Annotated in this window: 34 protein-coding genes and 1 rRNA gene; 16 read left to right on the plus strand and 19 right to left on the minus strand. The window is 43.7% G+C overall.

Annotated features, from left to right (window positions below; translation table 11 throughout):
* The 3 genes from WS42_RS06560 to WS42_RS06570 form a co-directional block, all read right to left on the minus strand.
* Positions 1 to 1,234: ribosomal RNA gene (locus WS42_RS06560) — 16S ribosomal RNA — on the minus strand; the annotation flags it as partial.
* A 788-nt stretch (positions 1,235 to 2,022) separates the two neighbouring features.
* Positions 2,023 to 2,910, minus strand: a complete 888-nt coding sequence (locus tag WS42_RS06565; RefSeq protein ID WP_013612328.1) for a YitT family protein — start codon at positions 2,908 to 2,910, stop codon at positions 2,023 to 2,025.
* The gene (locus tag WS42_RS06570) at positions 2,911 to 4,617 is read right to left on the minus strand and encodes a glutamine--tRNA ligase/YqeY domain fusion protein (protein WP_041557320.1); all 1,707 of its coding nucleotides are present in this window, start codon (positions 4,615 to 4,617) and stop codon (positions 2,911 to 2,913) included.
* Positions 4,618 to 4,708: 91 nt separating this feature from the next.
* Between WS42_RS06570 and WS42_RS06575 the strand changes: the two genes are divergently transcribed.
* The 3 genes from WS42_RS06575 to WS42_RS06585 all read left to right on the plus strand — a co-directional run bounded on the left by WS42_RS06575 (position 4,709) and on the right by WS42_RS06585 (position 8,942).
* Positions 4,709 to 6,682, plus strand: coding sequence for a putative porin (locus WS42_RS06575; protein ID WP_046450881.1), 1,974 nt, complete (start codon positions 4,709 to 4,711; stop codon positions 6,680 to 6,682).
* Between the two features lie 23 nt (positions 6,683 to 6,705).
* Positions 6,706 to 8,094: an MltF family protein gene (locus WS42_RS06580; RefSeq protein WP_046450882.1), complete on the plus strand. Its 1,389-nt coding sequence runs from the start codon at positions 6,706 to 6,708 to the stop codon at positions 8,092 to 8,094.
* A 101-nt stretch (positions 8,095 to 8,195) separates the two neighbouring features.
* The gene (locus WS42_RS06585; RefSeq protein ID WP_013612332.1) at positions 8,196 to 8,942 is read left to right on the plus strand and encodes a hypothetical protein; all 747 of its coding nucleotides are present in this window, start codon (positions 8,196 to 8,198) and stop codon (positions 8,940 to 8,942) included.
* A gap of 217 nt (positions 8,943 to 9,159) precedes the next feature.
* On the opposite strand, the gene feoB is transcribed toward WS42_RS06585, so the two are convergent.
* The 3 genes from feoB to WS42_RS06605 form a co-directional block, all read right to left on the minus strand.
* Positions 9,160 to 11,526, minus strand: a complete 2,367-nt coding sequence (gene feoB / locus WS42_RS06595) for a ferrous iron transport protein B (RefSeq protein ID WP_022159454.1) — start codon at positions 11,524 to 11,526, stop codon at positions 9,160 to 9,162.
* 28 nt (positions 11,527 to 11,554) lie between these two features.
* Positions 11,555 to 12,040: a hypothetical protein gene (locus tag WS42_RS06600; protein ID WP_181574393.1), complete on the minus strand. Its 486-nt coding sequence runs from the start codon at positions 12,038 to 12,040 to the stop codon at positions 11,555 to 11,557.
* Between the two features lie 352 nt (positions 12,041 to 12,392).
* Positions 12,393 to 14,534 carry a cation:proton antiporter gene (locus WS42_RS06605; RefSeq protein WP_087383653.1) on the minus strand — a complete coding sequence of 714 codons (2,142 nt, stop codon included), beginning with the start codon at positions 14,532 to 14,534 and terminating at the stop codon, positions 12,393 to 12,395.
* Between the two features lie 226 nt (positions 14,535 to 14,760).
* Here WS42_RS06605 and WS42_RS06610 point away from each other — a divergent pair, with 226 nt between their 5' ends.
* Genes WS42_RS06610 through WS42_RS06620 form a run of 3 tightly spaced genes read left to right on the plus strand, consistent with a single transcriptional unit; the run spans position 14,761 to position 17,563 of the window.
* On the plus strand, positions 14,761 to 15,870 hold the full coding sequence (locus WS42_RS06610; RefSeq protein WP_374938094.1) for a COG1470 family protein: 1,110 nt from the start codon (positions 14,761 to 14,763) through the stop codon (positions 15,868 to 15,870).
* 3 nt (positions 15,871 to 15,873) lie between these two features.
* Entirely contained in the window at positions 15,874 to 16,614 is a 741-nt protein-coding gene (locus WS42_RS06615) for an ABC transporter ATP-binding protein (protein ID WP_013612337.1), read from the plus strand.
* Positions 16,607 to 17,563, plus strand: coding sequence for an ABC transporter permease (locus WS42_RS06620; protein WP_046450884.1), 957 nt, complete (start codon positions 16,607 to 16,609; stop codon positions 17,561 to 17,563). The genes WS42_RS06615 and WS42_RS06620 overlap by 8 nt, the downstream gene beginning before the upstream one ends.
* 24 nt (positions 17,564 to 17,587) lie before the next feature.
* Here the strand turns inward: WS42_RS06620 and WS42_RS06625 are convergent, their stop codons facing one another.
* From WS42_RS06625 to WS42_RS06680, 12 genes are all read right to left on the minus strand, one after another.
* Positions 17,588 to 18,856 (minus strand): adenylosuccinate synthase, encoded by a 1,269-nt coding sequence (locus WS42_RS06625; RefSeq protein ID WP_022159635.1) that lies wholly within the window; start codon positions 18,854 to 18,856, stop codon positions 17,588 to 17,590.
* A gap of 122 nt (positions 18,857 to 18,978) precedes the next feature.
* Positions 18,979 to 19,458: a Fur family transcriptional regulator gene (locus WS42_RS06630; protein ID WP_013612340.1), complete on the minus strand. Its 480-nt coding sequence runs from the start codon at positions 19,456 to 19,458 to the stop codon at positions 18,979 to 18,981.
* Positions 19,459 to 19,542: 84 nt separating this feature from the next.
* Positions 19,543 to 21,723: a RelA/SpoT family protein gene (locus WS42_RS06635; protein ID WP_013612341.1), complete on the minus strand. Its 2,181-nt coding sequence runs from the start codon at positions 21,721 to 21,723 to the stop codon at positions 19,543 to 19,545.
* 190 nt (positions 21,724 to 21,913) lie between these two features.
* A complete protein-coding gene (gene murI, locus WS42_RS06640) occupies positions 21,914 to 22,750 on the minus strand; it encodes a glutamate racemase (protein ID WP_022159638.1) in 837 nt (278 codons plus the stop codon).
* A gap of 63 nt (positions 22,751 to 22,813) precedes the next feature.
* Positions 22,814 to 23,326, minus strand: a complete 513-nt coding sequence (locus WS42_RS06645; protein ID WP_229057690.1) for an OmpH/Skp family outer membrane protein — start codon at positions 23,324 to 23,326, stop codon at positions 22,814 to 22,816.
* Positions 23,327 to 23,396: 70 nt separating this feature from the next.
* Positions 23,397 to 23,906 carry an OmpH/Skp family outer membrane protein gene (locus tag WS42_RS06650; protein WP_041557324.1) on the minus strand — a complete coding sequence of 170 codons (510 nt, stop codon included), beginning with the start codon at positions 23,904 to 23,906 and terminating at the stop codon, positions 23,397 to 23,399.
* 68 nt (positions 23,907 to 23,974) lie between these two features.
* Positions 23,975 to 26,527 (minus strand): outer membrane protein assembly factor BamA, encoded by a 2,553-nt coding sequence (bamA, locus tag WS42_RS06655; RefSeq protein WP_022159640.1) that lies wholly within the window; start codon positions 26,525 to 26,527, stop codon positions 23,975 to 23,977.
* A gap of 36 nt (positions 26,528 to 26,563) precedes the next feature.
* Positions 26,564 to 27,352 (minus strand): undecaprenyl pyrophosphate synthase, encoded by a 789-nt coding sequence (gene uppS, locus WS42_RS06660; RefSeq protein WP_022159641.1) that lies wholly within the window; start codon positions 27,350 to 27,352, stop codon positions 26,564 to 26,566.
* A gap of 18 nt (positions 27,353 to 27,370) precedes the next feature.
* Positions 27,371 to 27,676, minus strand: coding sequence for a DUF6089 family protein (locus tag WS42_RS06665; protein WP_087395057.1), 306 nt, complete (start codon positions 27,674 to 27,676; stop codon positions 27,371 to 27,373).
* Positions 27,664 to 27,981: a hypothetical protein gene (locus WS42_RS06670; protein WP_140398575.1), complete on the minus strand. Its 318-nt coding sequence runs from the start codon at positions 27,979 to 27,981 to the stop codon at positions 27,664 to 27,666. Before WS42_RS06670 ends, WS42_RS06665 begins: the two co-directional genes overlap by 13 nt.
* 147 nt (positions 27,982 to 28,128) lie before the next feature.
* The gene (locus WS42_RS06675) at positions 28,129 to 29,040 is read right to left on the minus strand and encodes an NAD kinase (protein ID WP_228026159.1); all 912 of its coding nucleotides are present in this window, start codon (positions 29,038 to 29,040) and stop codon (positions 28,129 to 28,131) included.
* A gap of 154 nt (positions 29,041 to 29,194) precedes the next feature.
* Complete coding sequence (locus WS42_RS06680) at positions 29,195 to 29,860, minus strand: CBS domain-containing protein (protein ID WP_013612348.1); 666 nt, start codon at positions 29,858 to 29,860, stop codon at positions 29,195 to 29,197.
* Between the two features lie 354 nt (positions 29,861 to 30,214).
* Between WS42_RS06680 and WS42_RS06685 the strand changes: the two genes are divergently transcribed.
* The 9 genes from WS42_RS06685 to WS42_RS06725 all read left to right on the plus strand — a co-directional run bounded on the left by WS42_RS06685 (position 30,215) and on the right by WS42_RS06725 (position 40,379).
* The gene (locus WS42_RS06685; protein WP_013612349.1) at positions 30,215 to 30,469 is read left to right on the plus strand and encodes a DUF8828 family protein; all 255 of its coding nucleotides are present in this window, start codon (positions 30,215 to 30,217) and stop codon (positions 30,467 to 30,469) included.
* Between the two features lie 37 nt (positions 30,470 to 30,506).
* A complete protein-coding gene (locus WS42_RS06690) occupies positions 30,507 to 32,063 on the plus strand; it encodes a DUF4301 family protein (RefSeq protein WP_087395055.1) in 1,557 nt (518 codons plus the stop codon).
* A 52-nt stretch (positions 32,064 to 32,115) separates the two neighbouring features.
* Entirely contained in the window at positions 32,116 to 33,054 is a 939-nt protein-coding gene (locus WS42_RS06695; protein ID WP_022160973.1) for a polyprenyl-phosphate transporter, read from the plus strand.
* A gap of 2 nt (positions 33,055 to 33,056) precedes the next feature.
* Positions 33,057 to 33,800: a shikimate dehydrogenase family protein gene (locus tag WS42_RS06700; RefSeq protein ID WP_046450887.1), complete on the plus strand. Its 744-nt coding sequence runs from the start codon at positions 33,057 to 33,059 to the stop codon at positions 33,798 to 33,800.
* A 312-nt stretch (positions 33,801 to 34,112) separates the two neighbouring features.
* Entirely contained in the window at positions 34,113 to 35,699 is a 1,587-nt protein-coding gene (locus WS42_RS06705) for a thiamine pyrophosphate-dependent enzyme (protein WP_013612353.1), read from the plus strand.
* A gap of 51 nt (positions 35,700 to 35,750) precedes the next feature.
* Positions 35,751 to 36,335 carry an indolepyruvate oxidoreductase subunit beta gene (locus WS42_RS06710; RefSeq protein ID WP_013612354.1) on the plus strand — a complete coding sequence of 195 codons (585 nt, stop codon included), beginning with the start codon at positions 35,751 to 35,753 and terminating at the stop codon, positions 36,333 to 36,335.
* Between the two features lie 344 nt (positions 36,336 to 36,679).
* Positions 36,680 to 37,552, plus strand: coding sequence for an electron transfer flavoprotein subunit beta/FixA family protein (locus WS42_RS06715; RefSeq protein ID WP_013612355.1), 873 nt, complete (start codon positions 36,680 to 36,682; stop codon positions 37,550 to 37,552).
* A 78-nt stretch (positions 37,553 to 37,630) separates the two neighbouring features.
* Positions 37,631 to 38,650, plus strand: a complete 1,020-nt coding sequence (locus tag WS42_RS06720) for an electron transfer flavoprotein subunit alpha/FixB family protein (protein ID WP_013612356.1) — start codon at positions 37,631 to 37,633, stop codon at positions 38,648 to 38,650.
* A gap of 19 nt (positions 38,651 to 38,669) precedes the next feature.
* Complete coding sequence (locus WS42_RS06725; protein WP_022160975.1) at positions 38,670 to 40,379, plus strand: acyl-CoA dehydrogenase family protein; 1,710 nt, start codon at positions 38,670 to 38,672, stop codon at positions 40,377 to 40,379.
* A 51-nt stretch (positions 40,380 to 40,430) separates the two neighbouring features.
* Here the strand turns inward: WS42_RS06725 and WS42_RS06730 are convergent, their stop codons facing one another.
* A complete protein-coding gene (locus WS42_RS06730; protein WP_046450888.1) occupies positions 40,431 to 41,444 on the minus strand; it encodes a hypothetical protein in 1,014 nt (337 codons plus the stop codon).
* Positions 41,445 to 41,823: 379 nt separating this feature from the next.
* Between WS42_RS06730 and WS42_RS06735 the strand changes: the two genes are divergently transcribed.
* Positions 41,824 to 42,381: a sigma-70 family RNA polymerase sigma factor gene (locus WS42_RS06735; protein WP_022160977.1), complete on the plus strand. Its 558-nt coding sequence runs from the start codon at positions 41,824 to 41,826 to the stop codon at positions 42,379 to 42,381.
* Positions 42,382 to 42,502 lie beyond the last annotated feature (121 nt).

Below are 42,502 nucleotides of genomic sequence, written 5' to 3' on the forward strand. Positions count from 1 at the left end.
GCCATTGTAACACGTGTGTAGCCCTGGGTGTAAGGGCCGTGCTGATTTGACGTCATCCCCGCCTTCCTCCCACCTTACGGTGGCAGTCCCGTTAGAGTGCTCATCATTACATGCTAGCAACTAACGGTAAGGGTTGCGCTCGTTATGGGACTTAACCCGACACCTCACGGCACGAGCTGACGACAACCATGCAGCACCTTGAAAAACGCTCCGAAGAGAATATCTGTTTCCAAATACGACATTTCCCATTTAAACCCAGGTAAGGTTCCTCGCGTATCATCGAATTAAACCACATGTTCCTCCGCTTGTGCGGGCCCCCGTCAATTCCTTTGAGTTTCATCGTTGCCGACGTACTCCCCAGGTGGCTCACTTAATACTTTCGCTTAATCCCGTACAATATATCGCACAGAACCAGTGAGCATCGTTTACGGCGTGGACTACCAGGGTATCTAATCCTGTTCGCTACCCACGCTCTCGTGCATCAGCGTCAGTTACAGTCTGGTAAGCTGCCTTCGCTATCGGAGTTCTAAGTTATATCTATGCATTTCACCGCTACTTAACTTATTCCGCCTACCTCGTCTGTACTCCAGTTTACCAGTATTAATGGCACAATTGAGTTTAGCTCAAATATTTAACCACTAACTTAATAAACCGCCTACGCACCCTTTAAACCCAATAAATCCGGATAACGCTCGCATCCTCCGTATTACCGCGGCTGCTGGCACGGAGTTAGCCGATGCTTATTCATAAGGTACAGGCATCATTCTACACGTAGAACTTATTCTTCCCTTATAAAAGAGGTTTACAACCCATAGGGCAGTCTTCCCTCACGCGACTTGGCTGGTTCAGACTCTCGTCCATTGACCAATATTCCTCACTGCTGCCTCCCGTAGGAGTTTGGACCGTGTCTCAGTTCCAATGTGGGGGACCTTCCTCTCAGAACCCCTACCTATCATCGTCTTGGTGGGCTGTTACCCCGCCAACTAACTAATAGGACGCATGCCCATCCGATACCTTGAACATTTAACTCACATCCCATGCAGGATAAAAGTACTATGGGGTGTTAATCCACGTTTCCATGGGCTATACCCCGGTATCAGGCAGGTTGCATACGCGTTACTCACCCGTGCGCCGGTCGCCATCAAGGTATTGCTACCTCATGATGCCCCTCGACTTGCATGTGTTAAGCCTGTCGCTAGCGTTCATCCTGAGCCAGGATCAAACTCTTCATAGTAATAAAAACTTTAAAAATTATCTCTTTCGCTCAGTCATTATATCCGTTGAATCTCTTCTCGGACTCGCACTTGCTGTTTGTTTTCAAACCTTTCAATATCTTTAAGAACTCTTTTTGCTTCTCTTTTACCCACCCCACTTATGAGGCGAAAGCGGATGCAAAGATAAATACTTTTACATATTCCCTCCAAATCTTTCCGCACTTTTTTTCAAACTTTTTTTTCGGAACCGCCGTAGAAGAAAGCTTCTGCAGGCTTCATCCGCAAAAGATGAAAAACACATCAGTCAAAATGTTTCAGAACGTCCGCTTCGTTTCGGAAAGCGGCTGCAAAGGTAAGGACTTTTTCATTACTTCCAAACTTTTCAAAAGAAAAGTTTTGAAGTTTTTTTTCAGAACCCGACCAGGGCAATATCCTGAAGAACTCTGCACAACATAAAAACCTGTAAGCCAACACATCATACCCTCTCACCTCCTCCGTTTGTTCAATACATCGGTTCCTGATTGCGGCTGCAAAGATAGAAACATTAATATCCCATTTCCAAATTTTTTACGAACTTTTTTTCAAAAAAATGAATAACCACTACACAATACATTCATTATTAAACCATTATATTTATCTTATTTTATTCCAAATTTCCATCGGTTCACGCTATTTATGGTTATTCATACTAATCGAATAGATTATATATATCGTATTTCGACCAGAATACCAACCTTCTTTCCATCAAGGCATAAAAAATCGTGCAAACCTACTATTTGCACGATTCCCTTCGAATCTTCAGATTCGTTTACTTCACCCCCTTCACCTCTTCGAATCCTTTACCGAACACTCCCATCACGGGAGCCATCGTCATAAACACATCCGGATCGATCTGCTTGGCAATGCGCAATACATCGGAAGCTTCGTGTTTACGGGCAACAATCAGGATAATTTTCTTATCTTGTCCAGTGTACCAACCTTTAGCATCGATCAGAGTCACACCCCGATGTACCTGATTCGTCAGCTCACGGGCCACTTCATCATATTTATCAGTAAAGATAAAAAGCTGGGCCGACTGTGTTTTTCCGGTCAATACATAATCCACGGTAAAAGAAACGATTCCCATCATGACATAACCGTATATCAATCCACCGAAGGCTTCCCGATCGACATGGTCGTATATCAGCAAAGTCATCGCAATGACACAGAAATCACATACCATCAATACCCGCCCCGGACTGACATTGTGGTATTTGGTCACCAACATCGCAATGATATCCGTACCTCCGGTACTTCCACCAACAGAGAGCGATACGCCGATACCGATACCGGTCAGCATTGCAGCGATAATGGTACTCATAAATTTCTCGTCGGGTAAAATACCGTCCACAGGCATCAAGGGCTGCATAATACCCAGGAACACACTCCCGACAATGATAGCGAAAATGGTTTTGATACCGAATTTCGGTCCCAATACCTTCATCGCAATAATCAGCAACAGGATATTCACCAAAAAATAACCGATACCTACCGGAATTTTGAACAAATAGAATAATACAGTAGCAATACCTGTAGCTCCACCACCGACAATCTTATGAGGCACCAGGAAACCTGTTGCGGCAAAAGCATAAACCAACATACCGAATGAGATGATCAGGTATGGTTTCATCTCATTCCAAATGCTTTTATTCTTCATTTATTTATTCATTTTTTGCCAGGTATCTTTGAGCGATACGGTACGATTGATTACTAATTGTCCATCCGTTGAATCGGGATCTACACAAAAATATCCCAACCGCTGGAACTGAAAACGATCTCCAGGTTTAGCCCGTCTCATCGAGGATTCCAACTTACATCCTTTAAGTACTCTCAGTGAATCTTCATTGATAAACTCCTTAAAATCGACCTCCTTGTGTCCTGCCGGATCTTCATCCTTAAACAAACGATCGTAAAGACGGACTTCAGCTTCGATAGCATCCGTTGCTGCCACCCAGTGCAAAGTACCCTTTACCTTCCGGTTACTGGCCTCCGTTCCACTACCACTTCGGGATTCCGGATCATAAGTACAATGGATCAAAGTGATATTTCCACCGGCATCTTTATCGACCCCTGTACATTTAATAATATAAGCACCTTTCAGGCGTACTTCCTGTCCCGGAGTAAGGCGGAAAAATTTCTTCGGCGCATCTTCCATAAAATCGTCTCGTTCGATGAAAAGTTCCCTGGCAAAAGCCACCTTACGCACTCCGGCATTCACATCTTCCGGATTATTCTCGATTTCCATATATTCCGTCTCTCCCTCAGGATAATTATCGATGACCACTTTCACCGGATCGAGCACTGCCATCACCCGAGGAGCCGTCTTATTCAAATGTTCACGGACACAATATTCCAGCAACGCCATATCCACGACGATTTCCCGCCGGGCCACTCCCACCTTTTCAGCAAACATCCGAATAGATTCGGGGGTATAACCACGCCGGCGCAATCCGCAAATAGTCGGCATTCGGGGATCGTCCCAACCGGAAACATACTTTTTCTGTACCAATTCCAACAAACGCCGTTTACTCATCACTGTATAATTCAGGTTGCGACGGGCGAATTCAATTTGCCGTGGCCGGTACTCGGTCGTTGTCAACTGATCCAGAAACCAATTGTAAAGCGGCCGATGAATCTCAAATTCCAACGTACAGATCGAATGAGTGATTCCTTCGAGATAGTCACTTTGTCCATGAGTAAAGTCGTACATCGGATAGATGCACCACCGATCACCGGTTCGATGATGGCTACAGTAGATAATCCGGTACATGATCGGGTCACGCATCAACATATTGGCAGCAGCCATATCGATCTTAGCCCTCAACACCCGGCTACCTTCCGGGAACTCTCCATTTTTCATCCGCCGGAATAAATCCAGATTTTCTTCTACCGAACGATCCCGGTAAGGGCTATTCACTCCCGGTTCGGTAATTGTTTTTCTCCCGGCACTGATTTCTTCTGCTGTCTGATCGTCAACATAAGCCTTCCCCTCCAGGATCATCTGTTCGGCCCAATCATACAGCTGCTGGAAATAATCGGAAGCATACCTGACCGGTCCGTCCCATTGAAATCCCAGCCATTTTATATCCTCCTGAATTGCATCTGTAAATTCCACATCCTCTTTAGAAGGATTGGTATCATCGAAACGCAAATTACACGCTCCATTATATTTTGCAGCCAACCCGAAATTGAGACATATTGAAGTAGCATGTCCGATATGTAAATATCCATTCGGCTCCGGCGGGAAACGGGTATGTACTTTTCCCCCGTTTTTACCGGCAGCAATTTCCTCTTCAATAATCTGTTCAATAAAATTCAAGGTCTTACCTTCTTCTGGTTCTACAATCATTTGATTTTTATCCATAGTATTAAAACTTTCCCGGAAAAAACATTTTTCCAAGGGACAAAAGTAAGTAATTTATGAGAGTTTTAAAAGTTTACGTATATTTGCAGCGATGAAAAAATTTATCTGCATAATACTATTCGCATCATTGCATTTGTTTTGTCGTGCACAAAACGTATTCGATACAGAAACCCCTCCGGATATGGAGGGTAGCAACTCTTCATTATCTTCCGATTCTATACCGGAATCCAATGTGCCTCATTTCCGTCATACCTGGCAATGGGAAAGGAACGGAGTATATAAAAGAGAGGTTGCTCTGGATACGCTGATGGACGGTATTCAGAATTTCAATACCATTTTTAAAAAGAATATTTCGAACACTTATCTGGGTAATTTTCCCTCTCCTTATCTTTCCAATATTTTTATTACGCGCGAAACGGTTCAGGATTTTTACCCTCTGACTCAAATCCGGGCTTTCCTTTTTAAGCCCGAAGACGCTTTACTTTTCAATACGACAACCCCTTTCACCCGATTGAAATATTTTACGGGAGGAGGAAAAGGGAAAGCCGAAAACCTGCTGGACGTATGGCATGTACAAAATATCCGCCCCTGGTGGAATGCCGGTATTCGTTACCAGCTGATTTCCAGCGACGGTCGTTATATGAACCAAAAAGCCAAAGCGTATCATTTTTCTTTGTTCTCGTCCTATGAGAAAGAACGAATCGCCCTCTCTTTTTTCTTAAACCAGAATAATGGGCATTTTGCAGAAAACGGTGGTGTCAAGGACATCTCTTTTATCATCGACTCCACCAATCAAAAAGCTGAAAATATACCGGTAAACCTGAGCAGCAACGATATTTCCAACAATTACCGGAACACCAATTTTCAATTACAGGGCCAGTACAATATCGGTAATCCCAAAGAAGTAACTACTCCCACGGATACTTTTACCACTTATCCGGCTAAAGCCATCATCAACATCCGGGCCGAAGGAAACGAACGCAGATACAAAGAAGGCAGCATTGCTTTCGACTTCTTTCCACATACCTATATAGACAGTACTTCTACGACGGATCTGATCACGAACCAGGTGTACGATATCTCCACTAAATTTGTCATGAACGAACATCCGAAGTACAAATATTTGCCGGGTATATATGCCGGTCTGGATTTTAAACACGAAAACTACCGGCAGCGGACAGCTTTCGATTCGATTTCCCATACCGAGAGTTTCGGCCATACCCGCTATTCAGGGACTTACATTACAGCCGGAATTTTCAATGTAGACACGAATGTATCGTTCACTTACGATATTGCCGGAAAGCTATGTGTATTGGGGCACTATGCCGGGAATTTCAAATTCGACGGCTACGTACAGCAAGCTTTGCGTAAAGACAGAAGTTCATACATCCGGGCCAATGCGACGATCGAATTACAAAGTGTAAATCCGTTCTTCGATCGCTATGTCGGAAATCACGATATCTGGGAAAATGATTTTAAAGCCATCAAAACCATCAAAGCCGACGGACGCTATGTGAATAACCGTTTGCGAACCGAATTAGGAGTCGGTATCGCCAATATTTTCAGTTACGTCTATTTCGATACGGCAGCGATGCCCCAACAGACCAGTAAGACCTTGATGGTATTGACCGCCTGGGGAAAGCAAAATTTCAGATTAGGCAATTTCTACTTCGACCAGACCGTATATTTTCAAAAAAGTACCCAGGAAGATATCCTTTCCCTACCGGCCATTTCTGTATATTCCCATAACTATTTTCAGCATGCCTTATTTAAAAATGCCTTGTTTTTACAGACAGGAATCGACGTCTTTTACAACACAAAATTTTACGCCGACAATTACATGCCTTCTATTATGCAGTTTTATAACCAGCGGGAAAGAAAAACCGGTAATTATCCGAAGCTCGATGTCTTCCTTAACCTAAGGATCAAACGGGCCGATATCTTTGTCAAATACGAACACATCAACTATCTGCTAAAAAATCACGGAGACTTTTTCAGTGCCGCCGATTATCCGATCAACCCGGGTATGCTCAAATTCGGTATTAAGTGGGACTTTTTCGATTAAGAAACATTTACTATCTTTGTTGAATGACAATCTCTAAAATTGCCGTTTATATTACCCTTTTTCTTTGCTTTGCATGTGAGTCAGGTAAAGAGGTTACTCCGGAAATCATATTACCGGAACCTTCATCGCTGGAAAAAATTCTGACGCGGGGGAGTCTGGAGATTTCCACTTTTTATAATACGACCGACTATTACGTATACCGTGGTATTACGCGGGGATTTCATTACGATCTGGCCCGGGATTTTGCCGGTTACCTGGGAGTCAATCTCCGAATTGTCGAAGTTAACAACGATATAGATACGGCTATCGGCCGGCTACAGAGCGGCAAATACGACCTCTTAGCCGTCAGTCTGACCCAAACCCCGGAAAGGAATGAACAGCTCCGTTTCAGTAAACCTCTTTTCCAAACCCGGGAAGTACTCGTGCAGAACAAAAATAGCCAACCCATCAAAGATATGGCTCAATTAGACGGGAAAGAGATTTATATTCCCAAAAGTGCCACCTCGTATAAAAAGGTTCTGCAACAAATACAGGATTCTCTGAATATACACATTTATATCACCGAGATCGAGCATTATTCCTATGAAGATCTCTTGCACCTGGTAGAGACCGGCGAAATCAATTATACCGTTATCGACGAAAACATCGCCCAAGCCTCCAGTTATTCTATGAAGAACCTGGATATAGCTCTCAAGTTAAAAGAAGATATTTCCGTATCGTGGGCGACCCATTCGGATGCCAGTTTATTGAGCTCGGAAATCAACAACTGGCTGGAAGAAATCCGGAAAAACGGAAAACTCAACTACCTCTATAAACGTTATTTCGGCAAACATCCGGCAGTTCCTCACAACACGACCAAATACACACTCATCAAGAAAGGCGATATTTCACCGTTCGACAAGTTATTCCGCAAAGAGAGTAAAAAGCTCGGCTGGGACTGGCGTTTGCTGGCAGCTTTGGTCTATACCGAATCTCAATTCGATCCTTATGCCGAATCGGAAGTCGGAGCCTACGGTTTAATGCAGATTATTCCTGAAACAGCCGATCATTTTAACGTCGGAAATTATTTCGAGCCCGACAGTAATGTCTATGTCGGAACCGAATATTTACATTACCTGGACCGTTACTTTTCAAGCCAGCCGATCGATTCTTCCGAACGGCTCAAATTCGTTCTGGCCGCCTATAATGCAGGTCCCGGACACGTGCTGGACGCCATCCGCCTAGCCAATAAATATGGGAAAGACGCCACTTTATGGGATAATAACGTCGATTACTATCTGCTTCACAAAAACGAACCGGAATATTACCGGGATCCCCTGTCTAAAAACGGCTATTGTAACGGCCGTCAAACGTACAAATACGTACAACAAGTGCTCGAGACCTATAATAACTATAAGAATATCAAGCAATAGTATAAAAATACTAAAAAACGTATTTACGAATATTGGTTTGATCGTTTTTTTTCAATACCTTCGCAGTAGTGTATTATATCGTTCATTAAAAGTTTAAGCTCATGCCTTACAGAAGATTACCTAATACAGATGCAGCGAGAATAAGGGCATTAAAAGCAGCTTTGAAGAAAGGCCAGTATCTCGAGATCGATACGATAGCCTATCCTTTTGCTTTGAAACAAAAAATAGAATTCTTTTTACCTAAATTTGAAGTTGCTATCACCAACTCTAAGTTAGCGAAAGAGAAACAGTTCGATAATAGTCAAAAATTCTCTGAATATACCAAAAAAGCCCGGCTTTATATCTCTCATTTTATTCAGGTATTGAATTTTTGTATTGCCCGTGGAGAGCTGAAACCCTCAGCCCGTACATTTTATGGTTTGGACGAAAACAGTTCGAAAGTTCCTTCTCTTTTGACCGAACAGGATTTGCTGCAATGGGGGGAAAAAATAATTGCCGGCGAGCAGAACCGGATCAGTAACGGTGGTGGTAATCCGATCTACTGTCCTTCGATTGCCCTGGTAAAAGTCAATTATGAAAATTTCAAAGAAAACTATACCCGCCAAAAACAGTTCCAGAATAACTCAGCCCGGGAAAGCGGGAATGTCGCTCAATACCGGAATGATGCCGATGCCTTGATCCTGGAAGTATGGAACGAAGTGGAACGTTATTTCGAAGGGGTAAAAGACGAAGAAGAAAAGCGCTATATGTGCGAGGAGTACGGTCTCGTTTACGTATTCCGACGCGGCGAAAAAGAACGGATCAGAAGACGGAAAGAAGCTGAAAGCATTACCTTGAAGCTTTTCTGACTCCAAGACCGACTGCTAAGAGGAACAACAGCTTCCTCTTTTCTTTTTCACCGGCTTACGGGCACAGCTGTCTTTCAAAGGACAAGTGTCACAAGTACTGCATGATTCGTCCTTTTTCAAAGCCTTCAGTTTCCTGTAGCAGAATCGTATCGCCCCCACTAAAGCAACAACGATAATCAGATATACAATACCGTTTTGTATCAAAGCATTCTTTTTTCTAAAATAAACTTCCTATCTGATATACGCCGAACGACACCAACCAAGCCAGCCCGGTAGTATAAAAAATAGTAAACAATGCCCATTTCCACCCCGCCTCTTTACGAATAGCAGCGATCACAGCCATACAAGGGAAATAAATCAGGATAAACAGCATAAATCCATAAGCCACTAAAGGCGTAAATACCTTCTGTCCGTTACTATATTGTTGCTGTTGCAGGCTCTCGATCAGGCTTTGGGAATTTTCCTCGGCATCCGGGACATGGTACAAAATTCCCATAGAACTCACTACAATCTCTTTGGCAGCCAATCCGGTCACAATACTCACGCCCATCTTCCAGTCGAATCCCAAAGGCCGAATTACCGGTTCGATGGCTTTCCCGATTTGTCCGATATATGAATTCTCCAAATGTTCCGTCTCATCGGCCATAGTCGTCCGGTTTAAAGGGAAATACCCCAGTGCCCAAATCAGAATAGAAGCAAATAAGATTATCGTACCCATTTTCTTTAAATATTGTCCGGCTTTTCCCCACATATGGATCGTGGTATTTCGCATCGTAGGCATCCGGTAAGGAGGCAATTCCATGACAAAAGGATCCGAAGATTTGGCGAACAGGGTCTTCTTCAACAAAAAAGAAGTTCCGATAGCCAGTAATATGCCGATCAGATATACAGACAATAGGATCAAGCCCTGATTCACCGGAAAGAAGGCAGATACCAACAGTATATATACCGGTAAACGGGCACTACAAGACATAAAAGGAGTAATCAGCATCGTCATAATCCGGTCCCTCCGGCTTTCCAAAGTGCGGGTAGCCATAATGGCCGGTACATTACATCCGAAACCGATCAACAAGGGAATAAAGGATTTTCCGTGAAGTCCTATCTTATGCATCATCCGGTCCATAATAAAGGCAGCCCTTGCCATATAGCCTGTATCCTCCATCAAAGAAATGAAAAAGAAAAGAATCAGAATATTGGGTAAGAAAACGATCACTCCCCCCACTCCGGCAATAACTCCATTCACCAACAAATCGTTCAAAGGCCCTTCAGGCATAATTCCGGCCACCCAACTTCCGAGGGCTTCTACTCCCGCCTCGATCCAGTCCATCGGATAACTTCCCAGCGAAAAGGTCGCCTGAAACATCAGCCACATAAAGAAAATCAGGAAAGGGAAGCCCAGCCATTGATGAGTCAGTAAGGCATCGATAGCAGTCGTCAGCTGACGTTTATCCTTTTCTCCCGACCGGAAGGTCTCTTGTAAAGCTCCCCGGATAAACCCATATTTCAGGTTCGTGATGATCGTCCGGGTATCTTCCTTATATTCTTTTTCCAGGCGCTGGATTTCTTTTTGTGCTACTTCGAGCATACAAGCATAATTGGGAACCGTTACCAGCTGTTCTTTCATAATCCGATCATCCTCGAGTAATTTGATAGCTACATACCGGGGAGCATATTCATCGGTAATATTTTTATTCGGGGCGATCTCCACTTTAATCCGGGCAATCGCCTCTTCGATTTCTGTCCCATAATTAATATGTACATGCCGGGACTCTTTGGCCTGGTCTTCGAACACTTCGATAATTTTATCCAACACGGCTTCGATTCCGATCCCTTTTGAAGCTGTCGTCGGCACAATCGGGATACCCAGTAGTTGTCCCAAATAGCCATAATCCAGGTGAGAACCTTCGTTGGTCAGTTCATCGAACATATTCAATGCCATCACCACCCGGATATTCATATCGATGAGCTGAGTAGTCAGGAACAGGTTCCGTTCCAGACAAGAAGCATCCACGACATTCAGCACTAAATCCGGATGATGCTTCGTAATAAATTCACGCACATAAATTTCTTCCGGAGTATATTCGGTAATAGAATAAGTCCCGGGCAAATCGATCAGATTGATCGTATAACCTTTATGGTGGCAAGTTCCTTGCTTGGCATCCACCGTCACTCCGCTATAATTCCCCACTCTTTCGCGCAATCCGGTAGCCCGGTTAAAGAAAGAAGTCTTCCCACAATTCGGATTCCCAACCAAAGCGATATTGATCGTCCGGGATTTCTCGGAAATTTCCCGGGCAATCTCATCTTCTGTAAACGTACCGTTATATCCTTCCTGATCTATCGAGGAAGTACAGACGACTTCAATCAAACGAGCCTCACTCCGTCTCAGAGAAATATGGCCATCCATCAATTTATATTCGATCGGATCGTGTAAAGGAGCATTTTTTATCACCGTCACTTTTTCTCCTTTTACGAATCCCATCTCCACGATCCGGTTTCGAAAACTCCCATGTCCATGCACCTTTACGATGACACATTCTTCTCCAGTCGGTATATCAGCAAGCTTCAAATAATTATTTTCCATACCACTCCAAATTATGTGGCAAAGATAATCAATCTGCTAATAAATCGACATACCTACAAATAGGTATTAAAATTCCGGAGCATATAAATACCCCGGAATAATCCCCATTTTCATTCCACTTCAATTCTCCCTCATATTGCAGGTTTTTCCCATTCTGATAAGCCAAAGATCCTTTCTTCAGCTCTTCTGTGTCATCAAAAGAAGTATCTTCCGGCGACAGAAAATCATCCGATTCATTTATCGTCTTTGTAATCCCGAAACGTCCCCGGATTTTTAAAGAAGTCAAAGGATTATATTCAGCACTAAAATTATTGGTTACTCCAAAAGAACGGTCAAGTGCCCGGCTATTCAGGTTGGCATTCCAAAGCGGATTCGGCGATTCAATCAGCTCCTCTTTATATTCCAGCCATTTTTCCACCCTTCCATCCGGCTTCTTTTCATAATAAGGATTTGCTTTCGCATATTCTGAAAAAGCAACCACCGGATCTCCGGAACTGGTATGATTAATAGTCAACTTATTACTGAATTGAAACTTATTTTTCCGGTACAGTAAATCCAGATTCCCGCTGAAAACTTTCGTTTCTTTTGGTGGGAATCCGCTAAAAGAAAAATGGACAGATGGCAATTGAGAATTGACAATTATTGGAAGTTCCGCTTCCATGAAAAAATAAAAAAGAAAAGAAAAAAGAGAGAAAGAATAAAGAAGATAATTATTGATTATCAGAAGAATAAAAAAAGAAACTATAGGTTTGGAGATACATTATCAATTGTCAAATGACAATTGTCAATTACCAAAGTACCCGCAGAACCCAGGGACTTTATAAACTTTATGGACTTTATAAACTTTCGACTGATTTAAACGAACGTTATTTATTTTTTCTAAACAGTTTTCCCAATACCTGCACTAAGCCATCCATGCCCTCGATGTGGTTGATCATCGAGATACTTCTAAAAGCACTCATATCCTCATCCATACCTAATTGAACCGGGTAAACCAATATACAATTGATCGAATTAAAATATTTATTGATATAATTCGGGACATATTCCATATGCCGGGAGTAAGAAGGACAATTCGGCCGACTCATCACCAATATCAGGGCATCGTTATCCTGTGTAGCAGTAGCCACTTCCTTAAAATTACTCCAATCTGTAAACTCTTTAAATTCAGCTAAAATCAGGTGTTTGGATTGTACCAAATGCAAAATATCCAGCACGGCGGGTGTACCGTAAAAAACAATTTTCGTTCCGACATTTTTGGCCAGGTTCCAAATACTGATCAACCAATACGGAAAACCGACCTCTTTCTCTGCATTTTCAGGAATAACGACGATATAACGTTTCACCGTCGACATCGGCTGCATAGGACGATAAGCCAAGGTAGTCGTAGCACATTTACTGAGCACCTCTTGTGTCAGTTTCCCCAGGAAAGTATCGGAAATATCCTTTTGGGTACGCAGGCCGATAACAATATCCGTGATCTTATGTTCTTTGGCCACATTTCTAATTCCGTTGACAATATTCAAGTCATAACGTAAAACGGTATCCACCCGGTGATCCATTCCGGCTCCAGTCTTAACAGCTTTCTCAAGCAGACGTTCTGAAATTTTTTCCGCTGCCGGATCAGTATTGTCCGACTTCACAATACTCACAGCAACCAGTTGTGCCTTATTACGCCGGGACTTTATAGCGGTTCCCAAGGTGATCAGCTCATCGACTGTCTCAGAATTACTCAAGGGAATCAATATCCTCTCCTCCTCGTCATCACTATCACCGATCCGGTCACCGCTCATTTCCGCCAAGGCTATATTCTGAGCAGAACGTTGGGTAATAAAAGAAGCGATCGTACAAGTAATCAGAATCATAACGATAGTTCCGTTCAGGACGTCTTCATTCAACAATCGAATCGGCTGCCCATCCGGTCCGGTACCCAAAATCACCTCATACCCGATCAATACGGCAGCCAGCGTAGCCGCAGCCTGGGCATTACTCAATCCGAAAATCAGACGTCCCTCATCGCGGGTCAGTTTAAAATTTTTCTCCGTTATCCAAGCTGCCATAAACTTGGATAGAGTGGCTATGACCGTCATCACGACAGCAACCCAAAGCGCAGTCCATCCGGCGGCAAAAGTGCGTACATCGACCAGCATTCCCACTCCGATCAGAAAGAAAGGAATAAAAATAGCATTCCCTACAAAATCGATCCGGTTCATCAAAGCTGAAGTATTCGGGATCAACCGGTTCAAAGCCAAACCGGCCAAAAATGCCCCGATAATAGCCTCCAACCCCGCTGCTTCCGCCAGAAAAGAGGCAAAAAATACCAAAGCCAACACAAAGATATATTGTCCTACGGAATCTTCATAACGCTTGAAAAACCAACGCCCCAGCATGGGAAATAAGATCACGACAATACTGATAAAAACCAGACTTGAAACCCCCAGTTTAATCCAAAACTGTTGATTTATTTCTCCGGTAGACATACCGACAATCACCGCCAGTACCAACAAAGCAAGAATACAAGTAATCACCGTTCCCCCGATAGCGATACTAACCGCCCGATTCTTGGTAATACCGTATTTACTGACAATAGGGTAAGTAATAAGCGTGTGGGAAGCATACATACTGGCCAACAAAATCGAAGTCGGCCAGGAAAAATCGAGCCAATATACACCGGTCAAAGTGCCTACGATCATGGGAATCAGAAAAGTATAAAGTCCGAAAGTCAGGGTTTTTCCATAATTCTTTTTCAGGTCGGCCATATCGATCTCTAAACCGGCGATGAACATGATATACAATAACCCCACGGTTCCAAAAAGCTCTATACTACTGTCTCTTTCCATAATGCCCACACCATTGGGGCCGATCACAGCACCTGCAATAATCAGACCGATCAAATCAGGAATCCTTAAACGCTGTAATAGAACAGGCGTCAGTAGAATAATAAACAGTATCAGAGAAAAAATCAACACCGGATTTTTCAGCGGCAAACTAAACACTTGTAAGAGCATAGGCAACGGTTTTATCAGCATGACAAATTTAATAAAAATGCAGTAATAAAAATCCCTTTCCTCCGCTTTGTTCTTGCGGTCTATAGTAGTTTTTTTTCGAAACTTTTAATAATTAGTAATACAGAAAGTTTATAATTTAGCGTTATTGTATCAATTTTCATTAAAATATTCACTTGAAATTTTTATGATTATGTGTGCTAAATTCTTTTACATCCTGATCGTACTGATGGCGGGACTATTTCCCTTCAAAATGCAAGCCTCAGAAACCAAACAAACTTTCATTCTTTACACTCCTTACACTAAAATCTCTGTTCCACCCGGAGAATCTATCAGTTACAGTATCGATGTCATCAACAATAGTGACGAAGTTAAAAATGCCACCCTTGCCTTAGCCGGTCTACCGAAGAGCTGGAGCTATGAAATGAAAGCCGGTGGCTGGACACTGGATGAGATCGCTGTACTCCCCGGTGAAAAAAAGAATTTTACCTTGAAAGTAGATGTACCTCTAAAAGTAAATAAAGGCACTTACCATTTCACGATCGGTGCAGACGGACTTGCCCGCCTGCCTCTTGCCATAACGGTCTCGAAACAAGGGACCTACCGGACAGAGTTTACTACTACTCAACCGAATATGCAAGGAAATTCAAAATCGACGTTCACTTTCAACGCCACATTGAAAAACCAAACTGCAGAACAACAATTATATGCTCTCATGGCAGAAGCCCCCAGAGGCTGGAATGTCATTTTCAAAGCCAACTATAAACAAGCCACTTCGGCACAGGTTGCCCCGAATGCCAGCGAAAATATTTCGGTCGACATCACAGCTCCTTCGAATGTCAAGGCCGGTACATACAAAATACCTGTCATCGCTACTACCGGCTCCACTTCTGCCCAACTCGAGTTTGAAGTGGTTATCACCGGATCGTACCGTATTGAATTAACCACCCCCCAAGGTCTCTTGAGTAAAGATATCACTGCAGGTGACACCCGGAAACTCGAACTAGTCGTCCTCAACACCGGTTCTGCCGAATTAAAGGACATCCAGTTGTCCGCTAACAAACCGATCGATTGGGAGGTCAGTTTCGAACCGTCCAAACTGGATCGTCTGGCTCCCGGAGATAAAGCGAATGTTACAGCTGTCCTCAAAGCTTCCCGTCAAGCTCTCCCCGGAGATTATGTGACTAAAATCACTGCTCGTGCACCGGAAGCCGATACAACCACCGATTTCAGAATATCTGTCAAAACCCCTATGATCACCGGCTGGATTGGTGTCGTTGTCATCCTGGCTGCTTTAGGTGCCGTTTACTATCTGTTTCGCAAATACGGAAGGAGGTAGGCTATGTGTGAAAGCATTATCGAATTGGTTCAGTTAACAAAGCGATACGGTCATTTCACAGCAGTCGACCGATTGGACCTAAAAATTCACAAAGGTGAAATCTTCGGGCTTTTAGGACCGAACGGAGCCGGTAAATCGACAACGATCCTGATGATGCTGGGCTTGACCGATCCGACTTCCGGCACTGTGCATGTTTGTGGTACCAACTCTACGACTTATCCGGTCGAGGTCAGAAAAAAGGTAGGCTATCTACCCGAAGATGTCGGTTTCTACGACGACATGACAGGGCCTGAAAACTTATTATATACCGCCCGGCTGAATAATATCCCGGAACAAGAAGCCCGGCAGCATGCAGCCCAGCTCCTCGAACGGGTAGGGCTTGGCAGGGAAATCGATAAAAAGACCGGTAAATACTCCCGGGGAATGCGCCAACGTCTGGGCTTGGCAGATGTACTCATCAAAAATCCGGAAGTGATTATTTTGGATGAACCCACCTCGGGGATCGATCCGGCAGGCGTACAGGAATTCATCAGTCTGATCCGGCAATTACGGGACGAAAGAGGACTGACCGTACTGTTCTCTTCCCATCACCTGGACCAGGTACAACAAATCTGTGACCGGGTGGGTTTATTCTCTCAAGGCCGGCTACTGGCTGATCTCTCACTCAACGATCTGCAACAGGAAGAACATGGATTAGAATACATTTATAACCAATATTTCGGAGGAGGACAAGGTCATGAATAAATATCACAGTCCCTTTTGGACAATTGTCCGCAAAGAAGTCGCCGATCACGTCAGAAGCTGGAGATTCCTTATCCTGATAGGTATTATCGCACTAACGTGTATGGGATCGCTCTATACCGCCCTAACCAACATCGGAGCAGCGATAAAACTCAATGATCCGGACGGTTCGTTTCTTTTTCTCAAGCTGTTCACGGTCAGCGACGGAACTTTACCTTCTTTCACGGTTTTCGTCAGTTTTCTCGGTCCGCTGTTAGGAATCGCTTTAGGCTTCGACGCCATCAATTCGGAGCAGAATAAAGGAACCTTAAGCCGTATTTTATCGCAGCCCATTCACCGGGATTATTTGATCAATGCCAAATTTGTAGGTGCTTTGATCGTCATCGGAGTCATGCTTTTCGTTCTGGGATTTCTGGTGATGGGCTTCGGGCTGATCAGCATAGGTATTCCTCCAACTGCAGAAGAATTTTTACGGGTCATCGTTTTTATCCTGATCAGTATCTGTTATGTGGCTTTCTGGCTGAATCTTTCGATCTTCTTTTCGATCAAATTCCGTCAGGCTGCAACTTCCGCCCTGGCTTGTGTCGCCATCTGGTTGTTCTTCAGTATTTTCTATAATATGATTATCAACCTGATCGGTAAAGCCATCAGTCCATCGGAAATGGCTACCACCTATCAAATGATCGGTTATCAACGGTTTATGCTCAATTTATTGCGCTTTGCTCCCAGTATGCTTTTCAACGAAGCCACAACCACTTTGTTGATGCCTTCTGTCCGTAGTCTGGGACCGTTGACGATGGAACAGGTACATGGGGCAATCCCTAGTCCTTTGCCTCTAGGCCAAAGCCTGCTGATCGTATGGCCTCAACTTACAGGCCTCATCGCAGCAACGGTCATCTGTTTCGCTTTGTCTTACGGTTCTTTTATGCGGAAAGAAATCCGGTCCAGATAAAAAAAAGAGCCTTACGGCTCTTTTTTAATCTTCATATCTGATAATCGTCTGCTCACGGTCGGGACCTACCGAGACAATCTTCACCGGTACTCCCAGCTCCTCTTCTAAAAAGCTGACATAAGCATTGAATTCTTCCGGAAATTCATCTTCCGAAGTCATTTGGGTCATATCTGTTTTCCATCCCGGTATTTCCACGTATACAGGTTCGACTCCGTCACAAATATCGAACGGAAATTCATCGGTCTCCCCTCCATTTATTTTATAAGCGACACAAGCTTTAATCGTATCGAAGCTGTCCAATACATCACTCTTCATCATGATCAACTGACTAACCCCATTGATCATCACAGCATATTTCAAAGCCACGAGATCGATCCAGCCACAACGGCGTTTCCGGCCGGTAACAGCTCCGAACTCGTGTCCCAAAGCACACAACTTCTCTCCGGTTTCGTCGAATAATTCTGTCGGGAAAGGACCGGCACCCACACGGGTACAATAGGCTTTGAAAATTCCGTAAACTTCACCGATATTTCCCGGAGCGACTCCCAAACCGGTACAAGCTCCGGCACAAATAGTATTCGACGAAGTCACAAAAGGATAAGAGCCGAAATCCACATCCAGCATCGTTCCTTGTGCCCCTTCGGCAAGTACGGATTTACCCTCTTCCAGCAAATTATTGATAACGTGCTCACTATCGATCAGCTGAAAACGCTTCAGGTAGGCAATCGCTTCGAACCATTCTTTTTCCAGTTCCGTGATATCGTATCGATAATTCAAGGCTTTCAGAATGGCTTCATGCTTTTTCTTAGCAGCCGCATACTTGTCTTCAAAATGATACAACACATCCCCTACTCTCAACCCATTACGGCTCACTTTATCCGTATAAGTCGGCCCGATCCCCTTACCGGTCGTTCCGATTTTCGCATCTCCTTTAGCAGCTTCATAAGCAGCATCCAGCACCCGGTGAGTAGGCAGGATCAGATGTGCTTTCTTGGATATACACAATTGTTTGGTCAGATCATGTCCACTGGCAGCTAAACTCTCAGCCTCCTGACGAAACAGAACCGGATCCAGTACAACTCCATTCCCGATAATATTCTTTTTCCCACCCTGAAATATCCCGGAAGGGATAGAACGCAATACATATTTTTGCCCTTCGAATTCTAAGGTATGTCCGGCATTCGGACCGCCCTGAAAACGGGTCACGACATCATATTTCGGTGTTAATACATCAACCACTTTTCCTTTCCCTTCATCTCCCCATTGCAATCCAAGTAAAACATCAACTTTCATCTGTATCTTTATTTATTCGTTTACAGTAATTCTTTCTCCAAAACCTCCCGTCGGATTTCGGGAAACACAAACGTGCAAAAGTAAACATTTTTTTCTATTGTAAACAGAAAAAACCGCTAAAATCACTCACTCTCCCGACAGGCCTTACACAATCCATAAATATACAAAAGGTGGTGATGCACAGAAAATTGGTATTTATCTTCAATATGTTCGACGACCTCGTTGATCCGGGAATCGGCAAACTCCTCCACTTTACCACATTTCTGACAAATCAGATGTTCGTGGTAACGGTTGTTAAAAGCTTTCTCAAACTGGGCGATATTATTCCCGAACTGATGTTTGATCACCAACTTACAATCCAAAAGCAACTCTATGGTATTGTATAAAGTAGCCCGACTCACCCGATAATTTTTATTCTTCATAAAAACATACAGGGATTCGATATCGAAATGTCCTGTATGCGAATAAATCTCATCCAGGATAGCATATCTTTCCGGAGTCTTCCGGTGTCCTTTTTGTTGCAAATAAGTTGTAAAAATCTCTTTTACAGTTTCTTTTATTTTCTCCATATTTGAACAACTTTCGTCAACCATCTTTTCCATCCTCATTCTTTTTTCTCTCTTCCTATCTATTTCTCACTCTAATCTTCACCTCTCTTTTTCTCTCCTCCTTCCATCTATCATCTCTTATCTTTCCTCATTCTCCACCCTCATCACGCTTTCTACCCCTTGTATCTGGGATATACGGGAAACTATATTATTCAAGTCGGCTGTATTATGTACATACAGATGAATGAATCCTTCAAAAATACCGTCCCGGGTATCGAAATGAATCATTCGCATATTCACCTTCCCTTCTTTTGCGATCAGGGCGGTGATATCGCTGACAATCCCCGGTTTATCGATTCCTGTCATTTTTATCACTGTCAGGAAAGACATCAATTTATGGCTCACCCATTTAATCGGGACAATCTTATCTCCAAAGCTGGCCATCAAGCGGATCGCTTCGGGACAAGAACGCTTGTGAACCGTAACCTTCGTACCTGCAATATTCATACCAACCACGTCGTCTCCCGGAATCGGATTACAGCAAGGAGCGATCACGAAATCCGAATTGACATCCAGCTGGACATCGTTGTCGTTCTTCTTTTTTTCCTCTCCGTCTTTCCCATTCCATAAAAACTGGAGTTTCCAGTATTTTATAAATTTATTTTCCGCTTTCTTCTTGAGCACTTTTTCAAGATCTCCTTCCGTAATGATATTTTTAGCGAGCTCGACATACAAATCGTCCTTATTGGTCAGGTTGTAATCGGTCAGTACTTTCTTCAATGGCTCGGAGGTAGGCGGTAAATCCAATTTTTTCACAACAGCCTCGAAGATCGTGATACCGGTCCGGATCTGTTCTTTCCTATACTTCTTAAAGGTGGCGTTGATATGCGTCCGGGCTTTCGCTGTCACCACAAAATCCAGCCACTCCCTTTGAGGTTTCTGTTTATCGCTCGTCAAAATCTCCACCTGGTCTCCACTCGTCAGTTTATGGCTCATCGGCACCAGCTTATGATTCACTTTCGCTCCGATACAGGTATTTCCGATTTCAGTATGGATATCATAAGCAAAATCAAGTGCCGTAGCTCCCTTAGGCAAGGTACGCATATATCCTTTAGGCGTAAATACCCGGATTTCCTTTGCGAATAAGTTCAGTTTAAATTCGTCGAGGAACTCCAGCGCACTGGCATCCGGCTGATCGAGAATCTCCTTAATTCCCGCCAGCCATTTATCCAACTCCGAACTTTCGCCTTCATTTTTATATTTCCAATGGGCAGCTAACCCTTTCTCTGCAATCTCATCCATACGTTCCGAACGGATCTGCACTTCGAACCATTGTCCTTCAGGTCCCATAACCGTCAAGTGCAAAGCTTCGTATCCATTGGCTTTAGGCACACTCACCCAGTCGCGAATCCGCTCGGGCTTGGGACTATAAATGTCTGTAATCAAAGAATAAATATTCCAGCACTGCCATTTTTCAGGCTGATCTGCTTTGGGTTTAAACACAATCCGTACGGCCAGCAGGTCGTAGATTTCATCGAAACTGATATTCCGTCTCTGCATTTTCAGCCAGACCGAATACACACTCTTCGTACGGGCGGTGATGGTATATTCGTAGTGGTTCTCGCTCAGACTTTTACGTATCGGCTTGATAAATTCTTCAAAGAGTGCCGAAAATTGTTTCTCGTAAGCTTCGATCTTTTTATCGATAACCTCATATTCTTCGGGATGTTCGTATTTCATACTGAGGTCTTCGAGCTCGGTTTTGATGGCATGTAATCCCATGCGGTGAGCCAAAGGGGCATAGATATACAGGGTCTCGCTCGCAATCTTCACTTGCTTATGCTCGGGCATAGAAGCCAGCGTACGCATATTGTGCAAACGGTCGGCAATCTTGATCAGGATCACCCGGACATCGTCGGCCAGCGTCAGGATCATCTTTCGGAAACTCTCGGCCTGCCGGCTGGTATCCGATCCCATGACCCCACTAATTTTGGTCAGGCCATCGACTATAGAAGCCACTTTCGGCCCGAATAAATTAGCGATATCTTCAACTGTATAATCGGTATCTTCCACCACATCATGCAACAAAGCAGAGATGACAGAAGTCGTCCCCAAACCGATCTCTTTCACAGCAATTTTAGCAACAGCCAAAGGATGAAGAATATAAGGTTCACCGGACCTTCTCTTCACACCTTTATGAGCTTCATTGGCAAATTCGAAAGCTTCTTTGATTTTTTGTCTGTTCTCTTTAGAAGTCTCTTTTCGTAACGATTTCAATAAATCTTCAAAAGCTTCTTTAATCTGTTCTTGTTCTGTCATAGATATTAGCTGCCTCCGACAACGATACTAATTGTTTTGCACGACATTTAATCTTCCAACCGATACCTTGTCAAAGATAGTGAAAGGCAAGAGCAAAAACAACAAACTTGTTTGATGATTTTACCGAGCCGCATCCTATCTTATCCAAAGATATAAAAAAATAATTGAGATACTGCTAAAAGATTTCAACTTAACACATAAAAATTCTTTGTGAACTAATTTCTTCCTTCAAAAATAAACCGGCCATCCGATCGAACAATTCTGTTTTTTCAGTGGTTAAATAACTTCGCCTGCTGTCCTTACCCAATCTCCGGTCGATCTCAGGATGCCGTTTCAAATAGTCGGCCAGACTCCCGGCAACGATTTGTCCCTGTCCGATAATTTTCACCCGTGAAGGAACAAAACGGGCGATCAGCGGCCGTAATAACGGATAATGTGTACATCCCAGGATAATCGTATCGATTTCAGGATCGGTACCCAACAGTTCCTGAATGTATTTCCGGACAAAATAGATCGCCCCTTCTCCATCCAGTTCGTTATTTTCAACTAACGGTACCCACATCGGACACGCCAGCTGGGTAATCCGGAACCTCTCTTCACCATATAATTTCCCGACTTCTATCGGATAAGATCCGGATGCTACGGTTCCCCGGGTAGCCAGAATCCCGACATGTCCGTTTTGCGAATAGGTATTCAGCGCTTCTACGCTGGGACGGATAACCCCCAATACCCGTTTTTCGGGATCCCATTGCGGTAAGTCCACTTGCTGTATAGTCCGCAACGCCTTTGCCGATGCCGTATTACAAGCCAGGATCACCAAGCGGCACCCCATTCCGAAAAGTTTATGAACAGCCTCCCGCGTATATTCGTAGACCACCTCAAAAGAACGGGCACCGTAAGGGGCCCTGGCATTATCCCCCAGATACACATAATTATACTCCGGTAATTTCCGGACAATTTCTTTTAAAATAGTCAGCCCTCCGTAGCCGGAATCAAATACGCCGATACTCTCTTTGTGTTGCTCCATATCCTTGAATCAGAAACGACAAAAGCCGCCTATCCCAGGCGGCTTTTTATCCTTTTACACTCCTTATTGCAATCCTAATTTTTTCTTTACCAACGGCAGGACATCCTGTGAATTTTCAGCGGCATACAGGATACCGGCATTCATGTCGAAGATATAAGTAAACCCATTTTCTTTACCTACTTCCTTGATCGCGTTCAATGCTTTTTCCATTACAGGCTGCATCAGATCATTTTGTGTTTTTTCCAGTTGAGCCATAGCCGTTTCCTGAAAACGTTGGATTCTTTGCTGCAATCCTTGCAATTCTTCTTCTGTTGTAGCCCGCATAGCCTCTGAATAAGTCTTCATTTTTTCAGAATATTCGGCTAATTTAGTCTGGAATTGTTCTCTCAAACTATTCAATTCTGTATTTACTTTTTTCTGTTCCTCTTCGAAAGTCTTTTGAGCGGCAGTCCATTCCGGCATAGCCTGAATCAACTTCTGAGTTTCAATGTGGCCCAGTTTTACCTGTGCAGAAACACTCATTGCAGCCAATGTCAAAGCTACAAGTACAAACACTTTAATGGTATTTTTCATCATTTTTCTGGTTTATAAATATTATCATTAAATTATCTAACTCTTCCGGATCTGTTTCATTCAGACGACCGGTTTATTCTTCTTTCTTTTTGACGCTATACCCCAATTTCCGCAATACGACATTGCTTTTATCGAGTTTCGGGTCGAAATAGACAACTGAATTATCGGCGGCAACATCGATAATCATACCAAAATTTCCTTCTTTAGCGACATCTTTAATGACCGCTAAAACTTCGTCCTGCAAAGGTTTCACCAGTTCTTCGCGCTTTGCGAACAGATAACCGTCGGTGCCGAAATATTGTTGCTGCAACAAACGGGCTTTATTCTCTTTCGCTGCAATTTCTTTCTCCCGGTCTTCGCGCATCGAAGGAGTCAGAAACACTTTATCGGCATTATATCTGGATTGCATTTCTGCTATTTCCGCGTATACCGCATCGATATCGGCCTGCAACTTCTGCGAATAATCGTCCAGTTCCTGCTGGGCTTTTGCATAATCGGGGATACAGCTGAAAATATATTCCATATTCACGAAAGCATAGCGTGTTCCGCTTTGCGCCTGTGCAGTACTCCATATGCAAGACAAAAATAATAAAATAAATCCGTTTTTCAATTTAAAATGTCCTATCATAAATCGTAAACCGCAAATCCATTTTAGAATTCCTGTCCTAATACGAAGTGGATCTGTGAACCGGCAGCTCCCGGACGTCCCGGTACAGAGTCGAATCCATACCCCCAGTCGATACCTAACAACCCGAACATCGGCAGGAATACACGCAGACCGACACCGGCAGACCGATACAGGTTGAACGGTTCGAAATCTTTCAGTTCATACCATGAGTTACCGGCTTCCATAAACGCCAGCGCATAGATCGTCGCCGACTGTGCCAGCGAAATCGGATAACGCAACTCCATGGTCAGCTTGGAATACAAGCTGGCATCGGAAGCATTCGGAGCGATAAAGCTAGAGCCTGCATTTGTCAGAGAACCGTTTTCATATCCTCTCAAACCGATATATTCACGTCCGTAAAGGCTATATCCCGACATACCGTCACCCCCCATTTCGAATCCTTCGAACGGCGAACGCTTGTTTTTGTCGAAGTGACCGAGGTAACCGTACTGTACCCCTGTATACAACACAAATTTTTTATTTTTATCCAGAGGCATAAATACTTTTCCCTGAAATTTCCATTTGTGGAACTCGATCCAACGGTATTTATCTTTATCTTTAATATTCGGACTGGCATAATTCTTATCGGTAAACCAGGAATAAGGCGGCGTAAACGTCAATCCGAGAGTAAAGTCGGAACCTTCACGGGTATACAACGGATTATCGATAGAGCTTCTTCTCAATTGTACTGCAAAAGACAGGTTGTTCGAATTTCCTTCGGAAAAAATATAATAAGGCCAGTTTTTCAAGGTATACCGCTGATAGGAAGCCTCGGTATATAAGGTAAAGAAATCATCCGGCCAGGTAATCCGTCGTCCCAATCCGGCACTCAACCCGAAAGTGGTCATCAACTGATCGGTATCATACATGTCTTTGGCACTATTTCCGGCATAATAGGAGTTATAATAACTACGGCTATAACCGGTCTGACGGGAATAATAAGCCGACACACTCAATGAATTCGGTTTTTTACCTCCCAGCCAGGGCTCCCGGAAAGAAACACTGAAAGAGGTATAATATTTTCCATTGGTCTGTGCTTTCAAACTCAAAGTCTGGCCATCACCCTGAGGCAAAGGACGATATGACTCCCAATTAAAAATATTCCTCATAGAGAAATTGGTGAAAGTCAATCCGACAGAACCGATAATCATACCGGCCCCCCAACCTCCGGAGATCTCGATCTTATCATTTGCTTTTTCCTCTACTTTGTATTCCAAATCTACCGTTCCGGCTTCCTGGTTCGGTAGTGGAGTCGGACTGATTTTTTCGGGATCGAAATGTCCCAGATTGGCTAATTCCCGTACACTCCGAATAACATCTTCCCGGCTGAACAATTCTCCCGGATAAGTATACAATTCACGACGGATTACATGCTCGTGAGTACGATCGTTTCCTTTGATAATTACCCGATCGATCGTCGCCTGTGGTCCTTCCACCATACGAATCTCGACATTGATCGAGTCGTTCCCCACAACAGTCTCTACCGGCATCGCCCGGAAAAACAGGTAACCGTTGTTCAGATAGAAGTAATTGGCTACAGCATCTTCATCCGAATTCAAACGTTTATCGAAATAGCTCTTATTATAGACATCACCTTTCTTAATATTCAACAATCGGGATAATTTATCGGCATCGACCACCGTATTTCCAACCCATGTAATATCATTATAATAGTACTTGTTTCCTTCTTCGACGTCGATATAGATTTTCACCCGTTTCGGACTTTCCTGTACAACGCTGTCGGCGATAATAGCGGCATCCCGGTAACCGAGTTCGTTATATTTATCGAGCAGGTTATATTTATCGTCTTCATAACTCTCCTGAATATATTTTGCCGATTTAAAGAAATTCCTCAACGACTTTTCTTTGGTTTTCTTCATCGCTCCCTTCAGCTTGCTGTCACGCACTTTTTCGTTTCCGGTGATAATCACATCGCTGATCTTGATTTTATTCTTCCGTTCGACCGTCGCATCCAAATACACAAAATTCGGTCTTTCAGGGTCATCCCGCTGTAAAACCTTCACAGAGATATTGTAGTATCCTTTTTCTTTAAAATATTTTTCGATGATGCGCTGTACACCGGCGATCATATTATCGGTAACCTGGCTTCCGGGCAATTGATTGATCTTCTCTTTAATTTTACTTTCTTCCGATTTTTTGAGTCCGATATAGTTAATCGCAGACAAACGGTGACGTTCTGCCAGATTAATAATCAGGAATACTTTCTGTCCTTCTACCCGGTCGACAGAGATCGTCACATCGGAAAACAATCCCTGGCCATACAAACGGCGTATCGCTTTCGTTATCGCATCCCCCGGTATTTTCACCTCGGATCCCACCCGGAGGCCGGTAGCCAAAATCAATGTTTCAGGATCGTACTGCTCACCAATACCGGTGACCTCGATACCGGCAATTTCGTATGTTTTAGGGCTCGAATAATAAATATCAGGCTGAGATAAAGTATCAGCCGACTGCGCCATAACACGACAAAAGCAGAAAAAAATTATTGAAAGACAAAGAATTACTTTTCTAACCATATATATTCTTTTAGCTATCCAAGACAGCGTTACCAGTTACTTTTCAGTTACGTTTATCCCCTCTCCCTTTTCACCCTTCACTTTTATCTGTTCTCCGGTCATTCCAAAACGTCTCTCCCGTTGCTGAAAATTACGGATTGCCAAATATAAATCATCTTTTTCAAAATCAGGCCAAAATTTGTCGATAAAATAAAACTCCGTATAGGCACATTGCCATAACAGGAAATTACTCAACCGGCATTCTCCGCTTGTACGAATCAATAAATCAGGATCAGGCATCCCTGCAGTAGTCAGATAACGGGCAAACAATTCGTCCGTAACCTCCTCTGTATCCGCCACTCTCCCGGTCTTATAATCGGCTATCAACCTCCGGGCAGCTTCGACAATTTCCCAACGGGCTCCATAACTTAAAGCCAGCACCAAGGTCACTCCTGTATTTGCAGCCGTCCTGTGAATCAGCCCTTCCAACTTATGCCATACCTCTTCCGGCAAATCACCGGTATTCCCGATCACTTTCACCCGCACTTTCTGCCGCATCAATTCGGACGTTTCGCGGATAATCGCATCGGTCATCAACCCCATCAGCGCATCAACTTCGGCCCTAGGACGATTCCAGTTTTCTATAGAAAAGGTATATAAAGTAAGGTATTTCAAACCGATTTCCCCACTAGCTTCTACAACCGACTTCACCGTATCCACCCCCTGTTTGTGTCCATATACCCGGTCTAAGCCTCTTTGTTCCGCCCAGCGTCCGTTGCCGTCCATGATAATCGCGATATGTTCCGGCAAGCCCGCTGCTATAATTTCTTCTTTAATATCTTGCATTATTATTCTGTTTTTCACTCAAAAGTGACATTCTGGGTTCAATGGAAAACGATAAGATACCGTAATTCCTCCCACAAAAAACCAATCTTTATTATATATAAAATTAGTCTCTCCCGTCCCCCGGAGATCGTACACCTGATCTATTTTATCGGTAAACAATTTCCGGGTACTCCATTCGCCCCCACATGACCATTGTCGGTAAAGATTAAACTTTACTCCGATGCCCCAAGGGATAGAAACACTACTCTCATCGCCGGCTCCGAGATATCCCACTCCGGTAAAAAGATACGGAGACCAGCAGGAGAATTCTTTCACTTTCTGCACCCAAAACTGCGGAAATCAAATTCGATCCATGCAGCAACATCCTTCACCGTACAATGAAATCCAGCCGGATATACCGTCTCCCCGTTGGACAGCAAGGATCTCTCCCGGATATCTATTTTCGAAAAACCTGCATTCAGCCGTAAAGCAAAACGATTGTTCAGATTATAACGGCAAAAACCTCCGAGATAACGCTGACTCCGATCAAAGTGCCGATTGGGATTATATTCGCCCATATAATACCCCATTCCTCCTAAAATTCCTAACTCTCCCTCAGGTTGACAAAAACCGTCCAAAGATAACAACAAAAGAGGGAAAAATAAGCTTATAAAGGTAAAAAATCGGGTAACAAATGCAAAGAAACAATAACATAGCTGGAATCGTTTCGGCAACTCCCTCTGTTCTATCCTATCGTATAGCACCTTTTTACCCACTTCCATTTCCGATTTTTCACTCTAGTCTTTCATTCCGTTGCGTCTGTCTTCCCCCCACATCAGCTTATTCCTCAAGGTATCGTAATAATTATGCCGGGGTAGTTTCACCACATTGATTTTTTGGCTTCCGGTACAAATTTTCAATTCCTGTCCGTCCGTCATCTTCCGGATCCGGGAGTCCATGCACAACACATATTCGCCGGAACGCCCTTCCACTTTCAGCCTCACTTCAGCCGTATTCGGTACCACCAACGGACGAATCGTCAAATTATGCGGACAGATCGGAGTCAGAATAATATTCCGGCATTCGGGACTCACAATCGGTCCTCCACCACTCAGGGAATAAGCCGTAGACCCCGTCGGAGTAGCCACCACCAATCCGTCAGCCCAATAGGTCGTAAGATAATTCTCTCCGATATAGGCATGTATCTTCAATAAAGAAGAAGTAGCAGCTTTCAAAACTCCCACTTCATTCAGGGCATAATCGAAATCCGCTATCCGTTGTCCTTCCACTTCAAGCTGCAACATATCCCGCTGTTCCACCTCATACTTCCCGGCAGCGATAAAATCGACAGCATCTTCTATCTCCTCCACGGGTACATTCGCTAAAAACCCCAAATGTCCACTATTTACCCCCAATACAGGTACCCCACTATCTTTCACATAAATCACCGAATCCAGAAAAGTACCGTCCCCACCGACGCTCAGCAGCAATTCAACCTCCTCTTTTATCAAGGTACATCTGCCGAAACAATTCAAAAATTTCGGTTCGTAACCGTAGTTTCCACTCAACAGCGCAGCGAATTTTTCTTCACACACCATCCCCACTCCTTTCCTCTCCAGTCCTTCGACCAGACGTTTCAGGTAAGGAAAAAATTCCGGTTCTATACTTCTGCCATAAATCGCTACGGTCATAAATCGATCCTCCTTCATTCAACAGACAAAGATAGAAAAAAGTTGCTGAGTTACTAAGTTGCTGAGTTACTAAGTTGCTGAGTTGCTAACTTTTTAAACTCAGTAACTCTATAACTCAGTAACTCTATAACTCAGTAACTCTATAACTCAGTAACTCTATAACTCAGCAACTCTATAACTCTAAATACTTCATCAATAATCCATAGCGTTCCCTCAGACTATCCTGTTCTTCCTCGCCTGTGACAAAACTATTCTTAACGGTATATCCGTACCGGATAAAAGTATCCAGGATCGGATCTACATTCAGTGTATTTATCTTCAAGGTAATCTGCAGTTGCTGGGAATCGCGGTTTCCCGACACGTAACAACTCAATACCCGGGCTTCGTTATATTCTACAATCTGTGCAACTTCGGCCAATGAATAATCGATCCGGTTGACTTCGAGCACCAGAATACCTCCCGGCTGGTCTACACATAGCAAAGTGTCCAAATGCCGGAGGATATCGGTCAAAGTAATCGAACCGACAAAATTATTTTTCCGGTCGAGTACGGGTACCACCGACAACAAACTTCCGGCCGCCAGACAGATAACATCATAAATATGATAATTTTCATAAACAAAGGTACCTTCCACCGGAATCTGCAACACATCCAGCCGATCGTTCAGGTCGCCGTGGGCATAGATCATCTCATCATCTACAAGTCCCAGATACATTTTTCCCTGCTCCATAGGCAGATGGGACACCCGGAAAAGTTCCATCCAGTTGAGCGCCTGCAAGCAGGTATCTTCGGGTTTGAGCACCGGCACAACATTCGATATCAATTCTGATGCAATCATAGTTTATTTACAACGATGTGACAACAGACAAAGTTACAAATGTTTTTAAGCTGTCAAAAATTCAGGATCTTTTTCAGTTCTTCCGTATTTTTTTAAGAACGACATAGACATCCACATCGGTTATTCCTTCGAACTCAGCAGGGTCGAACACCTCGTCGGCCGACATCAGTACTATGGTATATCCCACTGCCCGGCCGAACTTTCCTGTGTTCGGGTTTTATCCCCAAAATATGACAAACAACGAACTAATTTCAGAATAAAATGGCATCGTATCGATTTTTATCGGCCGATTATAAAAAAAATTACATTTATCGCATATCTTTGTGACTGATAATTTTAAACGAATAAAATGACATGTTACCCAAATTTCTTATTGCGGACAACTCACAAGAAGCACTTGATTTAGTCTACGTTGTTCATACCGAAAAACCACGTTGTATCATTCAATGTGATCTGGACGGATTTTACAGTAATCAAAAAATTTACTGGATCGACGAAGAACCACTGTCTCAAGATGATATCGATTCCCTGATGGAAGAAGCTGAGGATTTCTATGAAACCGAACTGGACAATCAGGAAGAGGTATATGACGAAGAGGAAGATAATTAATCCGACTTACAACTTTGTAAGCTTTAATCACTAAATTATGGACTACACGAAAGAAGATCTGAAAGTTTTCAAACACAGAGATATTAAACCGGAACAGATAGACCGGCAATTAGCCAATTTCGAAAAAGGATTCGACTATGTCGATTTGTCCGAACCAGCCACCATCGGTAATGGAATTATCCGGATCGAGGCTGAAGATGAAGAACGTTTGAACGCAAATTTCGATAAAGCACGTCAGGAATGTGAACTGCTGAAAATGGTCCCGGCTTCCGGATCGGCCACCCGGATGTTCAAAGATCTGTTTACTTTTATGGATACCTATACAGGTACAGAAGAAGAATTCCTGGAATTCGTGCAGGATAAAGGGGCGGGTACAATGCACGATTTCTTTTTGAAACTGGACGAACTTCCTTTCTATAACCGTTTGTCTGCCGCTCTGTGGAATGATGGAAAAGACATCGACAAGATGATCGCCAAACGGCAATTTAACGAAATCCTTAGCTATATCCTTACCGACAAAGGCCTGAACTATGGGAATACCCCCAAAGGATTGGTCGATTTTCATATTTACCGGGATTTTGTCAGAACGGCTTTCGACGAACATATCGTTGAAGGAGGAATGTATTGCAACAATGGAAAAATAGCCCGCTTGCATTTCACCGTTTCGGAAGAGTATATAAATCTCTTTAAAGAACGGTTGAAGAAGGTGACCAAAGTATTCGAGAAGATGTTCAACATCAAATACGAAGTAACCTTTTCGATTCAGAAACCTTCCACCGATACGGTCAGCCTCACCGACAAGGGCGAGTTACTGAGAGACAGCGAAGGGAAGCTGGTATTCCGTCCCGGAGGACACGGTGCCCTGATCTATAACCTGAATGAATTGAAAGCCGATATTATTTTCATCAAAAATATCGATAACGTTATCCCCGACCGGGCCAAGGGAGATACGATCAAATATAAAAGACTGCTGGCCGGTACACTGGTGGAATTACAAGAAAAGATTTTCAGCTACCTGAGTATGCTGGATAAAAAACCGACAGAAGAACAACTCCGGGAGATTGAAGCCTTTATGGGACAAATCGGTTATAAAGAAGCGGAAGGCAAGACTTATAAAGACCAGAAAGAGCGCATCAAACATCTGCATCAATTGCTGGATCGTCCGATCCGGGTATGTGGGATGGTAAAAAATGAAGGTGAACCGGGCGGAGGACCGTTCTGGGTGAAAATGAAAGACGGCAGTTCACGCCTGATGATCGTCGAATCGGCTCAGATCAATCTGAAAGATAAAGAACAAAAAAAAGTGTTCGATCATTCTACTCATTTCAATCCGGTCGATCTGGTATGCGGTGTAAAAAACTATAAAGGCAAGAAGTTCGATCTCGAAAAATTCATTGCCCCCGAACAAGGTTTTATTACCCACAAATCATATAAAGGGAAAGAAATTAAAGTACAGGAACTCCCGGGGCTTTGGAATGGAGCTATGGCGAACTGGATTACGGTATTCGTCGAGGTTCCCCTGACAACTTTCACCCCGGTGAAGACTGTTTTTGATCTATTCCGTTTTGAGCATAGAAACGTATTGAAAAAATAAATCCCGCTTGGGATTTATTTTTTTATAAAATTCGAAAAGTGAACAGAAAAATATGGAAAAACAAAAGAATTATTTATTGTTGGTACTGAAAGGCTGTGCCATGGGTGCAGCAGATGTGGTTCCGGGTGTTTCCGGCGGTACGATCGCCTTCATTACGGGGATTTATGAAGAATTGATCGATTCGATCAAAAGTATAGACCTCCAAGCTTTAAAATTGTTGCTCAGCCTGAAGTTTGCAGACTTTTGGAAAAAGATCAACGGGTCATTCCTACTCGGAGTGGTCGGTGGTATCGCCATCTCTATCTTCTCTCTGGCCAAACTCATGACCTGGTTACTGGAACATCATCCCATCTATATCTGGTCGTTTTTCTTCGGTTTGATCGTCGCTTCGTCGGTACTGGTAGCCAAAGAAATCAAACACTGGCATATCGGTACGGTGATCTCACTGATTGCAGGAGGCTGTATCGCCTATGTCATTACCGTGATGTCGCCGGCCGAGACTCCCAATACGTGGTGGTTTATCATTTTATCCGGCGCCATAGCCATTTGTGCCATGATTTTACCGGGCATATCCGGGGCATTCATTTTACTACTGATGGGGAAATACTCCTATATCCTCGGAGCTGTCAGCAGCCTGAACATCGGGGTGATGTTGTTATTCATCGTCGGAGCGGTTGCCGGTATCATCAGTTTTTCCCATTTGTTATCCTGGCTTCTAAAAAAACATCATACAGCGACTGTCGCTACCCTAACGGGATTCATGGTAGGATCTCTGAATAAAGTATGGCCCTGGAAAGAAACTCTGGAAACCTATACCGACTCACACGGAGTGGTAAGACCTTTGGTGGAAGCGAATGTATCTCCGCATTATTTTCAGGAACTGACGCAATCCGATCCGCTCTTAGTGGAAGCGATCGTGATGTGTATCGTGGGTTTTGTGCTTATTTATGGCATAGAGTTCATCGGAAAGAAAATGCAAAAGCAACAGTAATCATGCAAATATACGGAATCATCGGATACCCTTTGGGGCATTCCTGCTCGCCCCGCTATTTTAACGAGAAATTCCAAAAAGAAAATATCGCTGCTGAATATCGGAGCTTCGAAATGCCCGACATCCGGCAGCTTTCAACACTATTACAACAAACGCCCGACCTTTGTGGTTTTAATGTCACGATCCCTCACAAACAAAATATCCTTCCCTTTTTGGACGAGATCAGTGAAGAAGCCCGGGTTATCGGTGCCGTCAATTGCGTCAAGGTGAGCCATCCGAACGGGCACCCCTATCTGGTGGGATATAATACGGATATGTATGGTTTTCGGAAAGCTTTGCTGGAATTTATTCCCGCAGCTATTTCCAAAGCACTGATTCTGGGGAATGGCGGAGCTGCCAAAGCCGTGCGTTACGCCCTGCACTCTCTGAATATGGAAGTATCGACCGTATCCCGTACTCCCCGCCAGGCAGACGAGATCGGCTATGCAGCGTTACCGGACTTAATAACCGGCTATCCGCTGATCGTAAATACTACCCCTTTGGGCACCTGGCCCGATACATCGGAGTTTCCTCCCCTTCCCTACGAGCTCCTCACTGCCGGACATTATCTTTTCGACCTGGTCTATAATCCCGAAACAACCACTTTCATGCAAAAGGGAAAAGCAGCCGGAGCTCATGCCTGCAACGGTTATGCGATGTGGCTGGGACAGGCGGAAAAAAATTGGGAGATATGGAAAAAAAAGTAAAAAGGCTAACAACCAGAGGGTAAAGGCTAAAAGTAAAAAAATACCTGAAAAATACGTTGGAGCTTTCTTTTTTTAAAGAATATTTCTATCTTCGCAAACGTTTTACATGATATGCGTTTAGCGATATGTACCGTCCTTTTGAATATTATTTCGTTTTAGCTTATATCATGGGTACCTTGAAATTCCACTGGGGACTCTGATTCCGGGGCAGTTATTGCCTTCACTTTCGAATTATTCAACATTTTATTTCCGAGACGTCTCCGACGTTTGTGTTATTGTAATATCATATAATCTATAAAATCAGACAAAATTATGCAAAAACAGCTATTATTAGGTGTCGAAGCAATAGCTCAGGGAGCCATTGACAGCGGAATTTCAGGCGTATATGCCTATCCCGGTACTCCTTCGACAGAAATCACCGAATATATTCAGAATTCTAAAGAGGCTATCGCCCGTAATGTACACCGGGCATGGGCAGCCAACGAAAAGACGGCCATGGAATCGGCTTTAGGCATGTCTTACGCCGGCAAAAGAGCCTTGGTATGTATGAAACACGTCGGTATGAATGTGGCAGCCGACTGCTTCATGAATGCAGCTATTACCGGAGCTAACGGTGGACTGGTAGTTACCGCAGCCGACGATCCTTCGATGCATTCCTCTCAAAATGAGCAGGATTCCCGGGTATATGGTAAATTTGCCTTTGTACCGGTACTCGAACCTTCGAACCAGCAAGAAGCTTACGAAATGACCCGTTACGGTTTCGCTCTCTCCGAAACGGTAGGTTCTCCCGTATTGATGCGGATTACCACCCGTCTGGCCCACTCCCGTGCCGGAGTCGAAACGCACGATAGTCTGCCGGAAAATCATTTGCACTTGCCGGAGGATAAACGCCAGTTCGTACTGCTCCCGGCTATCGCCCGTAAACGCTATAAACTCTTACTTGAGAAACAAGCGGATTTTGTAAAAGCATCCGAACAATCTCCCTTCAATCAATATATCGACGGTAGTGATAAATCACTCGGAATCATCGCTTGCGGAATTACCTACAATTATCTGTTGGAAAATTTTGACGGTGGCTGTATCTATCCGGTAGTAAAAGTCAGCCAATATCCGTTACCCCGTAAAATGATCAAACGTCTATTGCGCGAGTGTAAACAGATTCTGGTACTCGAAGAAGGTTATCCCGTTGTAGAAGAAATGCTGAAAGGGTACCCCGGCAAAGACAACATCATGGGACGCCTGGACGGCACCCTGCCCCGGGATGGCGAATTAAATCCGGACTTAGTAGGCAAAGCCCTTTGTTTCAATACCAAAGAAGGAGCCCCTGTACCTGAGATCGTCGCTCCCCGTCCACCTGCACTCTGTACGGGTTGCAGCCATCGCGATGTCTATAAAGCCCTCAACGAAGTCATCGCGACCTATGGCGAAGGACGGGTATTTTCAGATATCGGCTGTTATACTTTAGGTGCACTTCCTCCTTTCCAGTCCATCAACTCTTGTGTCGACATGGGAGCTTCTATCACGATGGCCAAAGGAGCCTGTGACGCCGGATTATTCCCAACGGTAGCGGTTATCGGCGACTCGACTTTCACCCATTCCGGTATGACCGGTTTATTGGATGCTGTCAACGAAAAAACGCCGATCACAGTAATCATCTCCGACAACGAATCGATTTCTATGACCGGAGGTCAGGAATCCTCGGCCCTGGGAAAAATAGAATCGATCTGTCAGGGTATCGGAGTAGAACCCGAACACATCCGGGTATTGCTGCCGGTACCCAAGAACCATGAGGAACTGTGCCGAATTATCCGGGAAGAACTGGAATACAAAGGAGTATCGGTCATCATCCCCCGGAGAGTATGCATCCAGAAAGCAGCCAGGGACAATAAGAAAAAATAGAATAAGTAATAAGCTACAGGCTAAAGGCTAAAAAGTTAAAGGTAAAAAATTATGAAAACAGATATTATATTAGCAGGCGTAGGAGGGCAGGGTATTTTGTCTATCGCAGCGGCTTTGGGCTCGGCTGCACTGACTAACAATCTATACATGAAACAAGCCGAGACTCACGGTATGAGCCAGCGAGGCGGTGATGTACAATCTTTCATGCGTATTTCAGACCGCCCGATCTATTCGGACCTGATCGCCAAAGGACGTGCCGACATCATCTTATCCGTAGAGCCGATGGAAGCTCTTCGTTACCTCCCCTATCTACGGGAAGGCGGATTTGTGGTGACCAACTCCACACCTTTTATCAATATCCCCAACTACCCCGAAGTAGAAAAAGTGATGAGTACACTCAAAAGCCTTCCCCATCAGGTGATTATAGATGCTGATACCATTGCTAAAGAATCTGCCGGTAACGTCAGAGCCAGCAATTTCGTCATGTTGGGAGCAGCTTCTCCCTTCATCGAAATTCCGTTCGAATACCTGGAAGAAGGCATCCGTGCCATCTTCAGCCGCAAAGGCGCTGAAATCGTAGAGATGAACCTCAAAGCCCTACGTGCGGGCCGCGAATTCGCTCAGAATTACAAGTAACGGACGAAACGGTAAAAGCGGCTAAAACGGGAACAACGGCAAAAATGCCTCCTTCCTCCCTACCGCTTTTACCGTTCCCTTTTTCTTTTCCACAGCTTCCACCGTTTCATCCCTTCACTTCCTACTTTTTTCACTTTTTACCTTTTACTTTTCACCTTTTACCTTTATTGTATTATCTTTGCTCACCAAATAGTTACAAGTTTCCGGTACTGCCGGAAGTGATCGGAATCGCTTCAAAGTGTTTGGAAAACCTGTACTAAACGGTGTAATTCAGCAAATATTAATCTTAAAATCCTTTCGACTTTTTCAATCGTTTGAAGGGATGATAACTTAAATAATGTAACATGAAAGGACTGAAAATTGTTGTTCTTGCGAAGCAGGTTCCCGATACCAGAAATGTGGGAAAAGATGCTATGAAAGCGGATGGAACTGTAAACAGAGCAGCCTTACCTGCTATTTTTAACCCTGAAGATTTAAATGCCCTGGAACAGGCATTACGGATAAAAGATAAAATTGAAGGGACTACAGTGCACATTCTGACGATGGGCCCCGGCCGTGCTGCAGAAATCATACGTGAAGCCATGTACAGAGGCGCAGATGGCGGATATTTGTTATCCGACCGTGCTTTTGCCGGTTCCGATACCCTGGCCACTTCTTATGCGTTAGCTTGTGCGCTCCGGAACTTGCAGACCGACCTGCTGATCTGCGGCCGTCAGGCTATCGACGGAGATACGGCCCAAGTGGGGCCTCAGGTAGCTGAAAAACTGGGGCTGCCACAAGTCACTTATGCAGAAGATATTCTGGATATTACAGCCGGCAAGATCACGATCAAACGTCGTCTCGAAAGAGGTATAGAAGTGGTAGAATGTCCGGTGCCCTGCGTCGTGACCGTTAACGGTTCTGCTGCCCCCTGCCGCCCCCGTAACGCACGCTATGTAATGAAATATAAATACGCCCGGGCTACTCAGGAAATGCAGGATGCCGATGAAGATTACCTCAACCTGCTCCAGGAACGTCCTTACCTGAAAATTACCGAATGGAGTGTCAACGACATCACTTGCGAAGCCCAGGAACTGGGATTGAGCGGTTCTCCGACGAAAGTGAAAAACATTGAAAGCGTCGTATTTCAGGCCAAAGAAGCCAAAGTACTCGAGCCTAGCGACACAGCCATCGATGAAATGATGAAAGAACTGATCGTTAACCATACCGTGGGGTAAGGTAAAAAGTAAAAGGTAAAAAAGTAAAAAGTAAAAGGCGAAAGGCTATAAGCTATAAGCTATAAAAGCTAAATATTTATGAACAGTGTATTTGTATATTGCGAAATAGAAGAGGGTATTATTGCAGATGTAAGCCTCGAGCTACTGACCAAAGGACGTACCCTTGCCACTGAATTAGGCGTAAAACTCGAAGCTATTGTATTGGGTAGCGACCTTAAAGGAGTTGAAAAACAAGTCTTCCCTTATGGAGTAGACGTACTTTGGCTGGGCGATGACAAACGTCTGGCTCCTTACACCACTCTCCCTCATACCTCCATTTTAGTCAACCTGTTTAAACAGGAAAAACCTCAGATCGCTTTTATGGGAGCTTCCAGTATCGGCCGTGACCTGGGTCCCCGGGTATCTTCGGCCCTGCACAGCGGTCTGACAGCTGACTGTACCAGTCTGGAAATCGGAGATTATGAAGACAAGAAAAACAATAAAATATATCACAACCTGTTATACCAAATCCGCCCGGCTTTCGGCGGAAATATCGTTGCTACGATCGTAAATCCGGATTGCCGTCCTCAGATGGCTACCGTCCGCGAAGGAGTGATGAAAAAAGAAATCTTCAATGCGAACCACCAGGGAGAAATCAAAATGATCGATGTGAATCAGTTCACCACTCCGGAAGATTTTGTTATCCATGTGATCGAACGTCACATGGAAAAATCAAAAGTGAACCTGAAAGCAGCTCCGATCATTGTTGCCGGAGGCTATGGTGTCGGTTCGAAAGAAAACTTCCAGTTACTGCATGAACTGGCTACCGTTCTAGGCGGAGAAGTCGGAGCTTCGCGTGCTGCCGTCGATGCCGGTTTTTGCGAACACGAGCGTCAGATCGGCCAAACCGGTACCACCGTACGTCCTAAACTGTACATCGCTTGCGGTATTTCAGGCCAGATCCAGCATACTGCAGGAATGGAAGAGTCTGCCATGGTGATTGCGATCAATACCGATAGCAACGCCCCGATCAATAAATTTGCTGATTATGTCATCACCGGCGACCTGAATGTCGTTATCCCGAAGATGATCCAGTATTACAAGAAAAACAGCAAATAAAACTTAAAATCAAAACATTATGGCTAATTTTTATACAGATAATGAAGATATAAAATTCCACCTCGGCCACCCGTTGATGGAAAAGATCGTTGCCCTGAAAGAGCGCAATTACACGGAAGCCCAGCAATATGACAACGCACCGCGCGACTTCGAAGATGCTTTCGACAACTATGATAAAGTATTGGAAATTGTCGGAGAAATTTGCGGGGATGTCGTAGCTGTGAATGCCGAATCGGTAGATGCCGAAGGCCCGCAGGTGGTCGACGGTCATGTAAAATATGCCGCCGGTACCCAACAAAACATCGATGTGATCAATCAAGCCGGCTTGAACGGTATTTCTCTCCCGAGAAAATACAACGGGTTGAATTTCCCGATCACCCCGTTTATCATGGCCGCCGAGATCGTTGCCCGGGCCGATGCCGGATTGCAGAACATCTGGGGATTACAGGATTGTGCCGAAACGATCAACGAATTTGCCAGTGACGAACAAAAAGCCAAATACCTGCCCCGCGTATGTGCCGGCGAGACCTGTGCGATGGACCTGACCGAACCGGATGCCGGTTCCGACTTACAGGCCGTACAGCTGAAGGCAACCTATAACGAAGCCGACGGACAATGGTATCTGAATGGTGTAAAACGTTTCATCACCAACGGGGACGGACATATTTCCTTAGTACTGGCCCGTTCGGAAGCCGGGACGAACGACGGACGCGGACTTTCCATGTTCATCTATGACCGCAACAGCAATGCCGTTACCGTACGTCGTATCGAAAATAAATTAGGGATCAAAGGTTCTCCGACCTGTGAGCTGGTATTCAAAAATGCTCCGGCCGAACTGGTAGGCGAACGTAAAATGGGATTGATCAAATACGTGATGGCACTGATGAACGCAGCCCGTCTGGGTATCGGCGCCCAATCGGTCGGTATTGCCGAAGCCGCTTATCGCGAAGGATTGAAATACGCTCAGGAAAGGAAACAGTTCGGTAAGGCCATTATCGAGTTCCCGGCTATTTACGAAATGCTTTCCAATATGGAAGCCAAGTTACATGGTATCCGTTCCGTTCTTTATGAAACAGCCCGTTTTGTAGATATGTACAAGACCTATTACCATATCTCCAAAGAAAGAGCCCTGGACAAAGACGAACGCAACGAGATGAAGGAATATCAGAAATTAGCCGACATCTATACTCCGCTACAGAAGCTTTTCGCCAGTGAATATGCCAATGAAATCACTTACGATGCCTTGCAGATCCACGGTGGATCAGGATTTATGAAAGACTATCCTATCCAGCGTTACGTGCGGGATGCCCGAATCACCAATATTTACGAAGGTACTTCCCAGTTGCAGGTAGTAGCTGCCATCCGTGGCGTCACCACCGGACAATATGCAAAACATATCCGCGAAGTATATGAGAAAATGGAGATCGCTCCGGAACACGAATACCTGCGCGAAACCCTGAAATGCATGACCGGTAAACTCGAAGCCGCAACAGCCAAAGTAGCTGAAGCCGGCAGTACCGAATATACCGACTTCCATGCCCGCCGTCTGGTGGAAATGGCCGGTTATACCATTATCGGTTACCTGTTGCTGCAGGATGCACAGAAATGCGATAAGTATGTGAAGTCTGCCGAAATTTTCATCAATTACGGTAAAGCCAAAGTAGCTGCCCACGATGAAATGATCAACAGCTTCAATCCGGACAAACTGGGAATCTATAAAAAAAATTAAAGCTAGTGATCAGATAAATTAAAAACGTCCTTTCGGGGACGTTTTTTTATTCTAAAGCATCGGGTATTTGTAGATTTCGACAAACTCCAATCCGGCATTATATACTCCAACATAAATCATACGCTGTTTTTCATCCGGGATGATAAAATCTGCAAAATTATCCAATTGGTATACCTTTTCCAATTCTCCTTGCCAGTTCATCACCACAATCTTAGCAGGATATTTCCGAAGTTCTTCTTCAATTTTATGTCCATCCCAAACCAAGTAACACCGATTCCGGGTAGCATAAGTCCGATAAAAAGTTACTGTCGTATGTTCATCCACCCGAATTTGTGTATTTATCTCTTCTTTGATCCAATCCAAAGCATAGGTCACCTTCAAATTTCCATCCAAATCATAACAGTTAATTAAATTCATATATTTAAACGGGACGATAATCGAATTGTCCTTTTCAGAAACTAGTACATGATGGCAATAAGCATCTTTACGTCCCTTTTCATAAAAATAATAAGGAACATAATCCGTATTTTTTATCTCTCCGTTATTTCGGTTACAAAAGGAAAAAAGTCCCTCGTCCTTTTCGATAAAAGTTCCGATAAAAGCAGAATCTACCTTATTGAAGTTATACATAAAATTCAGGTTTCTATATAAATGCTCCGAATTTGCGCATTTCGCTATATCCCGGCTTTCCACAAGGGCAGCTAAATCTATTTTTGTTAACGTAGCGGCAGGGCTATCGTAAATAATCAGCGAATCATAAGCAAAGGAGTTAACTAGAAAAAAAGGATAATAAAACTCACAAACACCCCGTCCTTCCCTTCCAAATCGAAAAATTTCCCGGTCAGTGTTCGTACTGAAAAGATAAAACATGGTATCCGTACATTTTTCTTTCAGTACCAAAAAAGAGTCTACCAATACACCGGTTTCATAACACCGGGGCAGAATAGTTTCAACCTTTTCACCGGTCAGATGAATCACCGGAGGCATCTTCAATTCAGTGATCCGATTCTTTTTACCACAACACACCGAAAGCAAGATAAATAATAGGTAAAAGTATTTGTTCATCGTATATTTATTAAATTCTGCAATTTTAACGTCTTTAATCACCGTTCACCTCAAAACGAAAGAGAAAAAATACCCTCTTCAGTTTCAAAACTCTTGATTTACAAAGGTAAGTCATATCGGAGATTATCCGTTAATCAGGTATACAAAATCAAAGGCAGATTCGCAAATATTTAAGTTTCCCTCCGTTCGATTTTACTTTAATGAACAATTGAGTACAGCTGGTAGCGTATATTTACATCACTGATTACCGGTAACCATTCATTTTCATGTAAATATAGGGGTTTGTTAATTCAGATTCCTGAATGTTGCTTTGTTTGGAAAAATATTTATTTTTGCTTCATTATATAGTTTGTAGCCTGATATTTATTAAGCAAAGATTTTGGAGAAAGAAAAAGAGTGTATATGGTTTAAATCATTATGCCGGGGAGAAGAGGATGCATATAAAGAATTGTTTGTCAAATTCTATTTCTCCCTTAATTCTTTTGCACGCAAACATCTCGAAGTAAAAGAAATGGCTGAAGACGTAGTACAAGATACGTTGTATGAATTCTGGGTGAAGAAAATACAATTCGCCACCTACCTTGAATTAAAAACCTATCTCTATCGGACAGTCCGGAACAAATGTCTTAATATTCTGAAACACAAACAAGTAAAAGAAAAATACATTGTCGAGCTAAGCCAGAAAGAAGAATACGATTTCTTTTTAAATCAGATACTTGAAGAAGAGGTATATACACTATTGAAAGAGGCTATCGACAGCCTTCCCGGACAAATGAAACGTGTATATGAACTGGCTCTGCTCGGACACAGTAATGAAGAAATCGCCAAAATACTTTCTATTTCCGTCGATGCTGTCAAAGCATTAAAAAAGAGAGGTAAAAAAATATTGCAGGAAAAATTGAAATACCTGATCTACCTCCTACTACCGTTTATCTGATTACAACATTTTCATCGAAACGAAAACAATGATTTATAATTTTTGAATTTTCGTGACACTTTTTTGGTTTCATGTTGTCCTAATAGCAAAAGGGATAAAATGGAAGTACACGAAATTTACC

The organism is Odoribacter sp. N54.MGS-14, assembly GCF_000980295.1.
Classification (GTDB): domain Bacteria; phylum Bacteroidota; class Bacteroidia; order Bacteroidales; family Marinifilaceae; genus Odoribacter; species Odoribacter splanchnicus.

Bases quoted from the DNA above. Each gene is read 5' to 3' on its own strand.
- WS42_RS06565 (WP_013612328.1), bottom strand. From the start codon at position 2,910: ATGAAGAATAAAAGCATTTGGAATGAGATGAAACCATACCTGATCATC.
- WS42_RS06570 (WP_041557320.1), bottom strand. From the start codon at position 4,617: ATGGATAAAAATCAAATGATTGTAGAACCAGAAGAAGGTAAGACCTTG.
- WS42_RS06575 (WP_046450881.1), top strand. From the start codon at position 4,709: ATGAAAAAATTTATCTGCATAATACTATTCGCATCATTGCATTTGTTT.
- WS42_RS06580 (WP_046450882.1), top strand. From the start codon at position 6,706: ATGACAATCTCTAAAATTGCCGTTTATATTACCCTTTTTCTTTGCTTT.
- WS42_RS06585 (WP_013612332.1), top strand. From the start codon at position 8,196: ATGCCTTACAGAAGATTACCTAATACAGATGCAGCGAGAATAAGGGCA.
- feoB (WP_022159454.1), bottom strand. From the start codon at position 11,526: ATGGAAAATAATTATTTGAAGCTTGCTGATATACCGACTGGAGAAGAA.
- WS42_RS06605 (WP_087383653.1), bottom strand. From the start codon at position 14,534: ATGCTCTTACAAGTGTTTAGTTTGCCGCTGAAAAATCCGGTGTTGATT.
- WS42_RS06610 (WP_374938094.1), top strand. From the start codon at position 14,761: ATGGCGGGACTATTTCCCTTCAAAATGCAAGCCTCAGAAACCAAACAA.
- WS42_RS06615 (WP_013612337.1), top strand. From the start codon at position 15,874: ATGTGTGAAAGCATTATCGAATTGGTTCAGTTAACAAAGCGATACGGT.
- WS42_RS06620 (WP_046450884.1), top strand. From the start codon at position 16,607: ATGAATAAATATCACAGTCCCTTTTGGACAATTGTCCGCAAAGAAGTC.
- WS42_RS06625 (WP_022159635.1), bottom strand. From the start codon at position 18,856: ATGAAAGTTGATGTTTTACTTGGATTGCAATGGGGAGATGAAGGGAAA.
- WS42_RS06630 (WP_013612340.1), bottom strand. From the start codon at position 19,458: ATGGAAAAGATGGTTGACGAAAGTTGTTCAAATATGGAGAAAATAAAA.
- WS42_RS06635 (WP_013612341.1), bottom strand. From the start codon at position 21,723: ATGACAGAACAAGAACAGATTAAAGAAGCTTTTGAAGATTTATTGAAA.
- murI (WP_022159638.1), bottom strand. From the start codon at position 22,750: ATGGAGCAACACAAAGAGAGTATCGGCGTATTTGATTCCGGCTACGGA.
- WS42_RS06645 (WP_229057690.1), bottom strand. From the start codon at position 23,326: ATGATGAAAAATACCATTAAAGTGTTTGTACTTGTAGCTTTGACATTG.
- bamA (WP_022159640.1), bottom strand. From the start codon at position 26,527: ATGGTTAGAAAAGTAATTCTTTGTCTTTCAATAATTTTTTTCTGCTTT.
- uppS (WP_022159641.1), bottom strand. From the start codon at position 27,352: ATGCAAGATATTAAAGAAGAAATTATAGCAGCGGGCTTGCCGGAACAT.
- WS42_RS06675 (WP_228026159.1), bottom strand. From the start codon at position 29,040: ATGAAGGAGGATCGATTTATGACCGTAGCGATTTATGGCAGAAGTATA.
- WS42_RS06680 (WP_013612348.1), bottom strand. From the start codon at position 29,860: ATGATTGCATCAGAATTGATATCGAATGTTGTGCCGGTGCTCAAACCC.
- WS42_RS06685 (WP_013612349.1), top strand. From the start codon at position 30,215: ATGTTACCCAAATTTCTTATTGCGGACAACTCACAAGAAGCACTTGAT.
- WS42_RS06690 (WP_087395055.1), top strand. From the start codon at position 30,507: ATGGACTACACGAAAGAAGATCTGAAAGTTTTCAAACACAGAGATATT.
- WS42_RS06695 (WP_022160973.1), top strand. From the start codon at position 32,116: ATGGAAAAACAAAAGAATTATTTATTGTTGGTACTGAAAGGCTGTGCC.
- WS42_RS06700 (WP_046450887.1), top strand. From the start codon at position 33,057: ATGCAAATATACGGAATCATCGGATACCCTTTGGGGCATTCCTGCTCG.
- WS42_RS06705 (WP_013612353.1), top strand. From the start codon at position 34,113: ATGCAAAAACAGCTATTATTAGGTGTCGAAGCAATAGCTCAGGGAGCC.
- WS42_RS06710 (WP_013612354.1), top strand. From the start codon at position 35,751: ATGAAAACAGATATTATATTAGCAGGCGTAGGAGGGCAGGGTATTTTG.
- WS42_RS06715 (WP_013612355.1), top strand. From the start codon at position 36,680: ATGAAAGGACTGAAAATTGTTGTTCTTGCGAAGCAGGTTCCCGATACC.
- WS42_RS06720 (WP_013612356.1), top strand. From the start codon at position 37,631: ATGAACAGTGTATTTGTATATTGCGAAATAGAAGAGGGTATTATTGCA.
- WS42_RS06725 (WP_022160975.1), top strand. From the start codon at position 38,670: ATGGCTAATTTTTATACAGATAATGAAGATATAAAATTCCACCTCGGC.
- WS42_RS06730 (WP_046450888.1), bottom strand. From the start codon at position 41,444: ATGAACAAATACTTTTACCTATTATTTATCTTGCTTTCGGTGTGTTGT.